Raw genomic sequence first — 57,671 nt, forward strand, 5'->3', positions numbered from 1 at the left:
GTAGTACGACAATGAGCGAGCGGAGCGAGCACGCAGCGGTGGCCCACACCACGGGCCCCGGCGCGCTCCCGACCGGAGGGTGGGCACCGTGCGGATGTACCCGGAGCCGACGGGCGAGGTGCGCATGAGTCTGTCACTGCGCTTCGCCGCCGGATCGCACAAAGGCATGATCCGCGAGGGCAACGAGGACTCCGGTTACGCCGGTCCGCGCCTGCTCGCGATCGCCGACGGGATGGGCGGGCAGGCCGCCGGCGAGGTCGCCTCCTCCGAGGTGATCTCCACCATCGTCGCGCTCGACGACGACATCCCCGGCTCCGACATCCTCACCTCGCTCGGTACGGCGGTGCAGCGCGCCAACGACCAGCTGCGGGCGATGGTCGAGGAGGACCCCCAGCTGGAGGGCATGGGGACCACGCTCACCGCCCTGCTGTGGACCGGTCAGCGGCTCGGGCTCGTCCACGTCGGCGACTCCCGCGCGTATCTGCTGCGGGACGGTGTGCTGACGCAGATCACTCAGGACCACACCTGGGTGCAGCGGCTCGTCGACGAGGGCCGCATCACGGAGGAAGAGGCCACCACCCACCCGCAGCGCTCCCTTCTGATGCGCGCGCTGGGCAGCGGCGATCATGTCGAACCCGACCTGTCCATCCGTGAGGTGCGGGCCGGCGACCGGTATCTGATCTGCTCCGACGGTCTGTCCGGGGTCGTCTCCCACCAGACGATGGAGGAGACCCTCGCCAGCTACCAGGGCCCGCAGGAGACCGTGCAGGAGCTGATCCAGCTCGCGCTGCGCGGCGGCGGCCCCGACAACATCACGGTCATCGTGGCCGACGTCCTCGACCTGGACACCGGGGACACCCTCGCCGGGCAGCTCTCCGACACCCCGGTCGTGGTGGGCGCGGTCGCCGAGAACCAGCACCATCTGCACGACAACGGCATCATGCAGACGCCCGCGGGCCGCGCCGCCGGCCTCGGCCGCCAGGTGCCCGGACAGGGCGGCGGGGGCGAGTTCGGCCCGCCCGGCAGCGGCGACACCACCGGCTACGTCCCGGCGGGCAGCTTCGGCGACTACACCGACGAGGACTTCGTCAAGCCGAGGAAGGGCCGCAGGTGGCTGAAGAGATCGCTGTACACCGCCCTCGCGCTGGGCGTCGTCGGCGGCGGTCTGTACGGCGCCTATCAGTGGACGCAGACGCAGTACTACGTCGGCGCGAACGCCGAGCACGTGGCGTTGTACCGCGGCATCAGCCAGGACCTGGCCTGGGTGTCGCTGTCGAAGGTGGCGAAGGACCACCCGGAGATCGAACTCAAATACCTGCCCCCGTACCAGCAGAAGCAGGTCAAGGCGACGATCGCCGAGGGCGGTCTGACGGCTGCCCAGTCGAAGATCTCCGAGCTGTCCGTGCAGGCGTCCGCGTGCAAGAAGGAGAGCGAGCGCCAGACGGCCGAGAGCCACAACAGCGTCAAGACCAACGCGGGCCGGGCCGGGAACGCCACGGGAACCACAAAGACCTCGCCGGCGTCCAAGGCCACGCCGTCGCCGAGCCCGTCGTCGTCGGCGGGCAAGACCCAGACCGCACCCACTCCCACACCCGGCCCCACCCTCTCGGAGGAAGAGCAGAAGGTCGTCTCACTGTGCGGTAAGCAGTAAGCAGCCGTGAGGGGCCCTGTCACACCATGAGCAGCACTACGAACATGACGACACACCACACGTCCACGATCGGCGCGATCGGCACGCCGAGTCGGCGCAACACCGAATTGGCGCTCCTGGTGTTCGCCGTCGTCATCCCGGTGTTCGCCTACGCCAACGTGGGTCTCGCCATCAACAGCAAGGTGCCGCCCGGCCTGCTGAGCTACGGCATCGGCCTCGGTCTGCTGGCCGGCGTGGGTCATCTGGTCGTACGGAAGTTCGCCCCGTACGCGGACCCGCTGCTGCTGCCGCTGGCCACGCTGCTGAACGGACTCGGTCTGGTCGTCATCTGGCGGCTGGACCAGTCCAAGCTGCTGCAGGCCATCAAGCAGGCCGGCACCGCGGCGCCCCGCCAGCTGATGTACACCGCGCTGGGCATCGCGCTGTTCGTCGCCGTGCTGATCTTCCTCAAGGACCACCGGGTCCTGCAGCGTTACACGTACATCTCGATGGTCGGCGCGCTGGTCCTGCTGCTCCTGCCGCTCATCCCGGGTCTCGGGGCCAATATCTACGGCGCGAAGATCTGGATCCACGTCGGTAGCTTCAGCATCCAGCCCGGAGAGTTCGCGAAGATCGTCCTGGCGGTCTTCTTCGCCGGCTATCTGATGGTGAAGCGGGACGCACTCGCCCTCGCCAGCCGCCGCTTCATGGGGCTGTACCTGCCGCGCGGCCGCGACCTCGGCCCGATCCTCGTCGTCTGGGCGATCTCGATCCTCATCCTGGTCTTCGAGACCGACCTCGGTACGTCGCTGCTGTTCTTCGGAATGTTCGTCGTCATGCTGTACGTCGCCACCGAGCGGACCAGCTGGATCGTCTTCGGACTTCTGATGTCCGCGGTCGGCGCGGTCGGCGTCGCCTCCTTCGAACCCCATGTGCAGCAGCGCGTCCAGGCCTGGCTCGACCCGATGAAGGAGTACACGCTCAGCCGGCAGGGCGTCGGGGGCCACTCCGAGCAGGCCATGCAGGCACTGTGGGCCTTCGGCTCCGGCGGCACCCTGGGCACCGGCCTCGGCCAGGGCCACTCGGAGCTGATCCGGTTCGCCGCGAACTCCGACTTCATCCTGGCCACCTTCGGCGAGGAACTGGGCCTGGCCGGCATCATGGCCATCCTGCTGATCTACGGCCTGATCGTGGAGCGCGGTGTGCGCACCGCCCTCGCCGCCCGCGACCCGTTCGGCAAGCTGCTCGCCGTCGGCCTCTCCGGCGCCTTCGCGCTGCAGGTCTTCGTGGTCGCCGGCGGTGTCATGGGACTCATCCCGCTGACCGGTATGACGATGCCCTTCCTGGCGTACGGCGGTTCCTCCGTCATCGCCAACTGGGCACTGGTCGGCATCCTGCTGCGCATCAGCGACACCGCCCGCCGCCCGGCTCCGTCCCCCGCCCCCAACCCCGACGCCGAGATGACCCAGGTGGTCCGCCCGTGAACAAGCCCCTGCGCCGGATCGCGATCTTCTGCGGGCTCCTCGTCCTCGCGCTGCTCATCCGCGACAACTGGCTCCAGTACCTCCAGGCCGACAGCCTGCGTACCGACCCGAAGAACCGTCGTGTCCTGATCGCCCGGTACTCGACGCCGCGCGGCGACATCATCGTCGACGGCAACCCGATCACCGGGTCGAAGAAGACGTCCACCGACAGCCTCAACGACTTCGCGTACAAGCGGACGTACAAGGACGGCGCGATGTGGGCGCCGGTCACCGGCTACGCCTCGCAGGCGTTCGGGGCCTCGCAGCTGGAGTACCTCGAGGACGGCATCCTCACCGGCACCGACGACCGGCTGTTCTTCCGCAACACCCTCAACATGCTGACCGGCAAGCAGCAGCAGGGCGGCAACGTCGTCACCACGCTCAACGGCGCCGCGCAGAAGGCCGCTTACGACGGTCTCCAGCAGGTCGGCGGCAAGGGCGCGGCCGTGGCGCTGAACCCGCAGACCGGCGCGATCCTGGCGCTGGCCTCCTACCCGTCGTACGACCCGTCGACGTTCGCGGGCAACTCCACGACCACCGACAGCAAGGCCTGGACGAAGCTTCAGAAGAGCAACGACCCGACCGACCCGACGCTGAACCGGGCGCTGCGCGAGACCTACCCGCCGGGCTCCACCTTCAAGGTGGTCACCGCGGCCGCGGCGCTGGAGAACGGGCTGTACAACAGCGCCGACCAGCAGACCAACTCCCCGCTGCCGTACACCCTCCCGAACACCAGGACCGAGCTGAAGAACGAGGGCAGCATCCCCTGCAAGGACGCCACGATGCGCGTCGCGCTGCAGTACTCCTGCAACACCGTCTTCGGCAAGGTCGGCGCCGACCTCGGCAAGGACAAGATGCTCGCGGAGGCGAAGAAGTTCGGCTTCGACTCCGAGCTGTTCACGCCGGTGCGCGCCAACGCCTCCAACTTCCCCGAGAAGATGGACCAGCCGCAGACCGCCCTCAGCTCCATCGGGCAGTTCGAGACGGCCGCGACCCCGCTGCAGATGGCCATGGTCGCCTCCGCTGTGGCGAACGACGGCAAGCTGATGAAGCCGTACATGGTGGACAAGCTGCAGGCACCCAGCCTGGATGTGGTCTCGCAGACCCAGCCGCAGCAGCTGAGCCGGCCGCTGTCCTCGAAGAACGCCCAGATCCTTCAGTCGATGATGGAGACGGTCGTCACGGACGGTACGGGCAAGAACGCGCAGATCCCGAACGTCACCGTGGGCGGCAAGACCGGTACCGCCCAGCACGGTCTGAACAACAGCGAGAAGCCGTACGCCTGGTTCATCTCGTACGCCAAGCTCAAGGACGGCAGCTCGCCGGTCGCCGTGGCCGTGGTGGTCGAGGACAACAACGCCAACCGTGACGACATCTCCGGTGGCGGTCTCGCCGCCCCGATCGCGAAGAACGTCATGGAGGCGGTCATCAACAGCAAGAAGTGACCCCTGTCACGTCCCCTTCACATCGGTGCACGTTGCGATACCGGTCCTGTATCGGGTGGCGGAGGTGGCCAGGTCACACGGAGCGAGCCGGGTACCGTATGCCCGGACAGCACACCGCCGGACCACACGCGGGTGTGGTCGGGACCGACGGAGAGGGCTGGTAGGAAGCTATGGAAGAGCCGCGTCGCCTCGGCGGCCGGTACGAGCTGGGCCAGGTGCTCGGCCGTGGTGGCATGGCCGAGGTCTACCTCGCGCATGACACCCGGCTCGGCCGCACCGTGGCGGTGAAGACGCTGCGGGCGGATCTCGCACGCGATCCGTCGTTCCAGGCCCGGTTCCGCCGGGAGGCCCAGTCGGCCGCCTCGCTCAACCATCCCGCGATCGTCGCGGTGTACGACACGGGCGAGGACTACATCGACGGGGTGTCGATCCCGTACATCGTGATGGAGTACGTCGACGGCTCCACGCTCCGTGAGCTTCTGCACAGCGGCCGCAAGCTGCTGCCGGAGCGGGCCATGGAGATGACCATCGGCATCCTCCAGGGCCTGGAGTACGCCCACCGCAACGGCATCGTCCACCGCGACATCAAGCCCGCGAACGTCATGCTGACGCGCAACGGCCAGGTCAAGGTGATGGACTTCGGCATCGCCCGTGCGATGGGCGACGCCGGGATGACGATGACGCAGACCGCGGCGGTCATCGGCACGGCCCAGTACCTCTCGCCGGAGCAGGCGAAGGGCGAGCAGGTCGACTCCCGGTCGGACCTGTACTCGACGGGTTGCCTGCTGTACGAGCTGCTGACGGTCCGCCCGCCGTTCGTGGGTGACTCCCCGGTCGCGGTCGCGTACCAGCACGTGCGGGAGGAGCCACAGCCGCCGAGCGTCTTCGACCCCGAGATCACGCCCGAGATGGACGCGATCGTGCTGAGGGCGCTGGTCAAGGACCCGGACTACCGGTACCAGTCCGCCGACGAGATGCGCCAGGACATCGAGGCGTGCCTCGACGGGCAGCCGGTCGCGGCGACGGCGGCGATGAGCTCGGTCGGCTACGGCGGCTACCCCGACGACCAGCCGACGACGGCCCTGCGCTCCGACGCCGGTGCGGGCGCCACGACGATGCTGCCGCCGATGAGCCCGGACGAAGGCGGCTTCGGCTACGACGACCGCCCGGACCGCCGCCGCCAGAAGAAGTCCAACACGTCGACGATCCTGCTGGTCGTGGCCGGTGTGCTGGTGCTGGTCGGTGCGATCCTCATCGGCAAGTGGATGTTCAGCGGTAACGCGGCGGGCAACGACATGGTCGCCGTGCCCAACTTCGTCGGGCAGAGCAAGGCCGACGCGCAGACGCTGGCGACGAACTCCGAGCTGAAGCTGATCTTCTCCGGCAAGCCCTGCGACAACCAGAAGAAGGACGACGTCTGCTCCCAGAACCCGGACCCCAAGACCGAGGTGAAGAAGGGCAGCACGGTCAATCTGGTGCTGTCGACGGGGGCGCCGAAGGTGGCGGTGCCCAACGTCATCAACAAGGACGTCAACGCGGCCACACAGGAGCTCGAGAGCAAGGGCTTCAAGGTCGACACCAAGCAGACGGAGTCCTCGCAGCCCGCGGGCACGGTCCTCAGCCAGAATCCGGATCCCGGCAAGGAGCTGGAGAAGGGCTCGACCGTGACCCTGGAGGTCGCCAAGGCCGCGGAGACGGTAGCGGTGCCCGATGTGACGGGCCAGGCCTGTGACGCGGCCAGGCAGCGGATGCAGGACAACAACCTGACCGGCAACTGCACCGAGGTGCCCACCACCGACCCGAACCAGAACGGCAAGGTCATCCAGACCTCGCCGGCGGCCGGCAGCCAGGTCAAGAAGGGCTCCACGGTCACGATCCAGATCGGGAAGGCGCAGCAGCAGGCGCAGGTCCCGAACGTCGTCGGCCAGACCCTGAAGAACGCCAGGAAGATCCTGCAGCAGAACGGGTTCAACAACATCCAGCTGGCAAACGGCAGCTCGCAGGACGAGAACGCGCTGGTCAGCGGTCAGAACCCGCAGCCGAACACCCAGGCCGACCCGAACAGCACGACGATCACCCTGAGCACGATCTCGTTCGGGAACGGCGGGAACGGCAACGGGAACAACGGCGGCACGGGCCTCTTCGGTGGAGTCACCGGCAGAAACTGACCCGTCCGGATACGACCGAGCCCCGGCACCCTGAGAAGGCTGCCGGGGCTCGGTCGTACGCTCAGCTCAGTTCCTTCGGCGGGGTGCGCTTGCTGTCCACCCTGTCCACCCGGACGAGTTCGCCCCACACGATGTAGCGGTACTCCGACGTGAAGACCGGAGTGCACGTCGTCAGGGTGATGTAGTGGCCCCTCTTCTTCACGCCCGCCTGCTCCGGGACGGCGGTGAGGACCTCCACGTTGTACTTCGACGTCTGCGGGAGGATCGCGAAGACCTTGTAGACGTACCAGTCGTCCTTCGTCTCGAAGACGATCGGGTCGCCCTTCTTCAGCTTGTCGATGTTGTGGAACTTCGCGCCGTGCCCGTCGCGGTGCGCGGCCAGCGCGAAGTTGCCGGTCCTGCCGGTCATCGGCAGCGTCGCCTTGACGGGGTCCGTGTAGTAGCCCGCCACGGCGTCGTTGAGGACGCTCGTCTCGGTGCCCTTCTCGACCAGGACGTCACCGTTGTTCATCGCCGGCACGTGCAGGAAGCCGATGCCGTCCTTGGTGTCCAGCGCGCCCGGCCCGCTGTCGGGCGTCGCCGAGGCCCAGTGGTCGCGTACCTTGGCGCCCTGCCGGTCGGCCTTGCGGTCCGCGAGGACGTTCGTCCACCACAGGGAGTAGACGACGAACAGGCCGAGCACCAGGCCCGCGGTGATGAGCAGTTCCCCGAAGACGCTGACGGCCGCCGCGATGCGGCCGCGTCCATGGCGTCGCGGGAAGGGCCGGGAGTCGGAGCCCGGCGACGGCGCCTCGGCCTGCTCGTCCTGGTCGGTCGTCACTCCCACTGCATCTGCCCCGTCTGTTCCACGTGTCCACGAGTCCACGTGCCCTACGAAATGAGCGCGTCCGGCTTGCCCTTGCTGCGCGGCCTCTCCTCGACCATCTTGCCCCAGACGATCAGCCGGTACTTGCTGGTGAACTCCGGCGTACAGGTGGTCAGTGTGATGTAGCGGCCCGGCGCGGTGAAACCGGAACCCCTCGGAACGGGCTCGAGGACGCTCGTGTTCGAGGGCGACGTCACCGGAAGGGTCGACGTCATCTTGTAGACGTAGTAGGCGTCCTGCGTCTCCACCACGATCGCGTCGCCCGGCTGGAGACGGTTGATGTACCGGAACGGCTCACCGTGCGTGTTCCGGTGCCCCGCGAGCGCGAAGTTGCCCGTCCTGGCGTCCGGCATCGCCGTCTTCAGGCTGCCCTCCCCGTAGTGCCCGACCATGCCCTTGTCGAGCACCTCCGCCTTGCTGGTGCCCTCCGCGATCGGCGCGACCACGTCCAGCTTCGGGATGTGCAGGATCGCGAAGCCCTGTCCGGGCGCGAACGCGCCCGGCGCGCGCTTGCCGCTCGCCCAGTCCTGCTGGAGGTGCTGCGCGGCACTGCCCGCCTCCTGGTGCGCCAGCACGTTCGACCACCACAGCTGGTACGTCACGAACAGCAGCATCACCACACCGGTGGTGATGAACAGCTCGCCGACCACGCGGCTCACGAGGACCGCCGCGCCGGGCTTCTGCGCCCGTGCGGCCCTCCGGGCCTCCATACGGGACCGGGGCGCCTCCGTGGGCCTCCCAGCGGGCTTCCCGGGCGTCTCGGGAACCTTCCCGGCCGTCGTCTGTCCGCCGTGCCGTCCGTGCCTGCGGGCCGCCCGGCGCCGCGCGGCCCGGCCGCCGTGCTCGGGTGCGGACGCACCGGCGCGCTCCGCGGTCCTGCGGGCCACCTCCACGTCCGAGGCACGCAGCGCGACGGTCTCGTCGTCGCCGTACGGCGGGACGGTCCCGGGTACCTCGTACGAGGGAAACACCGCCGTGGCGTCGTACCCCGGCTGCGGCGCCTGCTGCCCGTAAGGCTGCTGCCCGTAAGGCTGCTGCCCGTACCCCGCGGCGCCGTCGACCGGGTACTGCGGGTAGCCGGACCACTCGTGCCCCTGGCCCTGCCCCTGCCACACACCGGAGCCCTCGTACGGCTGCTGCCCGTACGAGGACCCGTGTTCCGCGGCGTCCCCGTAGGCGGCGCCGCTCTCGCGCTCGGGGCGCAGCGCGGTCACGCCGTGGCCCTGCCCACCACCGGGGCGAGCCCCGCCGACCTCGCCACGGCCCCCTGGTCGCCGCACTCCGCCAGCCAGTTGGCCAGCATCCGGTGGCCGTGCTCGGTGAGCACCGACTCGGGGTGGAACTGCACGCCCTCCACGGGGAGTTCACGGTGTCTGAGGCCCATGACGATCCCGTCCCGCGTCCGCGCCGTGACCTCCAGCTCGGCCGGCACCGTCTCCGGCTCGGCCGCCAGGGAGTGGTAGCGCGTCGCGGTGAAGGGGGAGGGCAGCCCGGCGAAGACGCCCTTGCCCTCGTGCTCGACCAGCGAGGTCTTGCCGTGCAGCAACTCGGGCGCCCGGTCGACCACACCGCCGTAGGCCACCTGCATGGACTGCATGCCCAGGCAGACGCCGAAGACGGGGACTCCGGTCGTGGCACAGTGCCGCACCATGTCGATGCAGACGCCCGCCTCCTCGGGAGTGCCGGGCCCGGGGGACAGCAGGACGCCCGCGAAGCCGTCCTGTGCGTGGGCCGTCGACACCTCGTCGTTGCGCAGCACCTCGCACTCTGCGCCCAGCTGGTACAGGTACTGCACCAGGTTGAAGACGAAGCTGTCGTAGTTGTCGACGACGAGGATGCGCGCACTCACTGGTTGTTCACCGTCACATCGTTGAAGGGCAGCAGCGGTTCGGCCCACGGGAAGACGTACTGGAAGAGGATGTAGACCACGGCCAGGGCCAGCAGGATCGAGATCAGCGCCTTGACCCATGCGTTGCCCGGCAGATGCCGCCAGATCCAGCCGTACATGCCGTCCCTTCCGTCTCACCACGGCACCAGACTCACGCCGTACGTCACCAGACTAACGGCGCAGAGCCGCCGGTTTGCCTGCCTCCACAGGCTGTGTGGAATCAAGGTGCGCCCAGACGATCAGCCGGTGACTGTGCCCCCATTCCGGATCGCACGTCGTCAGCGTCAGATAGCGGCCCGGACGCGTATACCCGGACTTACGTGGCACAGGCTCGATCACCTCGACGTCCGTGGGCACTGTTTTGTAGGGGCCTTTGTCGATCCGATACGTGAACCAGGTCGTCCCGTCGGTGAGGACGATCGCGTCACCGGGACGCAGCTGCGGGAAGTCCTTGAGGGGGTCGCCGTACGTGCGCCGATGGCCGGCGACCGAGAAGTTGCCCTCCTGCCCGAGCTGGGCCGTGCCGGCGTAGTGGCCGAGCCCCTTCTCGAGGGTGTCGACGGCGGTGTCCTCGAGCACGGGCTTGTTCCACGTGAAACCGAGCCGCGGAATGTACATGACGGCGAACGGTCTGCCCGGGACGTACGGCGCGGGTGCCTTCGGGCTCGCGGAGGCCCCGGGCACCACCGCCTGCGCCACCGTTCCCTTCGACCACTGCCTCTGCAGCCGGCCGATCTGGTCGTTCATCGCGCTGTCGGCCTTCACCCCGGTCCAGAACAGGACGTAGACCACGAAGAGCACGATGAGCGCGCCGATGGTGATGCACAGTTCGCTGACGGTCCTGACGATCAGGCGCACGGACACGGGTCCCCCGGCGGCAGCTGGTCCCGGCTCTACTCCACGGGCTTCGCGTAGTGCAGATCCACTGTGCCCGAGTAGCCGGGAAGAGTCACCGTCCCGTCCTCGGTGACTTTCCAGCCGAGGCCGTAGACGTTGACGTAGACCATGTAGTTCTGGATCGCGGGCGAGGCGGCGAGCGCCTTCTGGAGCTTTCCGGGGTCGCCGATCGCGGTGATCTTGTACGGGGGCGAGTAGACGCGGCCCTGGAGGATCAGGGTGTTGCCGACGCAGCGCACGGCGCTGGTGGAGATCAGCCGCTGGTCCATGACCTTGATCCCCTGGGCGCCGCCCTGCCACAGGGCGTTCACCACGGCCTGCAGGTCCTGCTGGTGGATGACCAGGTAGTCGGGCTGTGGCTCGGGGTAGCCGGGGAGCTTGGCGGTGGCGTTGGGCGGGGCGTCGTTGAGGGTGACCGTGACGGCCCTGCCGGTGAGCTGCTGGGTGCCGGCGTTCTTCTCCAGCGCCGCGAGCCGGGCCTCCTCGGCCTTGCTGGTGCCGCCGCCGGTGCGCTTGGCCAGGGCCTCGACGTCGTCGCGCAGCGCGGCGTCGGACTCGTCGAGCCGGGCGTTCTTGTGGCTGCGTTCGTGAATGAGGTCGGAGAGCTTCAGCAGCGAGGAGTCCGTGCGGAGGTTGGTGCCCTTGGCCGTGTTGAAGCTCGTGATGAAGAGGAGCCCGGCGAGGGCGAACACACCCACGGTGAGGACGCGAACGGGCCGTAGTCGGCGCGTGCGGGGGGCCGCGGGGCCCGTTTCCGGGGAACCGGAACCAGCCTGGGCGGTGTCGGCCGTATTGCTCAACGTACCCTTATCTCCTTCGGCGCCGCGGAAGCACTACGCTAACGGACGCCCGGGGAGCGTTTGGTGTCCCCTTGTACGCTGCCCCGGAGCCCGCCCCAGTTCCCTGCGCGGCCACGCAGCGCATCGACAGGAGAGACCCTCGTGCCGAAGTCACGTATCCGCAAGAAGGCCGACTACACGCCGCCGGCGTCGAAGCAGGCGACGAACCTCAAGCTGGACAGCCGCGGCTGGGTCGCACCGGTCATGCTGGCCATGTTCCTCATCGGTCTGGCCTGGATCGTCGTCTTCTACGTGACCGACGGTTCGCTGCCGATCCACGCGCTGCGCAACTGGAACATCGTGGTGGGCTTCGGGTTCATCGCGGCCGGGTTCGGCGTCTCCACGCAGTGGAAGTAGCGGCTCCCGCCCACCCGCGGCCGGCTCTGCCCATGACGGTGCACCGAGTTATCCACAGCCTTGTCCACAGAGTCGGCGACCAGTGGAAAAAGAACGACGATCTGTGGATAACCCGTCGAGCGTTGACGCCGGTATGACGGAATCACCGGCTTCCGCAAACCTGTTCGCCCCCTGTCCCACCTGCGAAAACTCGGGCCGGTGACAGGGGGCACACACGTTCCCACGGCGTGCACAAGATCGGCCACGGACTGTGGACAACGCTGGGTACAACCTCGGGCTACGGCCTGTGCATATCCGCCGCTCAGGCGAGCTGGGCGGTCCTGATCACGGTCATGGCGACCACGGCGGCCAGCACCAGCGCGCACACCCCGTACTGCACGAGGGCCCGCCGCTCCCGCGGGGCATGGACCATGGCGTAGCCGACCACCACACCGGCGACGAGTCCCCCGATATGGGCCTGCCATGCGATGTTGCTCCACCCGAAAGTGAAGATCAGGTTGATCACTAGCAGCGCGATGACGGGGCGCATGTCATAGCGGAGCCGGCGCATGAGCACGGCGGTCGCGCCGAAGAGCCCGAAGATCGCGCCGGAGGCCCCGAGCGAGGGCTGGTTCGGGGCGGCGATCAGATAGGTGAGGGCACTGCCGGCCAGCCCGGAGGCGAAGTAGAGCGCGAGATAGCGGGCGCGGCCGAGGGCCGCTTCCAGCGGGGCGCCGATCCACCACAGGCTGAGCATGTTGAACAGGATGTGGATGTAGCTGCCGTGCAGGAACATCGCGGTCAGCAGCCGGTACCACTGGCCCTGCGCGACGCCCTCGACCGAGCCGAGCAGCGGGACGTAGGCCTGGCCGAGAAGTTCGAACCGCTCGGTGAAGCGGTCACCCACCGACAGCTGGACCAGGAACACGGCCAGATTGACGCCGATCAGCAGCTTGGTGACCAGCCGGGGGTCGGAGGTGATCGTGCCGCCCGCGAGGGTACGCGGCCGGGAGGCGGCCGGTGCGTGGCCCGTGCCGGAGCCACCGCGCACGCACTCCGGGCACTGGAAGCCGACCGAGGCGTTGACCATGCACTCGGGGCAGATGGGGCGCTCGCAGCGGGTGCAGCGGATGCCGGTCTCGCGATCCGCGTGCCGGTAGCAGACCGGCAGCTCCCCGGCTTCGTGCGGCCCCGGGTTCTGCGGGCTGCCTGGCGCCTGGTCCATGGGTCCCCTCACTTCTCCGTACGACGGGGTGCCCCGCCCTTCCTTCTACGGATGGGCGGGGCGCTTTTGTTCCCTCGTGCGGTGTGCCCCGTGGGGCTCAGCCCTCGCGGGTCTCGACGACCACCGACTCGATGACGACGTCCTTGACCGGGCGGTCAGTGCGCGGGTTGGTCTGGGTGGTGGCGATGGAGTCCACGACCTTCTGGCTGGCCGTGTCGGTGACCTCGCCGAAGATGGTGTGCTTGCGCGTCAGCCAGGCCGTCGGCGAGACCGTGATGAAGAACTGCGAGCCGTTGGTGCCCGGACCGGCGTTGGCCATGGCCAGCAGGTACGGCTTGTCGAAGGCGAGGTCGGGGTGGAACTCGTCCTCGAACTGGTAACCCGGGCCACCGGTGCCGTTGCCCAGCGGGTCACCGCCCTGGATCATGAAACCGCTGATCACCCGGTGGAAGACCGTGCCGTCGTAGAGCTTCTGCGTGGACTTCGCACCGGTCGCGGGGTGGGTCCACTCACGCTCGCCCTTGGCGAGCTCGACGAAGTTACGGACCGTCTTCGGCGCATGGTTCGGCAGGAGCCGGATCTCGATGTCGCCGTGGTTGGTCTTCAGGGTGGCGTAAAGCTGCTCAGCCACGATCTGCCTTCCGTTGTCCTCTGTGACCCCCTGATCCTCGCACGGCAGGCGCCCCACGTCGTTCGGCCACCACGCCTGAACGAACATCGGAGGGCTGTTCGCCCGGTGCACCAGGGGGCGCGTGAGCGGACCGGGGGCCGTCGGCGGAGGAGTCCGGGGCTCCGGGCGCGCGGAAATCCGGTCTAGTCGTCCCGTCGCGGGCGCGCGAAGCGACGATCCGTGGCATTGTCGTCGACAAGCCACTTTTGCCCCCGTATTCATCCGCTATTGCGCGTGATCAGCCGATGTACGTGATCATCCCGATCGTTGCCCGTCCGGATGCGGACCGGGGCCGACCCTCTATGGGCCGCATGACCCGGATGCCTGCCCTCGCATGCCCGGAAGCTGTTCGAGAGGCATGATCCGTAAAAGGCTGGAAAGTCGAATTACCGTACGCCACCGAGGAGGAGGAACCCGTGACCCGCATCGACAGCGTGCGCGCCGCGACCGGTTCGGCGAAGGACAGCGTGCTGCATGCCGCGGAAGTGGTGGCGCCCTACGCCGACACGGCCAAGGACAAGGCAGCGCACTACGCACACGAGGCGCGTGTCCGTCTCGCGCCCAAGGTGTCGCAGGCCGCCGGACAGGCCCGCGTCCAGTACGACGCCCATCTCGCCCCGCGCCTGGAACAGGCTCTGGGACAGGCCCGCACCCATGTGCCGCCCAAGGTGGACCAGGCGGCGCACGGAGCGGCCGTCTACACCCGCAAGGCGGCCCGCCAGGCGGCCGACTACTCCCGCCCGAGGCTTGAGCAGGCGGTCGCCGTGGCGAGCCCGGTCCGGGAGGAGGCCGCGGCCCGCGGTGCCGCCGCGCTGGCCGCGCTGCGCGGCCAGGTCTCGCCGCGGCAGGTCCAGAAGCTGGTGCGCCGGCAGCAGCGGCGGGCCAGGGCCGGCCGTGTCGCGAAGGGTCTGGCGCTGCTGGGCATCCTGGCCGGCGGTGCCTTCGCCGCCTGGAAGTGGTGGGACAAGCAGGCGAACCCCGACTGGCTGGTCGAGCCGCCCGTGGCGACGGAGGTCCCGCAGGGCGACCGGCTGACGTCCGTCGACGGCAGCGACCTGGACCCCGAGGTAGAGGCGAAGCAGGCCGAGGACGATTCCGCGGAGCACGACGACCGCCACTGAGCCCGTCCAATCCGTCCGAAACCGTCCGAACCCGTCTGCACCCGTCTGCACCCGGACGGACTCCAACCATGCCGTGGGGCAGGAGGCTTGAGGGTCTCCTGCCCCACGGTGCTGTTTCACGTGGAACGCCACAGGGGCGTTTACCCGTGCCCCTCGCAATGACGTTTGCAACGCACCCTGTGTGCAAGTTCCGTGCAGACTTCGTTTACGCAGCGCATTCTTCCGCTTACCCACTTATGCGCATATCGGCCCACACAAGGCCGGCCAGGGCGCCCCACGATGCCCCGCAGTCACAGGGGCCACCCGTGCGGGGGGCCCGGAGGGCGCGGCCTTCGCCAGCTATTTGCGCAAAGAAATGCAACGGGTGCAAATCCGGGGTGTGACAGGGGTCACCGCAAACAGAGAACCGGTCGGGCGCCGCGAAGGGCGTCCGACCGGTTCGAGGGGTGGAGCCTAGGGGAGTCGAACCCCTGACATCTGCCATGCAAAGACAGCGCTCTACCAACTGAGCTAAGGCCCCGGAGGAAATGCGTCCGGCCGACGACACACAGTCCGGCGGGCGCTGCGGACCAGCGTACCGGGTGACCCCCGGTATCTCACAAACAGATAGGGGGTCCCCGTGGGCGACCACTCTCCGTAAGATGCTCGTCGTGGTTCGCGACAGCGAACCGCGGTAGTTGGGGAAGCGATGGGGAGACGCAATGGACGCCGCACAGCAGGAAGCCACCGCAAGAGCGCGGGAGCTGCAGCGGAACTGGTACGGGGAGCCGTTGGGGGCGCTCTTCCGTAAGCTCATCGACGATCTCGGGCTCAACCAGGCCCGGCTCGCGGGTGTGCTGGGACTGTCCGCTCCGATGCTGTCGCAGCTGATGAGCGGTCAGCGCGCCAAGATCGGCAACCCCGCGGTGGTCCAGCGGGTGCAGTTGCTGCAGGACCTGGCGGGACAGGTCGCGGACGGCACGGTGAGTGCCGCCGAGGCGACCGAGCGGATGGACGAGATCAGGAAGTCGCAGGGGGGCTCCGTGCTCAGCAACACCACGCAGACCACGAGCAGTTCGGGCGCGCCCACGGTCAAGCGGGTGGTCCGCGAGATCCAGTCTCTGCTGCGCTCGGTGGCGGCGGCGGGGGACATCATCGAGGCGGCCGACACCCTCGCCCCGAGCCACCCGGAACTGGCAGAGTTCCTCCGGGTCTACGGCGCCGGCCGCACCTCCGACGCGGTCGCCCACTACCAGTCCCACCAGAACTGAGCCGACGCCTCGGCCGCCGGGGACTCTCGCGCCGGGGGGTGCGCGGGGGTCCTCATCGCCGTTCGGAAGGGGGAGCGACGCACGACCATGGGTGAGGTCTTCGCCGGACGGTACGAACTGGTCGACCCCATCGGACGCGGGGGAGTCGGTGCGGTCTGGCGCGCCTGGGACCATCGGCGGCGCCGCTACGTGGCCGCCAAGGTCCTTCAGCAGAGCGACGCCCATGCGCTGCTGCGGTTCGTGCGCGAGCAGGCGCTGCGGATCGACCACCCTCATGTGCTCGCACCCGCCAGCTGGGCCGCGGACGACGACAAGGTCCTGTTCACCATGGACCTGGTCGCCGGGGGCTCGCTGGTCCACCTCGTCGGGGACTACGGTCCACTGCCGCCGGCCCTGGTCTGCACCCTGCTGGACCAACTGCTGTCCGGACTCGCGGCCGTGCACGCGGAAGGGGTCGTGCACCGTGACATCAAGCCCGCCAACGTGCTCCTGGAGGCCACCGGCACCGCCCGGCCCCGGCTGCGTCTGTCCGACTTCGGCATCGCCATGCGCCTGGGCGAGCCACGGCTGACCGAGACCGACTACGTGGTGGGCACGCCCGGCTATCTCGCGCCCGAGCAACTGGTGGGCGGCGAGCCGGACTTCCCGGCCGACCTGTTCGCGGTCGGGCTGGTCGCGCTGTATCTGCTGGAGGGAGCCAAGCCGGACACCAGGGCGCTGATCGAGCACTTCGTGGCCCACGGCACGCCGGGGGCGCCGCGCGGCATCCCCGGGCCCTTGTGGGAGGTCGTGGCCATGCTGCTGCAGCCGGACCCGGCCGCGCGATTCCGCACCGCCACGGGGGCACGCAAGGCCCTCGCGTCCGCCAGGGAACTGCTGCCGGAGCCCGGACCCGACGACGAGCAGGTGGAGATCTTCGACCAACTCGGCCCGCTACCGGCCGGGTTCGGACCCGAGGGACCGCCGCGCGGGACACCGACGCCGAGGGGCTCGCGACCGATCCCACTCCCCGCACCGGGCAGCACGACGGACCGGGCGACGGCGCCCGCCGGCACGGGTGGCACTCCGCAGCGGCCGCACGAGAACGGGTCGACGCCCGGCGCGCCCGGAGCCACGACCGGCCTGACGCAGGGTGCCGTGTCCGCTCAGGCGGGGACCGCCCCACAGCACCACCCCGACAAGGCGACGACCGGCACGTCGGGCACCACGCCCGGCCGGCCCCAGGGGGCACCCCCCGGACAACCGGACGCCACCCCACCGCCACCACCGCCCCACACCCCGACGGCCGGCGCCCCCGGCGTCACGACCGACTCCGCCCAGGGGACGCCCCCCGCTGGAACCGGTGCCACTTCGCGGCCGTCGCGTCCCGGTACCCCGCAGACCGGCGGCGGCCCGGCTCGGCCCGCGCTCGGTTCGATACCTCCGCGGCCCACCGCCGCCCCCTCGCCCGCCGCCAACGGCACGTCCGCGCCGGGTGACTGCGGTACCGAGACCTCCGCCGTCATGCCCGGCCCCCCGCCGCCGCCCGCCCTACGGCCGGGGGCCGCGCCGCCCCTGGTACCGCCGATGCCCGCGGTCGATCCGACGCCGCCCCCACCGCAGTCCACGATGTCGGACACCGGCAGCTTCCATCTCCCGCCTCCGCTACCGCAGGAACCGGTCCACGCGGTGCCGCGGCCGCCCGAGCAGCCGCCCCCACCATCCACCGCGGTCGCGGCCCACACGGCTCCCCCCGCCGCCGCCCACTCCGGACACCATCCCATGCGCGTGCCCGCACCCGGTCCCCACGCGGCCCCGACGGTCGCGGTGCGGCAATCCGCCCACGCGTACGCCGCCCCGTCCCCGCACACCCCGACACGGCCGCAGGGCATCGCACGGCACGGCAGAAGGCCGGCCGCCCGGCGCCCCGGGCCCCCGGCGAAGGTCGCCGTACCCGTGCTGCTCCTCGCGCTCGCCTGCTTCGCGGTGGGGTTCTGGGCCCTGACGAGGATCTGACCGGCGCTCATCCGGCCAATCGGCGGGCCCGCCGCCGTGCGAGCACCGTCCAGGCCCCGAGCCACAGGACCAGGACACTCCCGCTGCCGATCCCGGCCACGGCGACCAGCATCATCGTGCGGGTGCCCCCTCCCGCTCCACCGGTGCCTGCGCCTCCTCCTGTCGCGCTGCCCCCGCCTGCCGCGGCGGCGGCCGTGGACCCGGCGGAACCGTCTCCCGCGCCGCTCTTCTCCACCCCTGCCGCCGCCTCCTTCCGGTCCGCCGCCGAGACCTGGAACACATCGCCCGGCACGGACCGCCCCGCGTAGGCCGGACCGGCCGTCGGCACCCCCTTCACCCGCACGCGCAGCGTCAGCCCGAACGGCCCACCGCCGAACCTGTCCGCCACCGGCACACCGAGGTGCACGGCGAGGTAGTACCAGCCCGCGAACCGCATCGCACTCGCGTGGCTCCCGAGGGCACGGCGGTTGGCGTAGGCGACCGGTGGCAGCGGATCGAGCGCCGCCGAGGACTGGGTGCCGCTGTATCCCACGCCGGCGTCCTCGACGTAGGCCCGGACGGGGTTGTACAGCGACATGGCCAGGGCGGTGCCGACATAGCCGTCGCCACCGGTGGAACTGCCCATCTCGACGGTGGCGGACAGCTGCTGGCCCCAGTCGACGGGCACCTTGTAGAAGAGGGTCTGGCCGGGCCTGATGGCATCCCGCCAGACGCCCTGGCCCAGGGCGCTCGCCGAGGCGAACCCCGCCCCGCCCGCGCGGGGCGTGGCGTCGCCCAGGACGGCCTCCGGGGTCGCGGAGTCCCAGGCCCCGGGTGGCGTCGTCGCACCGGGCCCCCGCAGGGCCGGCTCCGACACGTAACCCAGGTCCAGATCCCAGTCGCCCGGCGCGGAGGCGGCCAGGTCGCGTCGTTCGACCACCACGTAGTACGCCCCCGCCTTCTTGCACCCGTACGTACCAGGGCCGGTCTCGCGCGAGGCCCAGGCCGCGATCGGGTGGGGGCTCTGGGTGGGGCCGAAGTACGTGGCGCCGGAGGAACAGGTGGTGCCGTCGGCATCCTGGACGGACACCCTGAGACCGTCGGAGGACGAGACCTGGGCCCCGGCCCTCGGCACGGCCGTCACGGAGACATAGGCGTTGGAGGCCGCGTCCAGTTCCAGGCGGTAGTAGCGCTTGCCGCCGCCGGGCAGGACGCTCCTGTACGTACGCCCGGCATCCAGACGTACGGCGTCCGCCGTGCCCGTCGCGCCCCCGATCGTCCTGGCGTCACGCGCGAAGGCGTACGGGGTCGGCGTACCGGCCGCGGCCGCGGAGGCCGGAGCGGCACACGCCGGGAGCGCCACGGTCACGCCGAGCGCCGCTGTCGCGCACAGAGCCATGGCCGCCTGCGCCCGCGCCCGTCCACGCCCGAACGCGCCGCCTCCTGCCTCCGTACGCCACCCCATCGCGCGCCCCTCGCCATGTATCCCAGCCCGGACCGTCGCCCATCCTGCCCCGCACACCACGGCGGCACCCGCGCATTGCGTACGAGCGGCCGAAACGCCCTCCCCCGGCAACACAAAACCCCGACCGCACCGGCGGCCGGGGTTTGCTCTGAACCTGTTGTCTGTCGGAACTCACGAACCCGTGGGCACGGAGTCAGTCGCCTCCGTCCACAGATCCTGCTCGGCGCGATCCGCCTGGATCTGGCGGTACACGAGGAGCCCGCCGATGGCGGCCAGTGCGACCAGGAGAAGCTTCTTCACCGCGCGACCTCGTCTTTCGTTGACGTAGGGGACCTCTGGCGCCCGACTATACACACCGATCGATACCGATCGGTGACCTGAGTCGACCCCTCAACTCGGGCCCGGCACACCGCAGTACAACGGGACGACTCCGCTCCGATCTGCGGGTGATCGCACCTCACAGACTGTGACGAACCCCTCCCTCCTCAGTAATTTCCGACCTTTCCGGGCCGCTTGCCTCCATCCGGGTGGTGTTCATCCGAAGAACGCCGCGCCACGGGCGTCGGTCCACCACTTCTCGACCCTCATACACATCATGAGGAAAGTACGCAAATCGCCCAACCCGAAAGTGAGGGGTCATGGCCCGGAACACGGTCATGAAGCTCTGGACCGCGGTGGTCACCGCCTTCCTCGCGCTGTGCACCGCGCTCGGACTGATCACCACGACCGCGACCACCGCCGCGGCGGTACCCCAGGCCCAGCCGGCGCGCAACAGCGGCACCGAGGTGACGCTGCCGAAGCCGGCCCAGGGAAGCTGGGCCCGCGCCCGGTCCCTGCCCCCCACGATGAAACAACGCATCAGGGCCGAGGCGCACGGCTCCTCACCGGCCTGCCGCCACCGACCGCTCACCACCACGGCCCCGACGATCCCCCTCGCCCGCTCCGCCCTCCGGACCCGCGCCGACCCGGCCAGGGTCCTGGAACCCACGGCACCGCTCCAGCGCTGATCCGGCCCTTCCCCTCCTGCACCGCCGCCCCCACGGGGCACCGCAGACACACCACGGGCGAACTTGCGTACGCCACGGGACAAACGGCCCGGCACCTGCTCACAGGTGCCGGGCCGTTGACATGACCGGACGCCTCCAGCCTGGGGCTGGACGGCGGCCGATGTCAGCCATAGACGTCAAAGACCCCCAACCACGATCGGTAGGGGGTCTTTCTGTTGGTGGGGCTAACAGGATTTGAACCTGTGGCCTCATCCTTATCAGGGATGCGCTCTAACCAACTGAGCTATAGCCCCGCCGCGCTCTGCGGTGTGTGTCCCGCGCGCTGACTCCTGAAGATTAGCGCACGACGTGGGAAGTCCCAAAATCGGTTACCGGGGGCGACCATCGCGCTGCCCGCGCCCGGTTGCGGCGGTCCGTGTGTCAGAAGAGCGCGTTCCCCGTCCGGGACGCGCGCTCTCGCTCCGGCCGAAGGCCGCGGGCACGGGCGGCGGCGGCAGCCTGGTCGTGGTGCGGCCGCAGCCTGGTCGTGGTGCGGCCGCAGCCTCGTCGTTGTGAGGACCCGCCTACTCGTCCTCCGCCAGCGTCAGCTCGATGCCGCCCGCGAAGCCCGCGGAGATGTTGTAGATGAACGCGCCGAGCGTCGCGAGGGCGGTCGCCAGGACGACGTCGATGACCGCGATGATCGTCGTGAAGATCAGGACGTGCGGCAGGGACAGGAACGACTGGAGGTCGAAACCGTTGGACTCGTTCGAGCCGGTGGCCTCCGAGATCGTGCCGCCGACCGTCGAGAAGACGCCCATCGCGTCCATGACCATCCACAACACGGCCGACGCCACGATCGTGCAGATGCCGAGCGCGATGGAGAGCAGGAAGCTGACCTTCATCACCGACCACGGGTCGGCCTTGGCCACCCTCAGACGCGCCTTGCGCGTGCGAGGGGCGGTGCGCGCGCCGGTCCGGGGCCGGCGTACGGCGCCCGCCGACGGCTGCGCCGGGTAGGCCTGCGGCGGATGGTAGGGCCCCGCGGGCTGCTGCGGCCGGCGTTCCCCCGGCAGGGGCGAGCCGGGCGGCGCGGTGGCCGCCTGGGCCGCGGCCGGCTGTGCGACCGGCGCGGGCTGCCCGGCGCCCTGAGCGGCCGGGCCCGCTCCAGCCGCCTGCTGCTGGGTGTGCGGGCCTCGGGTGTCCGTCACAGTTCCCCCCTGGGATCCATGCGTGTCGGGCGAGTGCGAGTCGGTCGCATCCGTGGCGGAGCCACGGCCGCCGCCGTCCGTTTCCGTACCGGTCGATCCGGCGCCCGTGGCTCCGCTCACGCTGACTCACTCCTCGTGCTACTCGGCCGAGGGCGCCTCGCCCTCGTCCGTGCCGGTGGTCGTGGCGACTTCGGCGATCTCGTCCACGGCCTCGTCACCGTCGACCTCCTCCGCCTCGCGCCCCGCCTCGGCGTTACGAGCGATACCGACCACGGCATCGCGCTTGCCCAGGTTGATCAGTTGGACGCCCATGGTGTCACGGCCCGTCTCCCTGACCTCGTTGACTCGCGTACGAATCACACCGCCGGACAGCGTGATGGCGAGGATCTCGTCGCTGTCCTCGACCACCAGCGCGCCGACGAGTGAGCCGCGATCCTCGACGATCTTGGCGGCCTTGATGCCGAGGCCGCCGCGACCCTGGACGCGGTACTCGTCGACGGCGGTCCGCTTCGCGTACCCACCGTCTGTGGCAGTGAACACGAACGTACCGGGTCGAACAACATTCATCGAGAGAAGCTCGTCTCCCGCACGGAAACTCATTCCCTTCACGCCGGACGTGGCGCGGCCCATCGGGCGCAGGGACTCGTCCGTCGCGGTGAACCGGATCGACTGTGCCTTCCTGCTGATCAGAAGCAGATCGTCGTCGGGCGAGACGAGCTCGGCCCCGATCAGTTCGTCGTCCGAACCGTCCGCCGTCTCCCGGAGGTTGATCGCGATGACACCGCCGGAGCGCGGCGAATCGTAATCCTTCAGAGGCGTCTTCTTGACCAGACCGCCCTTGGTGGCGAGCACCAGGTACGGCGCGGCCTCGTAGTCGCGGATCGCGAGGATCTGGGCGATCGACTCGTCCGGCTGGAAGGCGAGCAGGTTCGCGACGTGCTGGCCACGGGCGTCCCGGCCGGCGTCGGGCAGCTCGTAGGCCTTCGCGCGGTAGACGCGGCCCTTGTTGGTGAAGAACAGCAGCCAGTGGTGCGTCGTCGACACGAAGAAGTGGTCGACGATGTCGTCTTCCTTGAGCTTCGTACCGCGCACGCCCTTGCCGCCGCGCTTCTGCGCGCGGTAGTCGTCCGTCTTGGTGCGCTTGATGTAGCCGCCGCGGCTGACGGTGACGACGATGTCCTCCTCGGCGATCAGGTCCTCGATGGACATGTCACCGTCGAAGGGCACCAGTTGGGTGCGGCGGTCGTCGCTGTACTTCTCGACGATCGCGGCGAGTTCCTCGCTGATGATGCCGCGCTGACGGACCGGCGAGGCCAGGATCTCGTTGTACTGGGCGATCTTCGCCTGGAGTTCGTCATGCTCCTGGACGATCTTCTGGCGCTCCAGGGCGGCCAGGCGCCGCAGCTGCATCTCGAGGATGGCGTTCGCCTGGATCTCGTCGATCTCCAGGAGGTTCATCAGACCGTCACGCGCGATCTCGACGGTGTCGCTGCGCCGGATCAGCGCGATGACCTCGTCGATGGCGTCCAGGGCCTTCAGCAGACCGCGCAGGATGTGCGCGCGCTCCTCGGCCTTGCGCAGCCTGAAGCGCGTACGGCGGACGATGACCTCCAGCTGGTGCGCCACCCAGTGCCGGATGAACGCGTCCAGGGAGAGGGTGCGGGGCACGCCGTCGACCAGCGCCAGCATGTTGGCGCCGAAGTTCGTCTGCAGGTCGGTGTGCTTGTACAGGTTGTTCAGGACGACCTTGGCGACCGCGTCCCGCTTGAGCACGATGACCAGGCGCTGGCCCGTGCGCGACGACGTCTCGTCGCGGACGTCCGCGATGCCGCCGATCTTCCCGTCCTTGACCAGGTCGGCGATCTTCTGCGCGAGATTGTCGGGGTTGACCTGGTACGGCAGCTCGGTGACGACCAGGCACTGGCGGTTCTGGATCTCCTCGACCTCGACGACCGCGCGCATGGTGATCGAGCCGCGACCGGTGCGGTAGGCCTCCTCGATGCCCTTGCGGCCCACCACGAGGGCGCCGGTCGGGAAGTCGGGGCCCTTGATCCGCTCGATCAGGGCGTCCAGCAGCTCCTCGTGCGAGGCCTCCGGGTTCTCCAGGTACCACTGGGCGCCCGCCGCGACCTCGCGCAGGTTGTGCGGCGGGATGTTGGTCGCCATGCCGACCGCGATACCGGCCGAACCGTTGATCAGCAGGTTCGGGAAGCGGGACGGCAGGACCGTCGGCTCCTGGGAGCGGCCGTCGTAGTTGTCCGTGAAGTCGACGGTCTCCTCGTCGATGTCGCGGACCATCTCCATGGACAGCGGCGCCATCTTGCACTCGGTGTAGCGCATGGCGGCCGCCGGGTCGTTGCCCGGGGAGCCGAAGTTGCCGTTGGAGTCCACCAGCGGCATCCGCATCGACCACGGCTGCGCGAGGCGGACCAGCGCGTCGTAGATCGAGGAGTCGCCGTGCGGGTGGTAGTTGCCCATGACGTCACCGACGACACGGGCGCACTTGTAGAAGCCCTTCTCGGGCCGGTAACCGCCGTCGTACATCGCGTACAGGACGCGGCGGTGCACGGGCTTGAGACCGTCCCGCACGTCGGGCAGCGCACGCGAGACGATGACGGACATCGCGTAGTCGAGGTAGGAGCGCTGCATCTCCGTCTCGAGCCCGACGGGCTCGACACGCATGATGGTCTCGCCGCCCTCTGCGGGAGTCACGGGAGTGTTCTCGTCGGCCATTGCTGGTGAAGATCCTTCCTGGTGCGGTCAGCTGAGACCGACTCAGATGTCGAGGAAGCGGACGTCCTTGGCGTTGCGCTGGATGAACGCGCGGCGTGCCTCGACGTCCTCGCCCATGAGGACCGAGAAGAGGTCGTCGGCCTGGGCGGCGTCGTCGAGGGTGACCTGGCCGAGGACGCGGTGGTCCACGTCCATGGTGGTGATGCGCAGCTCCTCGGCGTTCATCTCGCCGAGACCCTTGAAGCGCTGCACCGAGTCGTCCTTGATCCGCTTGCCGTTGCGGCGGCCCAGCTCGATCAGCGCGTCGCGCTCGCGGTCCGAGTACGCGTACTCGAAGTCGTCCCGACCCCACTTGATCTTGTACAGCGGCGGGCGGGACAGGAACACGTGCCCGGCCTCGACCAGCGGCCGCATGAAGCGGAACAGGAACGTCAGCAGCAGGGTGTTGATGTGCTGGCCGTCGACGTCGGCGTCCGCCATCAGGATGATCTTGTGATAGCGGAGCTTGGAGATGTCGAAGTCCTCGTGCACACCGGTGCCGAAGGCGGAGATCAGCGCCTGGATCTCCTGGTTCTGCAGGATCTTGTCGATCCGCGCCTTCTCCACGTTGAGGATCTTGCCGCGGATGGGGAGGATCGCCTGGTACTGCGGGTTGCGGCCGGACTTGGCCGAGCCGCCGGCGGAGTCACCCTCGACGATGAAGATCTCGCACTTGGTGGGGTCGTTCGACTGGCAGTCGGAGAGCTTGCCCGGCAGGGACGCGGACTCCAGGAGGCCCTTGCGGCGGGTCAGGTCGCGCGCCTTGCGGGCCGCCACGCGCGCGGTGGCCGCCTGGATGCCCTTGCGGACGATGTCCGTGGCCTCGTTCGGGTTGCGGTCCAGCCAGTCGTTGAGGTGCTCGTAGACCGCCTTCTGGACGAAGGTCTTCGCCTCCGTGTTGCCCAGCTTGGTCTTGGTCTGGCCCTCGAACTGCGGCTCGCTCAGCTTGAGCGAGATGATCGCGGTCAGGCCCTCGCGGATGTCGTCACCCGTGAGGTTGTCGTCCTTGTCGCGCAGCAGCTTCTTGTCGCGCGCGTACTTGTTGATCAGCGAGGTCAGAGCGGCGCGGAAGCCCTCTTCGTGCGTACCGCCCTCGTGGGTGTGGATGATGTTGGCGAAGGAGTACACGCCCTCGCTGTAACCGCTGTTCCACTGCATGGCGACTTCCAGGGACAGGCTCTTGTCCCTGTCCTCGGCCTCAAGGTCGATCACCGTGGGGTGCACCGCGTCTCCCTTGCGGGAGTTGAGGTACTTCACGAAGTCGACGATGCCGCCCTCGTAGTGGTACGTGACGGTCTTGACCTCGGGGGTCTCGTCCGCGCCCGCCTCGTCCGCCTTGGCCGTGGCCTTCGCCGACTCGCGCTCGTCGGTGAGCTTGATCGTCAGGCCCTTGTTGAGGAACGCCATCTCCTGGAAGCGCCGCGAGAGCGTCTCGAAGGAGTACTCGGTCGTCTCGAAGATGTCCGGGTCGGCCCAGAAGGTGACCGAGGTGCCGGTCTCGTTGGTGGGCTCGTGCCGCTGGAGCGGCGCCGTGGGGACGCCCATCTTGTAGTCCTGCGTCCAGCGGTAGCCGTCACGCTTGATCTCGACCGAGACCTTGTTCGACAGCGCGTTCACCACGGACACGCCCACGCCGTGCAGACCGCCGGAGACGGCGTACCCGCCGCCGCCGAACTTGCCGCCCGCGTGCAGCACGGTCAGCACGATCTCGACAGCCGGCTTCTTCTCGACCGGGTGGATGTCCACCGGGATACCGCGGCCGTTGTCGATCACGCGCACGCCGCCGTCGGCGAGGATCGTGATGTCGATGGTGTCCGCGTATCCGGCCAGCGCCTCGTCGACGGCGTTGTCGACGACCTCGTACACGAGGTGGTGAAGTCCGCGCTCACCGGTCGAACCGATGTACATGCCGGGTCGCTTGCGGACCGCGTCCAGACCCTCGAGGACGGTGATGGCGCTGGCGTCGTACGAGGCGGAGACCTCGCCGTTCGAGGCTGTGACCTCGGCGTTTACGCCGGCGTCGGTGGACGGGATGTTCTCGTTGGGGTTGCCGGAATCGGCCACGAAGCGCCCTTTCTGGCACAGCACGAGCCGGGCTCGTCGGCGGGTTGCCGGAGCGGCTGCGGCATGTTGCGTTGGTAAGCCTTGATCAGCGTTGCTCAGCTTGTCCCGGACGGTCCCCACGATCGGGGCGGGATTGTCTCCCAGTCTACCGGTAGCGCCGACAGTGATGGGGGTTTGCGGGTACCTGAGTCCGCATGTGCCGCCCTCAACCGGTCTCGGCCGACTCCCTATATGCGGAGCGGGGCTCCAAGAGGCTCTGAGCGGCACTCAGCGCTTCTGGCTGTCAACCCTTGGCTACTTCGGAGTCAGGTCGGTCTTCGCGACCGCACGCGGGCGCGCGCAAAGGGCCGCCCGCGCCTGCTGCGAGCGGCCGTGGAGTGATGTCTGTCACCCGTAGGTGTCACCGGGCCCCGTGCTGCCCGGGGCGCGCAGGGGGCCGAACCGACGGACGGGTCCGCCGGGGCCGTGGACCTTGATCAGCCGGACCGTGCCGTGGCCGAGGTCCTCGTTGAGGCGCGCGACCAGCTGCGGGGCCAGCAGCCGCAGCTGCGTCGCCCACGCCGTCGAGTCGCACAGCACGGTCAGGACGCGCTCGTCCTCGTCGTACCTCTGCGGGACGCAGTGCTTGGCCAGGTCCTCGCCGACGATCTGCGGCCAGCGGCCCATCACGCCGCCCACCGCGGCCGGGGTCTCCCAGCCGCGCTCGGTGATCAACCGGTTGATGGCCGCGCCGAGCGCCATGGGGTCGCGGCCGTCGGCGCGTGCGCCGGAGCGCAGGCCACCGCGCCGCGCCTGCTTCTTCTGCTGCGCCGCGTCCCCCCGCGCGCGTGCCTGTTCCTTCGCGGCCCTGAGCGCCACGCGCGCGAGATCCACACCCGACAGCTCGGGCGTCTTCTTCGGTGCGGGTTCGTCGCTGCTCATGCGCGCTCCACGATGCCCTCGGACACGGCGTACCGTGCGCCCGTCAGTACGTGCGGTACGTCGTCGTCGACCGCGGCGGTCACCAGGACCTGCTCCCCGGGCGCGACCAGCTCGGCCAGGCGTTCGCGGCGGCGGCTGTCCAGCTCGGCGAACACGTCGTCGAGGACGAGCACCGGCTCGTTGCCCTCCGCGCGCAGGAGGTCGTACGACGCCAGGCGCAGCGCCAGCGCGTAGGACCAGGACTCGCCGTGGGAGGCGTACCCCTTGGCGGGCAGCTGACCGAGCTTGAGCAGCAGATCGTCCCGATGGGGTCCGACCAGGGTGACGCCGCGCTCGATCTCCTGCTTGCGGGCGTCGGCGAGTGCGGCCATCAACTGGTCGTGCAGGTCCTCGCGGGTGTGGGCCTCACCCGGCGCGGACGGCTTGTACTCCAGGGCGACCGGGCCGCCGCCGGGCGCCAGCCGCTCGTACGCCTTGTCGGCGAGCGGCTGGATCGTGGCGATCAGATCGAGGCGCTGGGCGAGCAGTTCCGCGCCCGCGCGCGCGAGGTGCTGGTCCCAGACGTCCAGGGTGGAGAGATCCATGGACCGGCCCCCGTGGCGGCGGGCCAGCGCGGCCGTCTTGAGGAGGGTGTTGCGCTGCTTGAGCACCCGGTCGTAGTCGGAGCGGACGCCCGCCATCCGCGGGGAACGGGCGGTGATCAGCTCGTCCAGGAAGCGACGCCGCTCACCGGGGTCACCCTTGACCAGCGCGAGGTCCTCGGGCGCGAACAGCACGCTCCGCACGATGCCCAGCACGTCACGGGGCCTGACCTGGGAGGATCTGTTGATGCGGGCGCGGTTGGCCTTGCCGGGGTTCAGCTCCAGCTCGACCAGCTGCTGCCGCTCGCCCTGGCGGACGGCCGCCCGGATGATCGCGCGATCGGCTCCCATCCGGACCAGGGGGGCGTCGGAGGAGACGCGGTGGCTGCCGAGCGTGGCGAGATAGCCGACCGCCTCGACGAGGTTCGTCTTACCCTGGCCGTTGGGTCCGACGAAGGCGGTGACACCCGGGTCGAGCGGGACCTCGACCCGGGCGTACGAGCGGAAGTCGGCCAGCGACAGGTGCGTGACGTGCATGCTTGTTCGCCGACCTCCCCCAGGGTTGTGGACCGCCGGGCGGCCCTGTGGACTACTTCTTCTCGACCGCGTGGCCGCCGAACTGGTTGCGCAGCGCCGCGATCATCTTCATCTGCGGGGAGTCGTCCTGCCGCGAGCTGAAGCGCGCGAACAGGGACGCCGTGATCGCGGGCAGCGGTACCGCGTGGTCGATGGCCGCCTCGACGGTCCAGCGGCCCTCGCCGGAGTCCGCGGCCCAGCCACGCAGCTTGTCCAGGTGCTCGTCCTCGTCCAGGGCGTTGACCGCGAGGTCCAGCAGCCAGGAGCGGATCACCGTGCCTTCCTGCCAGGAACGGAAGACCTCGCGCACGTTCTCCACGGAGTCGACTCGCTCCAGCAGCTCCCAGCCCTCGGCGTAGGCCTGCATCATCGCGTACTCGATGCCGTTGTGGACCATCTTCGCGAAGTGGCCCGCGCCGACCTTGCCCGCGTGCACCGCGCCGAACGCGCCTTCGGGCTTGAGGGCGTCGAAGATCGGCTGCACCTTGGCGACGTTCCCGGCGTCGCCGCCGTACATCAGCGCGTAGCCGTTCTGCAGGCCCCAGACGCCGCCGGAGACACCGCAGTCGACGAAGCCTATGCCCTTGGCCGCCAGCTCCTCGGCGTGCTTCTCGTCGTCCGTCCAGCGCGAGTTCCCGCCGTCCACGACGACATCACCGGGCTCCAGCAGCTCGGCCAGCTCGTCGATCGTGGACTGGGTGGGGGCACCGGCCGGGACCATCACCCACACCACGCGCGGGCCCGCGAGCTTGCCCACAAGCTCTTCGAGGCTGTGGACATCGGCGAGGTCCGGGTTGCGGTCGTATCCGATGACGGTGTGGCCTGCGCGGCGGATGCGCTCGCGCATGTTGCCGCCCATCTTGCCGAGGCCGACGAGACCGAGCTCCATCAGTTGTTCCTTAGGTTGCGACGTGGCATGAGGGCACTTTCGTACCTGCGTCCGAGCCTAAACCCGGCCCCTCGCGCACACCTGTGGGCATACGCGCTCATACGACATAGGCCCCGACCTGCGGTTTCGCCGGGTGGGCCCGGTGATCCACCGGGCCCATCGGACGCTGTGGACGGCCGTCGGCCGCTCAGCCGCTGAGTCGCACCGGCATGATCAGGTACTTGTACGCCTCGTCCGCCTCGGCGTCCATGGCCGGCTTGCCGCTGAGCAGCGCGGGCTTCGTGGACGTCGTGAAGGACAACTGGGCCACCGGGGAGTCGATGGCGCTGAGGCCGTCGAGCAGGAAGGTCGGGTTGAAGGCGATCGAGATGTCGTCGCCCTCCAGCTGCGCGTCGACCCTCTCCACAGCCTGTGCGTCGTCGCTGGAGCCGGCCTCCAGGATCAGCACGCCCTGCTCGAAGCTGAGCCGCACCGGGGTGTTGCGCTCGGCGACGAGGGCAACGCGCTTGACGGCCTCCACGAAGGGGGCGGTCTCGATGGTGGCGATGGAGTTGAACTCCGTCGGGAACAGCGTGCGGTACTTCGGCAGGTCGCCCTCGAGGAGACGGGTCGTGGTGCGCCGCCCGGCGCCCTCGAAGCCGATCAGGCCCTCGCCGGCGCCCGAGCCGGACAGCGCCAGAATCACGCTGTCGCCGCTGGTCAGGGCCTTGGCGGTGTCCAGGAGCGTCTTGGCGGGCACCAGGGCGACCGCGGACGCCTCCGGGTTCTCCGGCTTCCAAAGGAACTCGCGGACCGCGAAGCGGTAGCGGTCGGTGGAGGCCAGCGTGACCGTGTCGCCCTCGATCTCGATGCGCACACCGGTGAGGACGGGCAGCGTGTCGTCGCGGCCGGCGGCGATGGCGACCTGCTGCACGGCGGAGGCGAAGACCTCGCCCGGGACCGTGCCCGTCGCGTTCGGCATCTGGGGAAGCGCCGGGTACTCCTCCACAGGGAGGGTGTGGAGGGTGAACCGCGAGGTGCCGCAGACCACCGTCGCTCGTACACCGTCTGTGGAAATCTCCACCGGGCGGTTGGGGAGGGCGCGGGAGATGTCGGCCAGGAGGCGGCCGGAGACGAGGACCGTGCCCTCCTCCTCGACCTCCGCCTCCACGGACACCCGCGCCGAGACCTCGTAGTCGAAGCTGGACAGGCTCAGCTGGCCGTCCTCGGCCTTCAGCAGCAGGCCCGCGAGGACAGGCGCCGGCGGACGGGCCGGGAGGCTGCGCGCCGCCCAGGCCACTGCCTCCGCGAGTACGTCGCGTTCCACCCGGATCTTCACCGTAAGCCGCCTCCTGCTGTTGCCGGCGTTCTCGCCCTGCTTCGCCTTCGTCGTCTGACTCGGTGTCGCCGGTCCCTGTGAGGGGAAGGACACCGGGGACCAGTCTGACGCACGGCACTGACAGTAGATGCCTCTCGGGGTCAAGTCGTGACGAGGGGCGGTCGGGAGCCGGAGAGCGAGTTGTGCACAGGACCCGCTTCGAAACGAAATCCCAGCTCTCTCTAGTTGGGAGTAGTAGTAGGGCCTGTGGATACCGTGGATAACCGCGTTTCCCCAGCTCAGCGGCAAGATTTTGTCCACGGGCCCTGTGGGTACGAGCGGTGGACAACCAGGTGTCTCTGTGGAGAACAGAAAGTTCTGCACACCCCGTGCACAGCCGTGGGGCACTTCTCCCCAACGCCGTCCCCAGCTTTACCCACCTTTCCCACAGGCCACCCCGGCACCTTGGTGTGACGCCTTTCACTCGGCCCGGTGAGAAGCGGCGTCGCGTTGCCGAACAGTGGACAGGCCTGTGGAGAAGCTCGGGATCACTGGGGACAACCGGCGCCGACCTGTGGGCCGCCGGTGGACAACTTCGCGCACCGCCTGTGGATCCTCTCGCCGTCCACAGTCTGTGGAGATCGTTCGTCCACCGATCCACAGGGGGCTGAACTGGGCTGATCGTCTTTCAACCGCACAGCCTGTGGACACCGTCTGGACAACTCCGCAGTCCCCAGGATGTGGACGCAAGAAAGTCTCCGGATCTGTGGAGAGTGGCCGTAACCCGGCAGGTATTCGAACAGCGGGTGGCGGGGGAACGACGAAGGGCGCCCCCGGGATCTCCTCCCGAGGGCGCCCTCAGTGCTGTGCGCGCGCCGCCGTCAGCCGTTCTTGATGCGGTTCGTCAGCTCGGTCACCTGGTTGTAGATGGAGCGCCGCTCGGCCATCAGCGCGCGGATCTTGCGGTCGGCGTGCATCACCGTCGTGTGGTCGCGGCCGCCGAACTGGGCGCCGATCTTCGGCAGCGACAGGTCCGTCAGCTCACGGCACAGGTACATGGCGATCTGCCGGGCGGTGACCAGGGCGCGGCCGCGGGAGGTGCCGCACAGGTCCTCCACCGTCAGCCCGAAGTAGTCCGCCGTGGCCGCCATGATGGCGGTCGCGGTGATCTCGGGGGCCGAGTCCTCGCCGCCGGGGATCAGGTCCTTGAGGACGATCTCCGTCAGACCCAGGTCGACGGGCTGGCGGTTGAGCGACGCGAACGCCGTCACCCGGATCAGCGCGCCCTCCAGCTCCCGGATGTTGCGCGAGATGCGGGAGGCGATGAACTCCAGTACTTCCGGCGGGGCGTTGAGCTGCTCCTGCACCGCCTTCTTGCGCAGGATCGCGATGCGCGTCTCCAGCTCGGGCGGCTGGACGTCGGTGATCAGACCCCACTCGAAGCGGTTGCGCAGCCGGTCCTCCAGGGTGACCAGTTGCTTGGGCGGCCGGTCCGAGGACAGGACGATCTGCTTGTTGGCGTTGTGGAGCGTGTTGAACGTGTGGAAGAACTCCTCCTGCGTCGACTCCTTCTGCGCCAGGAACTGGATGTCGTCGACGAGCAGGATGTCCATGTCGCGATAGCGCTTGCGGAACGCGTCCGCCTTGCCGTCGCGGATCGAGTTGATGAACTCGTTGGTGAACTCCTCGGAGCTCACGTACCGCACACGCGTGCCCGGGTAGAGGCTGCGCGCGTAGTGCCCGATGGCGTGCAGCAGGTGTGTCTTGCCGAGCCCCGACTCCCCGTAGATGAAGAGGGGGTTGTACGCCTTCGCGGGTGCCTCGGCGACGGCGACCGCGGCCGCGTGCGCGAAGCGGTTCGAGGCGCCGATCACGAACGTGTCGAAGAGGTACTTCGGGTTGAGGCGCGCGGTGGGCTCGCCCGGACCGGTCGCCGGCGCGGGCTGCGCGGCCAGCGGGCCGGGGGCCCCGGTGGTGGGCAGACCCGGTCCGACCGGTCCGCCCCGGTGCACCTGGCCGTTGCGGGAGGGCGGCTCCGGGAGGTCGCGACGGTCGGGGCGCTGCTGGTCGAAGTCGGGGCGCGCGTTCTCGTAGTCCGGGCGCTGGCTGTCGTACTCGGGGCGCTGCTGTTCGTACGGGGACCGCTCCAGTGACTGCGCGCGGTAGTCCGGCTGCGGCGTCGCGTACGGGTCGCGCTCGGGGAAGCCGAGGCGCTGCTGCTGCCAGCCGTAGTCGTCCTGGGGGCGGGGCCAGGCACCGGGCTCCGGACGCTGGTACTCGCCCGGATACGCCGGGCGGGCGGTCGGGAGCTGGTCACCGGGTCCGGTGGGGAGCTGGTCGGGGCGGTCCGCGCGGTGGTCGTCGGCGCGGTGGCGTCCGTATCCCTCGTAGCCGCCCTGGCCGTCGTACAGGTCCCGGCCCTGGGAGGAGTCGTACGCGTCACGGCCCGGGCGGGAGGGGAGCTCGGGCTCCTCGTAGCGCGGCTGGGCGGACGGGGTCGGCGCCAGGGGCTCGCCGGCGGAGTCGTCCACCGTGATCGCGATCCGGATCGGGCGCCCGCACTCACGGCTCAGCGTGTCGCTGACGATCGGCGCGAGCCGGCCCTCCAGGACGCCCTTCGCGAACTCGTTCGGCACGGCGAGCAGGGCGGTGTCGGCGACCAGCGCCAGTGGCTGGCAGCGCTTGATCCAGTGCTCGTCCTTCGCCTCGACGCCCGGCCCGCGCCCTTCACCGAGAAGCTGCTCCAGTACTCGTGGCCACACTGCGGCAAGATCGGCAGGTACGTCAGCCACAGGGCACGCTCTCTCACGGGTCCCACGAACGTGTGGTTGTGGGACGGGTCGGGTTGTAACTCGGGTGGGTCGAGTCGGGGCCAGAACTGCTGGGTCCGGGACAAGGGAACGAATCAGAGTTCAGCCACGGTAGTCAGGGCGGCCGGTAGGGTTCAAGTTGTTGTCCCCAGGCTGTGGACAAGTGTCTCCCCCCGGTCGTTGGTTTGACCGGATGGCGTAGCCCCGCGTACCGTAACCAGGTCGAGTTGTCGATGGCTGCTGCCGCCTGCCTCCGATGGGCACAGATCACGCACCAGTGTCCCTACCAGGGCACATTTCGGTGATCGGAAAGCGGTGCACTCGGGCGTAATGCGAGCTACTCGTGGGCGCACGGTGACAGCCAGGCGACACCCCGCCACCCACCGAATCATTACTGGAGCCCCCGAGTGAGCAAGCGCACCTTCCAGCCGAACAACCGTCGTCGCGCGAAGACCCACGGCTTCCGGCTGCGTATGCGCACCCGTGCCGGCCGCGCCATCCTGGCGTCCCGCCGCAGCAAGGGTCGCGCCCGCCTGTCCGCCTGATCGCGTTCAGGTTGACGTGCTGCCTACCGAGCATCGGCTGAGGCGGCGCGAGGACTTCGCGACCGCGGTACGCCGAGGACGCCGGGCTGGACGCCCGCTTCTCGTCGTCCACCTTCGCAGCGGTGCAACGGACCCGCACGCGCCTGGGGAGAGCGCTCCCCCGACGCGTGCGGGTTTCGTCGTGAGCAAGGCTGTGGGTGGAGCGGTCGTACGCAACAAGGTGAAGCGCAGACTTCGCCATCTGATGCGTGACCGAGTGGCCCTGTTGCCCCCCGGTAGCCTGGTAGTCGTACGAGCGCTGCCCGGTGCGGGTGACGCCGACCAAGCACAGCTGGCCCGAGACCTGGATGCCGCCCTCCAGCGGCTGCTGGGAGGAGGGGGCGCGCGATGAAGTACCCGCTGCTGGCTCTCATCAAGCTCTACCAGTGGACGATCAGTCCGCTGCTCGGGCCGGTGTGCAAGTACTACCCGTCGTGTTCCCACTACGGCTACACGGCCATAGACCGGCACGGTGCGATCAAGGGAACGGCACTGACCGCCTGGCGCATCCTGCGGTGCAATCCGTGGTCGCTCGGCGGCGTGGACCATGTCCCGCCGCGCAAGCGTCCGCGGTGGCACGAAATGCTGCGCGACGCCTGGCGTGCACGCAAGGGCGGGCCCTCCGCCGGCGAACCGGCCACCGACGGGGACATCCCTTCGAGCCCGGCCGCAGAGACCTCGTCCCATGCCCAAGGAGCATGATTAGTGGACACGATTGCCAGCCTCTTCAGCTTCATCACGACACCCGTTTCCTGGGTCATTGTCCAGTTCCACAAGGTGTATGGCGCACTCTTCGGCGCCGACACGGGCTGGGCCTGGGGCCTGTCCATCGTGTCCCTGGTGATCCTGATCCGTATCTGCCTGATCCCGCTCTTCGTGAAGCAGATCAAGGCGACCCGGGCCATGCAGACGCTCCAGCCCGAGATGAAGAAGATCCAGGAGCGCTACAAGAACGACAAGCAGCGTCAGTCCGAAGAGATGATGAAGCTGTACAAGGAGTCGGGCACCAACCCGCTCTCCTCGTGCCTTCCCATCCTGGCGCAGTCCCCGTTCTTCTTCGCCCTGTACCACGTGCTCAACGCCATCGCGACGGGCAAGACGATCGGTGTCCTCAACGAGTCGCTGCTCGCCAGCGCCCGTAAGGCACACATCTTCGGCGCCCCGTTGGCCGCGAAGTTCACGGACAGCGCGGACAAGGTCGGCTCTCTCGGCGCCTCGCTGACCGACGTCCGTGTCGTCACCGCGATCATGATCGTGCTGATGTCGGCGTCGCAGTTCTACACGCAGCGCCAGCTGATGACCAAGAACGTCGACACGACGGTGAAGACGCCGTTCATGCAGCAGCAGAAGATGCTGATGTACGTCTTCCCCATCATGTTCGCCGTCTTCGGCATCAACTTCCCGGTCGGTGTCCTCGTCTACTGGCTGACCACCAACGTGTGGACCATGGGCCAGCAGATGTATGTGATCCACAACAACCCGACCCCGGGTTCCAAGGCCCAGGCCGCCTACCTGGAGCGCCTGCACAAGCACGTCACGCACCACGGCAAGACCCGCAACCGGCGGGAGAAGGCCATCGTCAAGGCGATCGTCGCCAAGGGCCGTGACCGCAACGAGTTCGAGCGCAAGTTCATCAACGGTCTGAACAAGGCGGGTCTCGCGGCCCAGCCCGACGGCACCGTCATGAAGGGCGAGGCGTCGGCCGTCGCCACCGTCGAGGACGGTGTGCCGACCACCGGTGCTCCCAAGCGCCAGCAGCCCAAGCGGCAGTCCAAGGCCCAGCGCCAGTCCGGCGGGCCCAAGCCCGCGGGTGGTTCCGAGCCGGACTCCTCGTCGCTGAGCGAGTCCGACGAGCCGCAGGACGCCAAGTCGGCCGACGCCGCCAAGAAGGCGACGCAGCAGCCCGGCTCCGGCACCCGCAGCAGGGCCCAGTCCGGCCAGCGCAAGGGTCCGCAACGGCCCAAGTCCCCGTCCAAGAAGTAAGAAGGAGTCCATCCCGTGACGGAAGGCACCACCTCCGCCGCTGCCGAGGGTGCAGACACCCTGACCCGCCTGGAGCAGGAGGGCGAGATCGCGGCGGACTACCTCGAGGGTCTGCTGGACATCGCCGATCTCGACGGCGACATCGACATGGACGTCGAGGCCGACCGTGCGTCCGTGTCGATCGTCAGCGACACGGGCACCCGCGACCTGCAGAAGCTGGTCGGCCGTGACGGCGAGGTGCTGGAAGCGCTCCAGGAGCTCACGCGTCTGGCCGTGCACCGGGAGACCGGGGACCGCAGCCGGCTGATGCTGGACATCGCGGGATACCGCGCCAAGAAGCGTGAGGAGCTCTCGGAGCTGGGTGCCAAGGCGGCGGCCGAGGTCAAGAGCACCGGCGAGCCCGTGAAGCTCAAGCCGATGACGCCGTTCGAGCGCAAGGTGGTGCACGACGCGGTCAAGACCGCGGGCCTGCGCAGCGAGTCCGAGGGCGAGGAGCCGCAGCGCTTCGTCGTCGTGCTGCCCGCCTGATTCGGTCCGTACGTCTCTCCGGCCCCGTCTGTAGCGCAGGCGGGGCCGAACCTTGTCAGCCTGGTAGTCCCTCACGGCTGCGGTCCCGGCAGCCGGTGGTCCCTGATAGTCCTGGTGGTCTGCGCCCAGTGCGCTCATGCGGTACGGAAGGACGGTCCCCGTGACGGAGGCAGCAGCAGAGCTTCCCCCTGCGCCCGAGCAGGCGCGCGAGGTGTTCGGCGATCGCTTCGCGGACGCGGTCCGCTATGCGGAGCTGCTCGCCGAGGCGGGTGTGCAGCGCGGTCTGATCGGGCCACGGGAAGTTCCCCGGCTGTGGGAGCGGCACCTGCTGAACTGCGCGGTGCTCTCGGAGGTCGTGCCCCGCGGCGTGACCGTGTGCGATGTCGGCTCCGGCGCCGGACTGCCCGGTATCCCGCTGGCACTCGTCCGGGAAGACCTGAAGATCACGCTCCTTGAGCCATTGCTGCGGCGCACCAACTTCCTCACCGAGGTCGTCGAGCTACTGGGTCTCGATCATGTGACCGTGGTCCGTGGTCGCGCCGAGGAGGTCATGGGCAAGATTCCGCCCGTCCATGTGGTCACCGCGCGCGCCGTGGCGCCCCTGGACCGTCTGGCCACCTGGGGCATCCCGCTGCTGCGTCCGTACGGGGAGATGCTCGCTCTCAAGGGCGACACCGCGGAGGAGGAGCTGAAGAGCGCCGCCACCGCTCTGGCCAAGCTCGGCGCCGTGGAGACGTCCATCCTGCATGTCGGCGAGGGAATCGTGGACCCGCTGTCGACCGTGGTGCGCGTGGAGGTCGGGGAGAGCCCAGGAGGTGTGCGCTTCGCGGCCAAGAGGGCGAAGGCGGCCCGGACGGGGCGGGTGCGGCGGCGTCGTTGAGCACGTGGTTGCTCGGGCGTGAGGGCATGGCCTGGGCGACGGTCGACTGCTCCGTCCCGAGGACCCGGCGTACTCCACACAAGCTGCCGAACCTACGCATCTCGGAGTGTCGCGGACAACTCAGCCAGAGCAGCTGTGCATCGTGTTTCACGTGAAACGTCGCTCACTGCTGCACGGCATCATCAGTCGGGGCCGAGCTGCGGCCGAACCCCGCGATCGGAAGCCCCTCGGATCCCTGGGAGGACCGTCCACCCAGAGCACTATGTCCCCCGTGGAGGGCACGGAGTTGTCCACAGAGGTGGATTTCTCCACAGAAGACCAGACCTCACTGGTTCACGACCCCGAAGGCATGGGAGGCTCTGTTCATTGCGAGCCTGAAGTCGAGGAGAGTGAATCCTTGCGGTCCGACGCCAACATCGCGGGACCGATGACCGATCCGGTCCCCGGTCCCCGTACCGAGTCGATGGGGGAGGATGTTTCACGTGAAACACCGCCTCCGATGGACGACACTCCCATCGGTCGCGCTGCCCAACTTGCGGTAGAGGCACTGGGGCGCGCCGGCGAAGGCCTGCCACGGCCCGAGCAGACCCGGGTCATCGTGGTCGCCAACCAGAAGGGCGGGGTGGGCAAGACCACGACGACGGTGAATCTCGCCGCGTCTCTCGCCCTGCACGGCGGCCGCGTCCTGGTAATCGATCTCGACCCTCAGGGCAATGCGTCCACGGCGCTGGGGATCGACCATCACGCCGAAGTCCCTTCCATCTACGACGTGTTGGTCGAGAGCAAGCCGCTCGCGGAGGTCGTCCAGCCGGTCCCCGATGTCGAGGGTCTCTTCTGCGCTCCTGCCACGATCGATCTCGCCGGTGCGGAGATCGAGCTGGTGTCCCTAGTGGCGCGGGAAAGCCGACTGCAGCGTGCGATCCAGTCCTACGAACAGCCGCTGGACTACATCCTCATCGACTGTCCGCCCTCGCTCGGCCTGCTGACGGTCAATGCGTTGGTCGCCGGGCAGGAGGTCCTCATCCCGATCCAGTGCGAGTATTACGCGCTGGAGGGCTTGGGCCAGCTGTTGCGCAACGTTGACCTGGTGCGGGGGCACCTCAACCCCGCCCTGCATGTGTCGACCATCCTGCTCACCATGTACGACGGCCGGACGCGCCTGGCGTCGCAGGTCGCGGAAGAGGTGCGCAGCCACTTCGGCGACGAGGTACTGAGGACGAGCATTCCCCGCTCAGTCCGTATCTCCGAGGCGCCGAGCTATGGACAGACGGTGCTGACCTACGATCCAGGATCGAGTGGCGCCCTCTCCTATCTTGAGGCGGCACGTGAAATCGCGCTGAGGGGCGTCGGCGTCCACTACGACGCGCAGGACGCCCATATCGGCGCCCAGACCGAACAGAGCATGGTGGAGGGGATCCAGTGAGCGATCGACGGAGGGGGTTGGGCCGTGGTCTCGGCGCACTGATCCCTGCTGCCCCGACAGGGGAGAAGGCGGCAGCTCCGGCGGTGGCGGGCGCAGGCTCGTCCGCCTCACCGGCAGCGGTGCCCGTACTGACGACGGACCGTGGAGTGGCGGCCGCGAAGGTGGCCACGCTTCCGTCTGTTTCACATGAAACCGAGGAGCCATCGAGGAACGGCTTCGTGGAGACGCCGGCCGCTCCGCTCGGTGCCCACTTCGCCGAGCTGCCCCTGGACTCCATCACCCCGAATCCTCGGCAGCCCCGCGAGGTGTTCGACGAGGATGCGCTCGCCGAGCTGATCACCTCCATCAAGGAGGTCGGGCTGCTCCAGCCCGTCGTGGTGCGGCAGGTGGGGCCGGCCCGCTACGAGCTGATCATGGGCGAGCGCCGCTGGAGGGCCTGCCGTGAGGCCGGCCTGGAGGCGATCCCGGCGATCGTTCGGGCGACGGAGGACGACAAGCTTCTCCTGGACGCCCTTCTGGAGAACCTGCACCGGGCCCAGCTGAACCCGCTGGAGGAGGCGGCCGCCTACGACCAGCTCCTCAAGGACTTCAACTGCACCCACGATCAGCTGGCGGACCGCATCGGCCGGTCGCGCCCCCAGGTCTCCAACACTCTGCGGCTGCTGAAGCTCTCCCCGGCGGTGCAGCGCAGGGTGGCCGCCGGGGTGCTGTCCGCAGGGCATGCCCGCGCCCTGCTCTCTGTGGAGGACTCGGAGGAGCAGGACCGCCTGGCTCACCGCATCGTGGCCGAGGGGCTGTCCGTGCGGGCCGTCGAGGAGATCGTCACTCTGATGGGGTCCCGGCCGCAGAGCGCTCCGCGCTCCAAGGGGCCGCGGGCCGGTGCTCGGGTCTCTCCGGCTCTGAGCGAGCTCGCCTCTCGGCTCTCGGACCGTTTCGAGACCCGGGTGAAGGTCGACCTCGGCCAGAAGAAGGGCAAGATCACCGTCGAGTTCGCATCAATGGAGGACCTTGAGCGGATCCTCGGTGCGCTCGCTCCGGGCGAGGGGCCGGTCCTCCAGAAGGGCCTTCAGGACGGCGTCCCCGAGGAGGCGGAGGACTGAGTCGGCGGGTGGCGCGACAGTTGCGATCGGCCGGCCACCGGGGCGGACCGTGTCCGGTGTGCACCGGAACACGGTCCGCTCTTTGCTTTCAGGCAGTATCGATGGAATCGCATCGTGGATACGATGCTTTGGGGGTATGGCGCATCCACCTGACGGCACCTTCATCGGGGAGGCGGGGGCCATGCGAACCATGAGCCGTACCGGACTGGTGACCGCAGGCCTGAGCCTAGGGGCGGTCGGCGGGTTCGTCGGCAGCCTGCTCAGGGAGCGGAGCGCTCTGACAGCCGCCCGCAGCGCTGCGGGCGAAGGAAGCGAGGAACTGCCTTCATGGGGCGTCGGCTCGTACCGCTCACGCTGGACAACCTTTCCGACCTTCCCAACCGCTGTCGCGCGTGTGTCTTCTGGGAGCTGGATCCCGTCAGCGGCGAAGCCGCGGTAAGGGCCGGCAGATCCGCGCTGGAGAAGGAGGCGTGGATCTCCGCCGTTCTGCTGGACTGGGGTTCCTGCGGCCGGGTGGTCTACGTGGACGATGTGCCGGTGGGCTTCGTGCTCTATGCGCCGCCCGCCTATGTCCCGCGCTCCACGGCCTTCCCCACGAGTCCGGTGTCCCCGGATGCGGTGCAGCTGATGACCGCCTTCATCATGCCCGGGTATCAGGGCCAAGGGCTCGGCCGCGTGATGGTCCAGACGGTTGCCAAGGATCTGCTGCGCCGTGGCTTCAAGGCGATCGAGGCCTTCGGCGATGCCCGCTGGAAGGAGCCGGCCTGCCTCCTGCCCGCTGATCACCTCCTGGCGGTGGGCTTCAAGACGGTACGTCCCCACCCGACGTACCCCCGGCTGAGGCTGGAACTCCGTACGACGCTCTCCTGGAAGGAAGACGTGGAGATGGCCCTGGACCGTCTGCTGGGGGCCGTACAGAAGGAGCCGGCTCTGCGGCCGCTGTGACCGGTGACCGGTGACCGCTCCTCTGGTGCCCCTGATCATGCGAATGGGCCAGCCCTCAAGGGCTGGCCCATTCGTGTTTCACGTGAAACATCGCCGCATTGGCTCGGCGGCGTCGCTGCCTTACTCGGCGATGAAGTCCTCAAGGTCGCGGACGATCGCCGCCTTCGGCTTGGCGCCGACGATGGTCTTGGCGACCTCGCCGCCCTGGTAGACGTTCAGGGTGGGGATCGACATGACGCCGTACTTGGCGGCCGTGCCCGGGTTCTCGTCGATGTTGAGCTTGACGACCTCGATCTTGTCACCGTACTCGGCGGCGATCGCCTCAAGGGACGGCGCGATCTGGCGGCACGGACCGCACCAGGCGGCCCAGAAGTCCACCAGTACGGGCTTGTCGCTCTTGAGGACGTCCTGCTCGAAGGAGTCGTCGGTCACGTTCTTCAGGGTGCCGGCCACGGCGGGGCTCCTTAACTCAGTGGGTCAAAAGGGGGGTCAGACGGTGGTCTTCTCGGGCTCGGCCTGCTGCTCGCTGTCCGCGAGGGCAGCGAGGAAGCGCTCGGCGTCGAGAGCGGCGGAGCAGCCGGTGCCGGCCGCGGTGATCGCCTGGCGGTAGGTGTGGTCGACGACGTCGCCGGCGCCGAAGACGCCGGTCAGGTTGGTCCGGGTGGAAGGCGATGCGACCTTCAGGTAGCCCTCCTCGTCCAGGTCCAGCTGGCCCTTGAAGAGCTCGGTGCGCGGGTCGTGGCCGATCGCGATGAACAGGCCGGTCACGGGCAGCTCGGTGAGCTCCCCGGTCTTCAGGTTGCGCAGCGTCAGACCCTCCAGCTTCGGGGTGCCCTTGATCTCGGCGACCTCGCTGTCCCACACGAAGCTGATCTTCGGGTCGGCGAAGGCGCGCTCCTGCATCGCCTTGGAGGCACGCAGGGTGTCACGGCGGTGGACGACCGTGACCGACTTGGCGAAGCGGGAGAGGAAGGTGGCCTCCTCCATCGCGGTGTCGCCGCCGCCGATGACGGCGATGTCCTGGTCCTTGAAGAAGAAGCCATCACAGGTGGCGCACCAGGAGACACCGCGGCCGGAGAGGGCGTCCTCGTTCGGCAGACCCAGCTTGCGGTGCTGGGAGCCGGTGGCGACGATGACTGCCTTCGCCTCATGGACGGTGCCGGCGGTGTCCGTGACGGTCTTGATCTCACCGGTGAGGTCGACGGCGACGACGTCATCCGGGACCAGTTCGGCACCGAAGCGCTCGGCCTGCGCGCGCATGTTGTCCATGAGCTCGGGGCCCATGATGCCGTCCTGGAACCCGGGGAAGTTCTCCACCTCGGTGGTGTTCATCAGCGCACCGCCCGCGGTGACGGCACCCTCGAACACCAGCGGCTTCAGTGACGCGCGCGCAGTGTAGAGCGCCGCCGTGTAGCCGGCGGGCCCGGAGCCGATGATGATCACGTTACGGACGTCGCTCACGGCTTGATTCCTCGTCTCTGGAGACTGCTGCTACTGCCGGTGGGAAGCTCTCTCGGTACTCTCACCCCACCCAACGGATCCTAAGGGGCCCGCATTCCCGGTGTGTCCGGGCACACGGAGACACGGCACCGCACACAGATCCCAGAGGACACCTGGGCATGAACCGTCCGCTGCGACGGGCCTCAGGAGCGGGTGTACGAGTGGGTCAGCAGGACCTTGCCGGGCGAGGTCGAGGCCTGCTTCACACAACGCGCGTCGACGACGAAGGCCGTGACCTTCGTGGTGTCGGAGGCGTCGGGCGTGACGACGAGATAGACAGCGCTCCCCTTGTACACACCCTTGTCGGCAACGAGCACAACCTCGTTGGCGGGGATGGCCTGCTGGATGCAGCGTGGAACACTCACGGTGGTGTCCTTGAACGTCTTGTTCGGCTGCATTCCCGAGGGCCCCGCCGTGCCGGAGTCGGACTCGACGCCCCACGGCCTGGTGCTGCCGGACCGGCTCTCGCCCGTCTTCTTGGTGGCGAGCAGGTCGGTCACCTGGCTCTGCAGGGTGCCTTCGGAGTAGGTGTGTGCCGCGTCGGTGTGCTGCCCCGCGGCCGTTGGGGGAGTCTTGCTCGCGTCGTTGCTCAGTGCGTGCACCAGAAGCGTCCCCAGGCCAAGGGCGGCGGCCGCGAAGACGGCGCCTAGGGCGACGACGGTCCTGCGGCCTCCGCGGCGCGTGCGTGGGGCACGGCCCGGTCCAGTGGCAGCACGGGCATGGCCTGAAGGGCGGCCGACCGAGGAAGAGGGCGATGTTTCACGTGAAACACGCGCACTTGAGGACTCGAAAGAGGGGGCATCCGCGGCGTCGGGTGCGGTCGCGTTCAGCAGAGCCTCTGCGGCGAGTGCGGAGTCGATACGGCTCGCCACATCGTCGGGCATCCGCGGCGGGCCCGGCACTGCGCCCAGCAGGCCGCGGATCTCCTCAAGGGAGTGGTACACGTCGGCACAGAGGCCGCAGTCGTCCAGATGCCGCCGCACATCGGCGGTTCGGGAAGGCGGAAGGAGCCCTTCGCTGAGGTCGGAGAGCTCCTCGACTTCCGGGTGCCCGGCCGCATCGGTCGTGGATGTCACGCTCGCCCACCTCCGCCCTTCACAGCAGCTGAATCGCTTGGCCCTGCATCACGTGGTCCCGCTGCGGGTGGGACGGATGCCCCCTGCGCGCGGTTCCGCCCACCGCCCGACTTCTTGCCGTCGTCGCCGCCCTCGCTTCGTAGATGGGTGAGCAGCGGCAGCAGTCTGGCTCTGCCGCGGGCGCAGCGGCTCTTCACCGTCCCGGTCGGAACGTCGAGGATGCGGGCGGCCTCTGCCACGGGATAGCCCTGCATGTCCACCAGGACGAGGGCGGCCCGCTGCTCGGCCGGAAGGGTGCCCAGGGCTTCCAGCAGCTCGCGGTGCAGATCGTTGCGCTCGGCCGGAGCGGACGCCGACTCGTGCGGCTCCAGGAGCTGTTCCAGCCGTTCCGTGTCGTCGACGGGCGAGGTCTTCCGGGACGCGGCCTTGCGGGCACGGTCCAGGCAGGCGTTCACCGTGATCCGGTGCAGCCAGGTGGTGACAGCCGACTGGCCGCGGAAGGTGTGGGCGGCGCGGTAGGCGGAGACAAGGGCGTCCTGAACGGCGTCGGCGGCCTCCTCGCGGTCCCCCAGCGTCCGCAGCGCCACCGCCCAGAGCCGGTCGCGATGGCGGCGCACGAGTTCCCCGAAGGCGTCGGGGTCGCCGTCGACATGACGGGCGAGGAGATCCTGATCGCTTGTTTCGCCGTATCCGGCGTCATCCGCCATCGGACCCCCTCCCCCTCGGAGCGTGCTCAGCCGGTGAACTTCACATCGGTGATGGCCTGCTTGTAGCCGGCACCGCTGTAGCCGTCGGTGGGCGCCATGGGCACGTCCGTGATCCACAGGAGCACGTACTGCGTCTTCAATGCCTTCGTCGCCTTCACCGTGAGAGAGGTTCCGCTCGTGGTGGCGGTTCCGATCTCCGTCATCCCGTCGACTCCTGTCGACGGCGTCAGGGAGTCCGTGGCGTAGAGATGGACCGTCGTGTGGCTGCCGGGGTAGCGGAGCCCTATCGACCCTGTCGAGATCGTCCTGGCGGAGCCGAGGTCGTAGACGATGCCCACACCCGGCTTGTACGGCGCAAGCTTCGGACCGGCCTCGTAGCGCTTGGTCCGCCAGTACGTCGAGCTGTCGCCGTCGTATGTGTTCTTGACATCGCCCGGTGCCTGGGCGTCACCACTCGCGACGTACTCCCGGGCGGCCTGGATCGTCATGGGCTTGGCCGGCGTGACCTTGTTCCCGTTCTTCTCGTTGCCGTCGGTCGTGTGCGTCTGGTTCGAGTTCTGGTGCTTGCCGTTGTCCATCAGCGCCTCGGCAAGCTGCCAGCTGCCCAGGCCCAGCGCGGCGATGAGCAGCGCCGAGACGGCCCACTTGAGGGCCCTGCCGGTGCGGCTCTGGAGCGGGGGCGGCGGGACCGTCACGGGCGGGGTGACGCCCGGCCGGGGCGTGGGATGACCGTACGTGCCCTGCTGGTACGTCGTGCGCTGGTACTCGGGTGGTGCGGTGAACGTGGGCTCCGGCGGGCGGATGCGGGGCATCTCGCCGATCGCCTTCACCAGTTCCTCGGGCGTGGTGCACGGGGACTCATGCCGGGAGGCGGTGGCACCGTCGTTGGCCAGGGCGCGCATGGTGAGCTCGGACAGGCCACGGTGAACCCCGGCGCGTACCTGATCGGGGGCGATCAGGCCGACTCCCTTGGGCAGGCCGGAGAGGCCGTAGGCGTCGTCCTCGTAGGGCCAGCGCTGGGTCAGAGCGGCGTACAGGAGCGCGCCGATGGCCTCCGTGTCGGTGCGCTGTGGCGTGTCGGAGCCGATGCCGCGCAGCGCGGCGTTCACGGCGAGGCCGCGGATGCGCCACTGGCCGGAGGAGGTGCGCAGGACGGTGCCCGGGTTCAGGCGCAGATGGGCGAGGCCCTCCCGGTGAGCGGCGGCCATGGCCTGGGAGACCTGAGTGACCATCTGGTAGGCGTCGTGGGCCTCCAGCGGTCCGGTGGCGAGCAGAGTGGTGAGCTCGACGGCGTCGGGCAGCCACTCGTGCACGACATAGACGAGGTCGTTCTCCTCGACGGCGTCCAGGACCTGCACGAAGCGGGGGTCTCCGAGCAGCGCTGAGGAGCGGGCAGCGGCCAGTACGGATCGGGCCCGCACATGGTCCGCGGGCAGGATGTGTACGCCGACGGCGCGGCGGAGTTTCTCGTCCACCGCACGCCAGCTGCTGAATCCGTCCAGACGGGTGACGCACTCCTCGAGGCGGTAGCGTCTGGCGAGCTTGTGGCCGCTGTGCAACTCGGGCGATGAGGCCTTCCCGGGACGCTCGGCCCCGCCGCTCCCCTGTGCCTCGCCGCCGTACGTGTCCCGCTCCCGGTCCTGTGCCACCCCGTCGGACGTGGACTGGTCCGCCTTGGCGGTCAGCGGCTCATCGCCGCTGTTGTCTGCCACGTCGACGGCAGCCGTGCTCCGTTCCGCCACCGTCGCTCCTGCCTCCCCATCCGTTGCGCGCTGTCCGACGCAGAAACCAATTGTGCCCACAGTCCGCTGCTATGCACGACACACGGCGACGGACGATGGTTGTGCGCGTACCCCCGCCTCAGCGCCCCAGGCGCCCGCGGACCATGCCGACCATTGAGTTGAGTTCCTCGATGCGCATCTTGCGTGCGGCGACGTAGAAGACACCGAGGAGCAGGGCACCACCGCCGAGCAGGGCGGCGAGCGAGCCGCCGACGCCCTGGCCCAGCGTGCGGCCGATCTCGTAGCAGGCCGCTCCGCTCAGCAGAGCGGCCGGTACCGAGGCGATACCCAGCCGCGCGTACGTACGCAGCACCCGGGCGCCGTCCAGGTCGCCGCCCAGACGCTTGCGCAGCCGGGCCCAGGCGACACCGACACCGATCGCGTACGCGAGGCCGTACGAGGCCGCCATGCCGATCACGGCCCAGCGGGCCGGGAGGAGGAAGTAGCACAGGACCGAGGCACCCGCGTTCACGGCGGCCACGATGACCGTGTTGTAGAAGGGGGTGCGGGTGTCCTCGTACGCGTAGAAGGCGCGGAGCACGACGTACTGCACGGAGTAAGGGATCAGGCCGAGACCGAAGGCCATCAGCATGTAGCCCATGTTGGTGGCGGACCCGATGCCGGAGGAGCCGAAGATCAGGGTGCACATCGGGATGCCGAGCGCGAGGAACCCGAAGGCGATCGGCACGATCGCGACGGCCGTCGTGCGCAGGCCCTGGGAGATGTCGTCGCGGACGGCACCGCCGTCGCCCTCGGCGGCCGAACGCGAGATGCGCGGGAGCAGGGCGGCCATCAGGGAGACGGTGATGATCGCCTGGGGAAGGCCCCAGATCAGCTGGGCGTTGGCGTAGGCGGCGAAGCCGGTGCCGTCGACGGGCGAGTGCTTGCCCGCGGACGTGGACAGCTGGGACACGACGAGCGCGCCCGCCTGGTTGGCGAGGACGAACAGGACGGTCCACTTGGCGAGCGTCGCGGCCTTGCCGAGGCCGTGGCCCTTCCAGTCGAAGCGCAGCCGCAGCCGGAACCCGGTCTCCCGCAGATACGGGATCATCGCGAGGGACTGGACCACGAGCCCCAGCAGAACGCCGGCGCCGAGCAGCCGCTGGCCCTCCGGCGGAATGTTGGTGACCTTCATCCCGGAGTGCGCCGCGGTGCCGTAGACCCAGATGAACATGCCGAGCGTCACGATGATGACGATGTTGTTGAGGACCGGGGTCCACATCATCGCGCCGAACTTCCCCCGGGCGTTGAGGATCTGCCCCATCACCACGTGGATGCCCATGAAGAAGATCGAGGGCAGGAAGTAGCGGACGAAGGTGACACCGACCTCGTTGGCCGCCGGGTCGCTGGCGACCGAGTCGGACAGCAGGCGGATCAGAACGGGCGCGGCGACGATGGTGATCGCGGTCAGTGCTCCCAGTGCCACCATGACCAGGGTCAGCAGCCGGTTCGCGTACGCCTCACCGCCGTCCTCGTCCTCCTTCATCGCCCGCACGAGCTGCGGCACGAAGACGGAGTTGAGGCCGCCGCCGACCGTGAGGATGTAGATCATCGTGGGGAGCTGGTAGGCGACCTGGAAGGTGTCACCGAGCAGGCCCACGCCCAGCGCCGACACGATCAGCGCGGAGCGGATGAAGCCGGTGAGGCGGGAGACCATCGTGCCCGCCGCCATCACGGCACTGGACTTCAGCAGGCCGGAGGCCCGTCCGCCCTTCTTCGCCGGCGGTGCGAGGGTCGTCGAGGGTGTGGGCGCGGTGGCCGGTACGGGCGCGGGCGCCGGTGCCGCGTCGGCGGCCGGCGCAGGCGTGGGGGCGTACGCCCCGCCGTGCGGGGACGCGGCGGCGTAGGTCTGCCCCGGGTAGGGGGCCGCCGGGTTCTGGCCCTGAGACGGTGCGGATGCCGGGCCGGGTACGGACGGCTGCTGTCCGTACGGCCGACCGCCCCCCTGCTGCTGGTCCCGGAAGAGATGGGCGAAGGCGTCCGGCTCGTGGCGCTCCTCACCGGCCTGGGTGACCAGATCGTCGACGCCCACGAACTGGGTCGTACGGGGGTCGTCGCCGTAGGGAAGGTACTGCGTCGGACCCTCAGGCTCGGGCGCGGGCGGCTGGGCCCACACACGGGGGTCCGGGGTGTACTGGGGAGTCGGCGGCTGGGCGTACAGGGACTGTGGCGTCTGGTGGGTGCCGGGGGGCGGCGGGGGGTGCGCGGCACGGTCGTAGAGCGCCTCGGCCACCGGATCCTGGGCGGAGAGGTCCTGGTCCCGGTAGGGGTCCTGGGCGTAGGCGTCCTGGAGGTACATGTCCGCCGGGGGCCGCGGGGGCACCTGGCCGGGGTCGTGGGGCGGCGGGCCCTCGGGGTAGCCCGAGCTGCCCACGGCGCCCTGACCGCGGTCACCGTCGTACGGCGCGTTCATGGTTACCCCACCTCATTGTCCCCGGGCCCACCGGCCACGACATCGCTCAACGGTCCACTCTCTCACCCGTGCCGGACGGGTCGGCGCTTTCCGGTGCGGTGTCCGGTGCCGGGTCACTCGGCTGCTCCGGGTCGTCTGCCCGGGTCCCCGCGTCCGACTCCTGTTCGGGTGCCGTCGTGGAACTTACGGTGTCTCCAGTGTCTACGGTGCCGCTCGCGGCGCCGTTCAGACCCTGGTCCTCCGTGGTGGCGTCAAGGTCCTGCGGGCCGTCCTGCAGCTCCTCCTCGGCCCGCCGTGCTGCCATGCGCTTGCGCTGGGTGTACATGCGGAACCCGGCCAGGACCAGCAGCAGGACGCCGCCGGCGATGACCAGCATCACCGTGGGCGTGATCTCCGTGACGTTCACGTCGAAGGTGACGGCGGGGCCGTAGGCCTGTCCGTCCTCCGTGAAGAGCTGGGCGACCACGGCGGCCCGGCCGTTCGCGTTGGCCGTGGTGGTGAACTTCACGGACTGGCTGTGCCCGCCGGAGACGGTGATGGGCTGCTCGGTGTACGGGCCGTTGCCGACCTTCAGCCGGGTCGGCTGCTCCGAGGTCAGCCGCAGCACCAGGTGGTTGACCCCTTGCATGAGGTTGTTCTGCACCGTCACGGGGATCGTGGCGCTGCGGCCCGAAAGCTTGGTCTCGGACTTCTGGATCAGCCGGACCTGGTCGGTGAGCCCGTCGAGGTACGACTCCACGCCCCGGCGGAAGGTCGGCGCCTCGGTCGGGCGTCCACGCCACGAGGTGGACATGGCGCGGTCTATGGCCCGCCCGAAGGGGGTGACGACTCGCGCGGGGTCGGTGAGGATCACCTTGAAGCTGTCGAGCTTGTCCTGGGTGTCCTCGATCTGCTGGAACGCCTCCTGCGGCAGCTCCGCCCTGCGCAGCGACGAGGGGTAGCGGGACGCGGTCGGCACCTTCGTCGCTGCGTTCGGGTCCGGCTTGGCCTTGGCGGCCGCGGACAGATCGGCGGACTGCGACCAGGTGCTGCCCTGGAGGGTCGTCAGCGCCTGCGCCATCGACTGTGCCTGGCTCGCTGACGGTGTCCGCTGCGGGGCCACCACGATGCTGCGCTGCTTCTGAGGCTCCTGCAGGTTGATCATCAGGCTCTGGGCCAGGAACTCCTGGACGGCGAGGGTGGAGCTGCCGGCCGACGACATGTCGCTCTCGAAGGCGGTCGACAGGCCGTCGTCCGCGACCACTGCCGTGGTGCCGCCCCCGATCGGACGTGCCGCGGTGGGCGTGTAGGAGAGGCCCCCGGTCTCCTGCAGGCTGTCGCTGCGGGCGATCAGCTTGTCGGCGCCCGCGGAGGTGCCGACCTTGACGATCGAGGGGTCGACGGCTCCGTTCACGGGCCAGGCGAAGTCCGTGTCCGGTTTCACGTGGAGGATGGTCTCCACGGTGCTCGCGGCCACGTCCGTGGCGTCCTTGAGGTGGCTCAGGGAGCCCGTGATGTTCCTGCCGTCGTGGGCGAGCGAGGCCAGGTCGGGATCGGCGAAGGGGAGGGCGACCACCTCCTTGTTCTGCACCGCCTTCTCAAGATCGGCGAGCCATTGCTTGGCCACTGCCTGGTTCTTGCCCGCCGTGACGGTATCGCCGTCGCCCTTGACGCTGTAGCTGCCGGTCATGGCGTCCACGGAGGCGAGCAGGTCCGGGTCGATCACCCAGGTGATGTCGAGGTTCTTGCCCAGCGACAGGAGCTGGGAGAGCCGGCCGCCCGGAGCGAGTTCCTTGGCCAGGTCGTCGTTCTGGAAGACGGGCGTCTGCTGCTGGTTGGGAAGCGTCTCCACGGTCATATGGACGGTGGAGATCAGCGGCCAGAGGTACGTCGTCCTCGTCTTGGTAGCGGCGCTGTCGGGCTCCCAGGGAAGGAACGTGCGCTGGATGCCGAGCACCTGCTCGTACGGCTGGGCGGCGGTCTGTCCGGAGAGCGAGACGCCGAGCGGGTAGACCCCGTCGGAACCCAGGTTCAGCTCCTTGACGGGCACGGAGATGCTGAAGTCCTGCGAGACTCCCGGGGCGAGCCTGGCGAAATTCTCGACGTACTTCCCACCGACCTCGCTGCCGTCGACGCCCGGCAGGAAGCCTGTGCGCCGGGCGGCGCTGTCGATGGACGCGCGGCTGTCCAGGGCGGGGCCGACCCGCAGTCCCACATGGGCGTCCGTGACGGCCTGCTTGCCGTTGTTGGTGACCGTGCCCGTGACGGTCACGGTGTCGCCGGCGGCCGGTGCGTTGGGGCTGACCGAGTCCAGGGAGACGGTGACCGTACGGGAGCCGCCGACCGCCGCCGGGGAGCTCTTCTCGGCGGCCTGCGCCGCCGGGCCGGTGGGCAGCTGCAGAAGACCGGCCAGCAGAGGCGCGCCCGCCAGCAGCGCCGCGGTGCGCCGGAGCCACCGGCGGGCAGGTGAGGAACTCATCCCCTGGAATTCTGCCGCCTCGGCCACGCGCTCGTCCGTCCCTTGTCGTCGTCAGTGGTCGTCGGAATGTGCGTCCACGCATGGTAACGATGTGCGCGGAGAGGAAGTGCCGCGGTCCACGCCGCAAGATCCAAAGCGAGTGCTCGGCTGTCCCGTATGTGCATGTATCAAGAGGAGCATGGATACGGGGTGCTACTGCGCGTGCACGGAACGCTTGTGCAGGTTTTATGGAGGCGCTCACCCACGCCCGGGCCACGTACCCTTTTCTGTTGTGCCGAACGCCAACGAAGACAACCCCAGTGCCCTGAGTCAGGTGCAGCGCCGCGCGGTGAGTGAACTGCTGCGGGTGTCCCCTGTCGCCGACGACCTCGCCCGCCGTTTCCAGGAGGCCGGGTTCTCACTTGCCCTGGTCGGCGGCTCGGTGCGGGATGCCCTCCTCGGCCGGCTCGGCAACGATCTGGACTTCACGACCGACGCCCACCCCGAGGACGTCCTGAAGATCGTACGGCCGTGGGCGGATGCCACGTGGGAAGTCGGGATCGCCTTCGGGACGGTCGGTGCGCAGAAGGACGGCTACCAGATCGAGGTGACGACGTACCGCTCCGAGGCGTACGACCGCACCTCGCGCAAGCCCGAGGTGTCGTACGGCGACTCCATCGAGGATGACCTGATCCGGCGCGACTTCACGGTGAATGCGATGGCCGTCGCGCTGCCCGAGAAGGAGTTCATCGACCCGTACGGTGGGCTCGACGACCTCGCCGCCCGCGTCCTGCGCACGCCGGGCACCCCCGAGGACTCGTTCTCGGACGACCCGCTGCGGATGATGCGGGCAGCGCGCTTCGCGGCACAGCTGGACTTCGAGGTCGCTCCCGACGTTGTCCGGGCCATGAAGGAGATGGCCGAGCGGATCGAGATCGTGTCTGCCGAGCGTGTGCGGGACGAGCTGAACAAGTTGATCCTGTCCGCGCACCCGCGCGAGGGGCTGGCGCTGCTGGTCGAGACCGGGCTCGCCGACCATGTCCTTCCGGAGCTTCCTGCACTGCGGCTGGAGCGTGACGAGCACCACCGGCACAAGGACGTCTACGACCACACGTTGATCGTGCTGGAGCAGGCGATGGAGCTGGAGGAGGACGGTCCGGACCTGACCCTGCGACTTGCCGCGCTGCTGCATGACATCGGCAAGCCGAGGACGCGCCGTTTCGAGAAGGACGGCCGGGTCTCCTTCCACCACCACGAGGTGGTGGGCGCCAAGATGACCAAGAAGCGGATGGGGGCGCTGAAGTACCCCAACGACCTGGTGAAGGACGTTGCGCGACTGGTCGAACTCCATCTCCGCTTCCACGGCTACGGCACCGGTGAGTGGACGGACTCTGCGGTCCGCCGCTATGTCCGCGACGCCGGGCCGCTTCTCGACCGCCTCCACAAGCTGACCCGCTCGGACTGCACCACGCGCAACAAGCGCAAGGCGGCGGCTCTGTCCCGCGCCTACGACGGTCTGGAGGAACGCATCGCCCAGCTCCACCAGCAGGAGCAACTCGACGCCATTCGTCCCGACCTCGACGGCAACCAGATCATGGAGATCCTGGGTGTTCGCCCGGGTCCGGTGGTCGGACAGGCGTACAAGTTCCTCCTGGAGCTTCGCCTGGAGAACGGTCCGATGGAGCATGACGCGGCGGTGGCGGCGCTCAAGGAGTGGTGGGCCGAGCAGGGCTCCTGATCGGTGGACGGGGTCATGTTTCACGTGAAACATGACCCCGGACGCGCCGTGGGGCGGTGTTTCACGTGAAACACCGCCCCACGGTCGTCAGTGGCCCAGGTTCTACTTGGTCTCCTTCAGGCAGAGCACCACGTCGTGGCCGGCGCCCGACTGAACGTAGTAGACCGTCGAGTCCGTGACGGCCTTGCACTTGTTCTCGTCGCTGGAGTTGTCGAACTTCTGGATGACCTTGAACTGGGCGCCGCTGGCGGAGCAGTCGACTTCCTTGAGGTCGGGCTTGAAGTCCGTGCCGTCGTTGTGCATGCAGGCGCCCACCGAGGTCGTCTCCGCGTCGGTCTGGTTTGCCCACCAGCCGATGCCGAACTTCACCCCCAAGGCGATGATGGCGACGATGATGGCCCCGACGATGCGCAGTGCCTTCTTGCCCCCCCGCTTGCCCGGGCCGGCCTGCGGGGGTACCGGAGCGGGAGCGCCCTGGTTCGGGAACGGCGCGTAGGGACCCTGCGGCGGAACTCCCGGCTGGCCGGGCTGCTGCCCCACGGGCATGGTGGGCTGCTGGGCGTACGGATTCGGGCCCTGGGGCGGCGGAGTGGTCACTAGGGGGTCCCCCTCGAACATGGATGCGCAGAGCGCGAGATAAGACGCCCGTAAGTTACCGGTCCGCACTGACAACCCTGAACTCAGGAGGGACTCCGTAGCACTGATGTGACACTTACTGACTTCCGAAGCGGGACATAGCCACAGCAATCGCTGCGTAGATAACGGCGACCGCGACCACCAGGGCGGCTGAACGCCCGTCAGGAGGCAGCATCAGGGCGGCCACTCCCGCCGCGCCGACGAACGCGACGTTGAACAGCACGTCGTAGACGGAGAAGACCCGGCCGCGGAAACCGTCCTCGACCGCGGACTGGACGATCGTGTCCGTGGAGATCTTCGCGCCCTGAGTGGTCAGCCCCAGGACGAAGGCGGCGACCAGCATGGGGACGGTGGCGAACGGGAGGCCCAGCCCGGGTTCGAGAACGGCGGCCGCCCCGGCGCACACGACGATCCAGCGGCCGGAACCGAGCCGTCCCGCTGCCCACGGTGTCACCAGGGCCGCGGCGAAGAACCCGGCGCCGGACACCCCCAGCGCCAGCCCCAGCAGGGAGAGTCCCTCTTTCGGGTTCGAGGACAGGGCGTACCGGCACAGCATCAGCACCAGGACCAGCAGGGCGCCGTAGCAGAACCGCATCAGCGTCATCGCGGTCAGCGCCCAGGCGGCCTCCCGGCGCGGGGGCGCCGCGAGATGCCGTACGCCCGCCACCAGGTCACGCGTGGTGCCGACGAGAGCCGTGCCGAGCCGCTGCGGCACCGACTCACGGTCGGGACCCAGCAGTTCCGGCGCCAGGCGCAGCGAGGCGAGTGCCGCACCCAGATAGAGGACCGCGCCCAGCAGCACCACCGCCGCGTCCGAGTCAGCGGCCACCAGTCGTACGGCGAAGGCGAGCCCGCCGCCCGCGGTCGCGGCGAGCGTGCCGGCCGTCGGCGAGAGCGAGTTGGCCATCACCAGACGCTCGTCGTCGACCACGCGGGGCAGCGCCGCGGACAGGCCCGCGAGGACGAAGCGGTTGACCGCGGTGACGCACAGCGCGGAGACGTAGAAGAGCCAGTCCGGGACATGGCTCAGCATCAGGGCGGCCGTCACGCACGCCAGTAGGGCGCGCAGCAGGTTGCCGTAGAGGAAGACCTGGCGCCGTCGCCAGCGGTCCAGCAGGACACCCGCGAAGGGGCCGACGAGCGAGTACGGCAGGAGCAGTACCGCCATCGCGGAGGCGATCGCGGCTGCGGAGGTCTGCTTCTCGGGGGAGAAGACGACGTACGTGGCGAGCGCGACCTGGTAGACACCGTCGGCTCCCTGGGAGAGCAGCCGTACGGCGAGCAGGCGTCTGAAGCCCTGGAAGCGCAGCAGGATGCGCAGGTCGCGCACGACGGACATGGGGCACAGCCTCACATACGCGCGGGGTCCCCGGGCACACGGCCCGGGGACCCGGTCAGGACCAGGGACGCGTGGTCCTAGCGCTCGACCTCGCCCCGGATGAACTTCTCGACGTTCTCCCGGGCCTCGTCGTCGAAGTACTGAACCGGCGGGGACTTCATGAAGTAGGACGACGCCGACAGGATCGGGCCGCCGATGCCGCGGTCCTTGGCGATCTTGGCGGCGCGCAGGGCGTCGATGATGACACCCGCCGAGTTCGGGGAGTCCCACACCTCGAGCTTGTACTCCAGGTTCAGCGGGACGTCGCCGAAGGCACGGCCCTCAAGACGGACGTACGCCCACTTGCGGTCGTCGAGCCAGGCCACGTAGTCGGACGGGCCGATGTGCACGTTCTTCTCGCCGAGGTCCCGGTCCGGGATCTGGGAGGTGACGGCCTGCGTCTTGGAGATCTTCTTGGACTCCAGGCGGTCACGTTCGAGCATGTTCTTGAAGTCCATGTTGCCGCCGACGTTCAGCTGCATCGTGCGGTCCAGGATGACACCCCGGTCCTCGAACAGCTTCGCCATGACGCGGTGCGTGATGGTGGCGCCGACCTGCGACTTGATGTCGTCACCGACGATCGGCACGCCCGCCTCGGTGAACTTGTCCGCCCACTCCTTGGTGCCGGCGATGAAGACCGGAAGGGCGTTGACGAAGGCGACCTTGGCGTCGATGGCGCACTGGGCGTAGAACTTCGCCGCGTCCTCGGAACCGACCGGCAGATAGCAGACGAGGACGTCGACCTGCTGGTCCTTGAGGACCTGGACGACGTCGACCGGCTCCTCGGCGGACTCCTCGATGGTGGCGCGGTAGTACTTGCCGAGACCGTCGAGGGTGTGGCCGCGCTGGACCGTCACGCCGGTGGTCGGGACGTCGCAGATCTTGATGGTGTTGTTCTCGGAGGCGCCGATGGCGTCCGCCAGGTCGAGGCCGACCTTCTTGGCGTCCACGTCGAACGCGGCGACGAACTCGATGTCACGGACGTGGTAGTCGCCGAACCGAACGTGCATCAGGCCCGGGACCTTGGACGCCGGGTCGGCGTCCTTGTAGTACTCGACGCCCTGCACCAGCGATGCGGCGCAGTTGCCCACGCCGACGATGGCTACGCGAACCGAACCCATTCCGGTTGCTCCCTGTGTGTACGAGGTGAGGCCCGAGCGGGCCTCACGTGGTGGTGTCGTCGGACGGATCCGGCCGGGTGCTGTCCCGGTTCCGGGGCAGGCCGCCCGTCTCTCCAGATGTGCTGCCTTGAGCGGAGCCGTCGGCGGTGGATCCCCTGAGGTATCGTCCGGCCCGCTCGCTCTCGATGAGCTCGTTCAGCCAGCGCACTTCGCGCTCCACGGACTCCATCCCGTGGCGCTGGAGCTCAAGGGTGTAGTCGTCGAGGCGCTCCCGGGTACGCGCCAGGGAGGCGCGCATCTTCTCCAGGCGCTCCTCCAGCCGGCTGCGACGGCCCTCCAGGACGCGCATGCGAACATCGCGTGACGTCTGTCCGAAGAAGGCGAAACGAGCGGCGAAGTGCTCGTCCTCGTACGCGTCGGGACCCGTCTGGGAGAGCAGTTCCTCGAAGTGCTCCTTACCTTCCGCCGTCAACCGATAGACGATCTTGGCGCGGCGCCCCGCGAGCGTAGCGGCGAGAGCATCGTCCGGGGTGCTGCCCGACTCCTCGATCAACCAGCCGTTGGCGACCAGCGTCTTGAGGCACGGGTAGAGCGTCCCGTAGCTGAACGCACGGAATACACCCAGTGACGTATTGAGTCGTTTGCGCAGCTCATAGCCGTGCATCGGGGACTCGCGGAGCAGGCCGAGAACGGCGAACTCAAGGATCCCGGAACGCCGGCTCATGTGCGCCTCCCTTCCGCCCCTGTCTCGTCCGCACGGTCTCTATGTCTCACTGATGTATCGACTCGATACATCAGGACGATAGAACGCCTCTCCGTGTGTGACAAGAGGGGGCATGGTGAACGGGGTCACATCACCGATTCGTACGAAGCGAGTTGCCTGTTTTGGGGTGAACTTCGGAGCTCGGCTGGTTTTGGCGGTGCGTAGTCTGTGCGGCATGCACAACCCGCCGGGAACCGAGTGGCGCCTGAGGACGTCCTCGTTCTCGGTGCAGTACGGGTGAATGCCAAAACGACCGCATCCGTACTTCGGGGGGACCGGAAACCAGCCGCCGTTTCCAGGCGCGCCAGGATGCGCCTGCCCGAGGAGTAATCGTTCGATGAGCGAGCACCGTCGCAAACCGCCGCAGCCGCAGGGAGGCGGTCGTGCCGCGGCCCGGCGCGGCCAGTCGGCACCCTCCGGCCGCCGCGCGGCACCGCGAGGCGCCACCGGGTCCCCTTCCGTTTCCAACGAAGCGGGAGGTGAGGATCGCCCGTACGGTGGCCGTGCCGAGGCCCGGCGGGCGGCACAGAGAAGTGGGGGCGCCCGACGCAGAGGGGCGGAGGGGCCGGGATACGGTCCCGGCGGCCCCCATGGGCCCGGTCGGGGCAGGGGGCGGAATCCCGCTCCTGCCAAGAAGCGCTTCATCGACTACCCGCGCGCGGGCAAGTCCGGAGTCGGGCGCTGGTTGCCGTCGTGGAAGCTGGTGACCGGCCTGTTCATCGGCTTCATAGGGAGCCTGGTGGCCGTGGCGGGCATCGGGTACGCCATGGTGAGCGTCCCGAACGTGGCCCAGACCGCGACCGCGCAGAACAACGTCTACTACTGGTCCGACAACACGCCGATGGTCGCCACCGGTGGTGAGATCAACCGGCAGATCATCAACTACTCCGAGATCCCCACGGAGATGCGGTACGCCGTCATCTCGCAGGAGAACAAGACCTTCGAGACCGACAGCGGCATCGACCCGAACGGCATCGCACGCGCCGTCCTCAACATGGCCAGCGGTGGTCAGACACAGGGTGGCTCGACGATCACCCAGCAGTACGTCAAGAACGCGATGCTGAACGACCAGTCGCAGACCATCTCCCGGAAGTTCAAGGAGATCTTCGTCGCGATCAAGGTGGGCACCCAGGTCCCCAAGGACAAGATCATGGCCGGCTACCTGAACTCGGCGTACTTCGGTCGCGGTGCCTACGGACTCCAAGCGGCGGCCCGTGCCTACTTCAACAAGGAAGCCAAGAACCTGAACCCGGGCGAGTGTGCCTTCCTGGCGGC

The 57,671-nt window shown here is 69.0% G+C and carries 50 protein-coding genes and 2 tRNA genes (2 of these 52 cut by a window edge); 21 read left to right on the forward strand and 31 right to left on the reverse strand.

Features of this window, described 5'->3' with window-relative positions:
* From ASC56_RS25730 to pknB, 5 genes are all read left to right on the forward strand, one after another.
* A protein-coding gene (locus ASC56_RS25730; protein ID WP_055493924.1) for an FHA domain-containing protein crosses the window boundary here: on the forward strand, positions 1-4 show its 3' portion. Its footprint begins 509 nt before the window's first position; 4 of the gene's 513 nt are visible here — the last part of the coding sequence; the start codon falls outside the window, past its left edge; it ends in the stop codon at positions 2-4.
* Between the two features lie 90 nt (positions 5-94).
* Complete coding sequence (locus tag ASC56_RS25735) at positions 95-1,651, forward strand: Stp1/IreP family PP2C-type Ser/Thr phosphatase (RefSeq protein WP_234377063.1); 1,557 nt, start codon at positions 95-97, stop codon at positions 1,649-1,651.
* Between the two features lie 26 nt (positions 1,652-1,677).
* Positions 1,678-3,114 (forward strand): FtsW/RodA/SpoVE family cell cycle protein, encoded by a 1,437-nt coding sequence (locus tag ASC56_RS25740; protein ID WP_055493926.1) that lies wholly within the window; start codon positions 1,678-1,680, stop codon positions 3,112-3,114.
* Positions 3,111-4,598, forward strand: coding sequence for a penicillin-binding protein 2 (locus ASC56_RS25745; RefSeq protein ID WP_055493927.1), 1,488 nt, complete (start codon positions 3,111-3,113; stop codon positions 4,596-4,598). Before ASC56_RS25740 ends, ASC56_RS25745 begins: the two co-directional genes overlap by 4 nt.
* Positions 4,599-4,768: 170 nt before the next feature.
* Entirely contained in the window at positions 4,769-6,766 is a 1,998-nt protein-coding gene (gene pknB / locus ASC56_RS25750; RefSeq protein WP_055493928.1) for a Stk1 family PASTA domain-containing Ser/Thr kinase, read from the forward strand.
* Positions 6,767-6,827: 61 nt separating this feature from the next.
* Here pknB and ASC56_RS25755 read toward each other — a convergent pair whose 3' ends face one another.
* From ASC56_RS25755 to ASC56_RS25775, 6 genes are read right to left on the reverse strand one after another with little or no spacing between them, the layout of a single operon-like run.
* Entirely contained in the window at positions 6,828-7,592 is a 765-nt protein-coding gene (locus ASC56_RS25755; protein WP_055493929.1) for a class E sortase, read from the reverse strand.
* A 44-nt stretch (positions 7,593-7,636) separates the two neighbouring features.
* Positions 7,637-8,845 (reverse strand): class E sortase, encoded by a 1,209-nt coding sequence (locus tag ASC56_RS25760; RefSeq protein WP_055493930.1) that lies wholly within the window; start codon positions 8,843-8,845, stop codon positions 7,637-7,639.
* Positions 8,842-9,480 (reverse strand): aminodeoxychorismate/anthranilate synthase component II, encoded by a 639-nt coding sequence (locus ASC56_RS25765; protein WP_055493931.1) that lies wholly within the window; start codon positions 9,478-9,480, stop codon positions 8,842-8,844. Before ASC56_RS25765 ends, ASC56_RS25760 begins: the two co-directional genes overlap by 4 nt.
* Positions 9,477-9,638, reverse strand: coding sequence for a hypothetical protein (locus tag ASC56_RS39970; RefSeq protein ID WP_199836067.1), 162 nt, complete (start codon positions 9,636-9,638; stop codon positions 9,477-9,479). The genes ASC56_RS25765 and ASC56_RS39970 overlap by 4 nt, the downstream gene beginning before the upstream one ends.
* Before the next feature lie 52 nt (positions 9,639-9,690).
* Positions 9,691-10,377: a class E sortase gene (locus ASC56_RS25770; RefSeq protein ID WP_055494041.1), complete on the reverse strand. Its 687-nt coding sequence runs from the start codon at positions 10,375-10,377 to the stop codon at positions 9,691-9,693.
* Between the two features lie 35 nt (positions 10,378-10,412).
* Positions 10,413-11,216: a DUF881 domain-containing protein gene (locus ASC56_RS25775; RefSeq protein WP_055493932.1), complete on the reverse strand. Its 804-nt coding sequence runs from the start codon at positions 11,214-11,216 to the stop codon at positions 10,413-10,415.
* Positions 11,217-11,357: 141 nt separating this feature from the next.
* Between ASC56_RS25775 and crgA the strand changes: the two genes are divergently transcribed.
* The gene (gene crgA / locus ASC56_RS25780) at positions 11,358-11,612 is read left to right on the forward strand and encodes a cell division protein CrgA (protein WP_055493933.1); all 255 of its coding nucleotides are present in this window, start codon (positions 11,358-11,360) and stop codon (positions 11,610-11,612) included.
* 301 nt (positions 11,613-11,913) lie between these two features.
* Here the strand turns inward: crgA and ASC56_RS25785 are convergent, their stop codons facing one another.
* Both ASC56_RS25785 and ASC56_RS25790 read right to left on the reverse strand, forming a co-directional pair.
* Positions 11,914-12,816: a rhomboid family intramembrane serine protease gene (locus ASC56_RS25785; RefSeq protein ID WP_055493934.1), complete on the reverse strand. Its 903-nt coding sequence runs from the start codon at positions 12,814-12,816 to the stop codon at positions 11,914-11,916.
* Between the two features lie 97 nt (positions 12,817-12,913).
* A complete protein-coding gene (locus tag ASC56_RS25790; RefSeq protein ID WP_055494042.1) occupies positions 12,914-13,447 on the reverse strand; it encodes a peptidylprolyl isomerase in 534 nt (177 codons plus the stop codon).
* Between the two features lie 455 nt (positions 13,448-13,902).
* Between ASC56_RS25790 and ASC56_RS25795 the strand changes: the two genes are divergently transcribed.
* On the forward strand, positions 13,903-14,607 hold the full coding sequence (locus ASC56_RS25795; RefSeq protein ID WP_055493935.1) for a DUF5324 family protein: 705 nt from the start codon (positions 13,903-13,905) through the stop codon (positions 14,605-14,607).
* Between the two features lie 447 nt (positions 14,608-15,054).
* On the opposite strand, the gene ASC56_RS25800 is transcribed toward ASC56_RS25795, so the two are convergent.
* Positions 15,055-15,127: transfer RNA gene (locus ASC56_RS25800), tRNA-Ala, on the reverse strand.
* A 181-nt stretch (positions 15,128-15,308) separates the two neighbouring features.
* Here ASC56_RS25800 and ASC56_RS25805 point away from each other — a divergent pair.
* Both ASC56_RS25805 and ASC56_RS25810 read left to right on the forward strand, forming a co-directional pair.
* Entirely contained in the window at positions 15,309-15,857 is a 549-nt protein-coding gene (locus ASC56_RS25805; RefSeq protein ID WP_055493936.1) for a hypothetical protein, read from the forward strand.
* A gap of 87 nt (positions 15,858-15,944) precedes the next feature.
* A complete protein-coding gene (locus ASC56_RS25810) occupies positions 15,945-17,852 on the forward strand; it encodes a serine/threonine-protein kinase (protein ID WP_055493937.1) in 1,908 nt (635 codons plus the stop codon).
* 7 nt (positions 17,853-17,859) lie between these two features.
* Here ASC56_RS25810 and ASC56_RS25815 read toward each other — a convergent pair whose 3' ends face one another.
* Positions 17,860-19,296 (reverse strand): hypothetical protein, encoded by a 1,437-nt coding sequence (locus ASC56_RS25815; protein WP_055493938.1) that lies wholly within the window; start codon positions 19,294-19,296, stop codon positions 17,860-17,862.
* Between the two features lie 171 nt (positions 19,297-19,467).
* The gene (locus ASC56_RS38415) at positions 19,468-19,596 is read right to left on the reverse strand and encodes a DLW-39 family protein (RefSeq protein ID WP_003999697.1); all 129 of its coding nucleotides are present in this window, start codon (positions 19,594-19,596) and stop codon (positions 19,468-19,470) included.
* A gap of 338 nt (positions 19,597-19,934) precedes the next feature.
* On the opposite strand from ASC56_RS38415, the gene ASC56_RS25820 reads away from it, so the two are divergent.
* Positions 19,935-20,303 carry a DUF6344 domain-containing protein gene (locus tag ASC56_RS25820; protein ID WP_055493939.1) on the forward strand — a complete coding sequence of 123 codons (369 nt, stop codon included), beginning with the start codon at positions 19,935-19,937 and terminating at the stop codon, positions 20,301-20,303.
* 216 nt (positions 20,304-20,519) lie between these two features.
* Here the strand turns inward: ASC56_RS25820 and ASC56_RS25825 are convergent.
* The 9 genes from ASC56_RS25825 to dnaA all read right to left on the reverse strand — a co-directional run bounded on the left by ASC56_RS25825 (position 20,520) and on the right by dnaA (position 33,385).
* Positions 20,520-20,596 (reverse strand) — tRNA-Ile (locus tag ASC56_RS25825).
* Positions 20,597-20,866: 270 nt separating this feature from the next.
* Entirely contained in the window at positions 20,867-21,613 is a 747-nt protein-coding gene (locus tag ASC56_RS25830; protein WP_055493940.1) for a DUF3566 domain-containing protein, read from the reverse strand.
* An 18-nt stretch (positions 21,614-21,631) separates the two neighbouring features.
* Entirely contained in the window at positions 21,632-24,226 is a 2,595-nt protein-coding gene (gene gyrA, locus ASC56_RS25835) for a DNA gyrase subunit A (protein ID WP_055493941.1), read from the reverse strand.
* A 42-nt stretch (positions 24,227-24,268) separates the two neighbouring features.
* The gene (gene gyrB, locus ASC56_RS25840) at positions 24,269-26,353 is read right to left on the reverse strand and encodes a DNA topoisomerase (ATP-hydrolyzing) subunit B (protein ID WP_055493942.1); all 2,085 of its coding nucleotides are present in this window, start codon (positions 26,351-26,353) and stop codon (positions 24,269-24,271) included.
* 363 nt (positions 26,354-26,716) lie between these two features.
* Complete coding sequence (locus ASC56_RS25845; RefSeq protein ID WP_055493943.1) at positions 26,717-27,250, reverse strand: DUF721 domain-containing protein; 534 nt, start codon at positions 27,248-27,250, stop codon at positions 26,717-26,719.
* The gene (gene recF, locus ASC56_RS25850) at positions 27,247-28,368 is read right to left on the reverse strand and encodes a DNA replication/repair protein RecF (protein WP_055493944.1); all 1,122 of its coding nucleotides are present in this window, start codon (positions 28,366-28,368) and stop codon (positions 27,247-27,249) included. The genes ASC56_RS25845 and recF overlap by 4 nt, the downstream gene beginning before the upstream one ends.
* Before the next feature lie 52 nt (positions 28,369-28,420).
* The gene (gnd, locus tag ASC56_RS25855) at positions 28,421-29,296 is read right to left on the reverse strand and encodes a phosphogluconate dehydrogenase (NAD(+)-dependent, decarboxylating) (protein ID WP_055493945.1); all 876 of its coding nucleotides are present in this window, start codon (positions 29,294-29,296) and stop codon (positions 28,421-28,423) included.
* A 187-nt stretch (positions 29,297-29,483) separates the two neighbouring features.
* Positions 29,484-30,614: a DNA polymerase III subunit beta gene (gene dnaN, locus ASC56_RS25860; protein ID WP_055493946.1), complete on the reverse strand. Its 1,131-nt coding sequence runs from the start codon at positions 30,612-30,614 to the stop codon at positions 29,484-29,486.
* An 860-nt stretch (positions 30,615-31,474) separates the two neighbouring features.
* The gene (dnaA, locus tag ASC56_RS25865; RefSeq protein ID WP_055493947.1) at positions 31,475-33,385 is read right to left on the reverse strand and encodes a chromosomal replication initiator protein DnaA; all 1,911 of its coding nucleotides are present in this window, start codon (positions 33,383-33,385) and stop codon (positions 31,475-31,477) included.
* A gap of 425 nt (positions 33,386-33,810) precedes the next feature.
* Here dnaA and rpmH point away from each other — a divergent pair, with 425 nt between their 5' ends.
* The 9 genes from rpmH (at position 33,811) to ASC56_RS25905 (ending at position 40,846) form a co-directional block, all read left to right on the forward strand.
* The gene (rpmH, locus tag ASC56_RS25870; RefSeq protein WP_003956500.1) at positions 33,811-33,948 is read left to right on the forward strand and encodes a 50S ribosomal protein L34; all 138 of its coding nucleotides are present in this window, start codon (positions 33,811-33,813) and stop codon (positions 33,946-33,948) included.
* A gap of 16 nt (positions 33,949-33,964) precedes the next feature.
* The gene (gene rnpA / locus ASC56_RS38425; protein ID WP_079102704.1) at positions 33,965-34,339 is read left to right on the forward strand and encodes a ribonuclease P protein component; all 375 of its coding nucleotides are present in this window, start codon (positions 33,965-33,967) and stop codon (positions 34,337-34,339) included.
* Positions 34,336-34,689, forward strand: coding sequence for a membrane protein insertion efficiency factor YidD (yidD, locus tag ASC56_RS25875; RefSeq protein WP_055493948.1), 354 nt, complete (start codon positions 34,336-34,338; stop codon positions 34,687-34,689). Before rnpA ends, yidD begins: the two co-directional genes overlap by 4 nt.
* A gap of 3 nt (positions 34,690-34,692) precedes the next feature.
* The gene (yidC, locus tag ASC56_RS25880; protein ID WP_055493949.1) at positions 34,693-35,970 is read left to right on the forward strand and encodes a membrane protein insertase YidC; all 1,278 of its coding nucleotides are present in this window, start codon (positions 34,693-34,695) and stop codon (positions 35,968-35,970) included.
* A 15-nt stretch (positions 35,971-35,985) separates the two neighbouring features.
* Positions 35,986-36,498, forward strand: a complete 513-nt coding sequence (locus tag ASC56_RS25885; protein ID WP_055493950.1) for a R3H domain-containing nucleic acid-binding protein — start codon at positions 35,986-35,988, stop codon at positions 36,496-36,498.
* Between the two features lie 160 nt (positions 36,499-36,658).
* Positions 36,659-37,378: a 16S rRNA (guanine(527)-N(7))-methyltransferase RsmG gene (gene rsmG / locus ASC56_RS25890; RefSeq protein WP_055493951.1), complete on the forward strand. Its 720-nt coding sequence runs from the start codon at positions 36,659-36,661 to the stop codon at positions 37,376-37,378.
* 349 nt (positions 37,379-37,727) lie between these two features.
* Entirely contained in the window at positions 37,728-38,801 is a 1,074-nt protein-coding gene (locus ASC56_RS25895; RefSeq protein ID WP_079102712.1) for a ParA family protein, read from the forward strand.
* The gene (locus ASC56_RS25900; RefSeq protein ID WP_055493953.1) at positions 38,798-39,901 is read left to right on the forward strand and encodes a ParB/RepB/Spo0J family partition protein; all 1,104 of its coding nucleotides are present in this window, start codon (positions 38,798-38,800) and stop codon (positions 39,899-39,901) included. The genes ASC56_RS25895 and ASC56_RS25900 overlap by 4 nt, the downstream gene beginning before the upstream one ends.
* 327 nt (positions 39,902-40,228) lie before the next feature.
* The gene (locus ASC56_RS25905; RefSeq protein WP_055493954.1) at positions 40,229-40,846 is read left to right on the forward strand and encodes a GNAT family N-acetyltransferase; all 618 of its coding nucleotides are present in this window, start codon (positions 40,229-40,231) and stop codon (positions 40,844-40,846) included.
* A gap of 120 nt (positions 40,847-40,966) precedes the next feature.
* Here the strand turns inward: ASC56_RS25905 and trxA are convergent, their stop codons facing one another.
* From trxA to ASC56_RS25940, 7 genes are all read right to left on the reverse strand, one after another.
* On the reverse strand, positions 40,967-41,299 hold the full coding sequence (trxA, locus tag ASC56_RS25910) for a thioredoxin (RefSeq protein ID WP_003991504.1): 333 nt from the start codon (positions 41,297-41,299) through the stop codon (positions 40,967-40,969).
* Positions 41,300-41,335: 36 nt separating this feature from the next.
* Positions 41,336-42,307 carry a thioredoxin-disulfide reductase gene (gene trxB / locus ASC56_RS25915; RefSeq protein WP_055493955.1) on the reverse strand — a complete coding sequence of 324 codons (972 nt, stop codon included), beginning with the start codon at positions 42,305-42,307 and terminating at the stop codon, positions 41,336-41,338.
* A gap of 182 nt (positions 42,308-42,489) precedes the next feature.
* On the reverse strand, positions 42,490-42,948 hold the full coding sequence (locus tag ASC56_RS43160) for a hypothetical protein (RefSeq protein WP_371330286.1): 459 nt from the start codon (positions 42,946-42,948) through the stop codon (positions 42,490-42,492).
* A 470-nt stretch (positions 42,949-43,418) separates the two neighbouring features.
* Positions 43,419-44,129 (reverse strand): RNA polymerase sigma factor SigM, encoded by a 711-nt coding sequence (gene sigM, locus ASC56_RS25925; protein ID WP_055493957.1) that lies wholly within the window; start codon positions 44,127-44,129, stop codon positions 43,419-43,421.
* 26 nt (positions 44,130-44,155) lie between these two features.
* Positions 44,156-45,871, reverse strand: coding sequence for a protein kinase family protein (locus tag ASC56_RS25930; RefSeq protein ID WP_055493958.1), 1,716 nt, complete (start codon positions 45,869-45,871; stop codon positions 44,156-44,158).
* Between the two features lie 118 nt (positions 45,872-45,989).
* Positions 45,990-48,323 carry a murein biosynthesis integral membrane protein MurJ gene (gene murJ / locus ASC56_RS25935; protein ID WP_055493959.1) on the reverse strand — a complete coding sequence of 778 codons (2,334 nt, stop codon included), beginning with the start codon at positions 48,321-48,323 and terminating at the stop codon, positions 45,990-45,992.
* Positions 48,324-48,369: 46 nt separating this feature from the next.
* Complete coding sequence (locus ASC56_RS25940) at positions 48,370-50,808, reverse strand: DUF6049 family protein (RefSeq protein ID WP_055493960.1); 2,439 nt, start codon at positions 50,806-50,808, stop codon at positions 48,370-48,372.
* Between the two features lie 244 nt (positions 50,809-51,052).
* Between ASC56_RS25940 and ASC56_RS25945 the strand changes: the two genes are divergently transcribed.
* The gene (locus ASC56_RS25945) at positions 51,053-52,498 is read left to right on the forward strand and encodes a CCA tRNA nucleotidyltransferase (protein ID WP_055493961.1); all 1,446 of its coding nucleotides are present in this window, start codon (positions 51,053-51,055) and stop codon (positions 52,496-52,498) included.
* Positions 52,499-52,600: 102 nt separating this feature from the next.
* On the opposite strand, the gene ASC56_RS25950 is transcribed toward ASC56_RS25945, so the two are convergent.
* From ASC56_RS25950 to ASC56_RS25965, 4 genes are all read right to left on the reverse strand, one after another.
* Positions 52,601-53,095, reverse strand: coding sequence for a hypothetical protein (locus tag ASC56_RS25950; RefSeq protein WP_055493962.1), 495 nt, complete (start codon positions 53,093-53,095; stop codon positions 52,601-52,603).
* 115 nt (positions 53,096-53,210) lie between these two features.
* The gene (locus ASC56_RS25955) at positions 53,211-54,473 is read right to left on the reverse strand and encodes an MFS transporter (RefSeq protein WP_055493963.1); all 1,263 of its coding nucleotides are present in this window, start codon (positions 54,471-54,473) and stop codon (positions 53,211-53,213) included.
* Between the two features lie 77 nt (positions 54,474-54,550).
* Entirely contained in the window at positions 54,551-55,633 is a 1,083-nt protein-coding gene (locus tag ASC56_RS25960; protein WP_055493964.1) for an inositol-3-phosphate synthase, read from the reverse strand.
* Positions 55,634-55,676: 43 nt separating this feature from the next.
* Positions 55,677-56,357, reverse strand: a complete 681-nt coding sequence (locus ASC56_RS25965; protein ID WP_055493965.1) for a PadR family transcriptional regulator — start codon at positions 56,355-56,357, stop codon at positions 55,677-55,679.
* A 376-nt stretch (positions 56,358-56,733) separates the two neighbouring features.
* Between ASC56_RS25965 and ASC56_RS25970 the strand changes: the two genes are divergently transcribed.
* Positions 56,734-57,671, forward strand: partial view of a transglycosylase domain-containing protein gene (locus tag ASC56_RS25970; protein WP_055493966.1) — the start only. Its footprint extends 1,732 nt past the window's final position; 938 of the gene's 2,670 nt are visible here — the first part of the coding sequence; the start codon lies at positions 56,734-56,736; its stop codon lies beyond the right edge, outside the window.

It is taken from the genome of Streptomyces sp. TP-A0356 (assembly GCF_001417775.1).
GTDB lineage: Bacteria > Actinomycetota > Actinomycetes > Streptomycetales > Streptomycetaceae > Streptomyces.

Bases quoted from the DNA above. Each gene is read 5' to 3' on its own strand.
- ASC56_RS25735 (WP_234377063.1), top strand. From the start codon at position 95: ATGTACCCGGAGCCGACGGGCGAGGTGCGCATGAGTCTGTCACTGCGC.
- ASC56_RS25740 (WP_055493926.1), top strand. From the start codon at position 1,678: ATGAGCAGCACTACGAACATGACGACACACCACACGTCCACGATCGGC.
- pknB (WP_055493928.1), top strand. From the start codon at position 4,769: ATGGAAGAGCCGCGTCGCCTCGGCGGCCGGTACGAGCTGGGCCAGGTG.
- ASC56_RS39970 (WP_199836067.1), bottom strand. From the start codon at position 9,638: ATGTACGGCTGGATCTGGCGGCATCTGCCGGGCAACGCATGGGTCAAG.
- ASC56_RS25785 (WP_055493934.1), bottom strand. From the start codon at position 12,816: ATGGACCAGGCGCCAGGCAGCCCGCAGAACCCGGGGCCGCACGAAGCC.
- ASC56_RS25805 (WP_055493936.1), top strand. From the start codon at position 15,309: ATGGACGCCGCACAGCAGGAAGCCACCGCAAGAGCGCGGGAGCTGCAG.
- ASC56_RS25810 (WP_055493937.1), top strand. From the start codon at position 15,945: ATGGGTGAGGTCTTCGCCGGACGGTACGAACTGGTCGACCCCATCGGA.
- ASC56_RS25815 (WP_055493938.1), bottom strand. From the start codon at position 19,296: ATGGGGTGGCGTACGGAGGCAGGAGGCGGCGCGTTCGGGCGTGGACGG.
- ASC56_RS25820 (WP_055493939.1), top strand. From the start codon at position 19,935: ATGGCCCGGAACACGGTCATGAAGCTCTGGACCGCGGTGGTCACCGCC.
- gyrA (WP_055493941.1), bottom strand. From the start codon at position 24,226: ATGGCCGACGAGAACACTCCCGTGACTCCCGCAGAGGGCGGCGAGACC.
- ASC56_RS25845 (WP_055493943.1), bottom strand. From the start codon at position 27,250: ATGAGCAGCGACGAACCCGCACCGAAGAAGACGCCCGAGCTGTCGGGT.
- recF (WP_055493944.1), bottom strand. From the start codon at position 28,368: ATGCACGTCACGCACCTGTCGCTGGCCGACTTCCGCTCGTACGCCCGG.
- gnd (WP_055493945.1), bottom strand. From the start codon at position 29,296: ATGGAGCTCGGTCTCGTCGGCCTCGGCAAGATGGGCGGCAACATGCGC.
- yidD (WP_055493948.1), top strand. From the start codon at position 34,336: ATGAAGTACCCGCTGCTGGCTCTCATCAAGCTCTACCAGTGGACGATC.
- ASC56_RS25895 (WP_079102712.1), top strand. From the start codon at position 37,728: ATGGGAGGCTCTGTTCATTGCGAGCCTGAAGTCGAGGAGAGTGAATCC.
- ASC56_RS25905 (WP_055493954.1), top strand. From the start codon at position 40,229: ATGGGGCGTCGGCTCGTACCGCTCACGCTGGACAACCTTTCCGACCTT.
- sigM (WP_055493957.1), bottom strand. From the start codon at position 44,129: ATGGCGGATGACGCCGGATACGGCGAAACAAGCGATCAGGATCTCCTC.
- murJ (WP_055493959.1), bottom strand. From the start codon at position 48,323: ATGAACGCGCCGTACGACGGTGACCGCGGTCAGGGCGCCGTGGGCAGC.
- ASC56_RS25955 (WP_055493963.1), bottom strand. From the start codon at position 54,473: ATGTCCGTCGTGCGCGACCTGCGCATCCTGCTGCGCTTCCAGGGCTTC.
- ASC56_RS25960 (WP_055493964.1), bottom strand. From the start codon at position 55,633: ATGGGTTCGGTTCGCGTAGCCATCGTCGGCGTGGGCAACTGCGCCGCA.
- ASC56_RS25965 (WP_055493965.1), bottom strand. From the start codon at position 56,357: ATGAGCCGGCGTTCCGGGATCCTTGAGTTCGCCGTTCTCGGCCTGCTC.